Source organism: Bombilactobacillus sp. ESL1092 (genome assembly GCF_058107465.1).
Genome location: NZ_CM176594.1, coordinates 57,672 through 115,342, shown reverse-complemented (window position 1 = coordinate 115,342; position 57,671 = coordinate 57,672). Strand labels below are relative to the sequence as shown.

At 37.0% G+C, this 57,671-nt stretch carries 55 protein-coding genes and 1 other RNA gene (2 of these 56 cut by a window edge); 44 read left to right on the top strand and 12 right to left on the bottom strand.

All coding sequences use genetic code 11. From position 1 onward, the window contains the following. The 10 genes from parE to AC3B6Y_RS00540 form a co-directional block, all read left to right on the top strand. Positions 1 to 1,875: the 3' portion of a DNA topoisomerase IV subunit B gene (gene parE, locus AC3B6Y_RS00585; RefSeq protein ID WP_489791138.1), read on the top strand. The gene continues 123 nt to the left of window position 1, outside the view; the window shows 1,875 of its 1,998 coding nt (coding positions 124-1,998); its start codon lies off the left edge, out of view; the stop codon is at positions 1,873 to 1,875. 5 nt (positions 1,876 to 1,880) lie between these two features. Next, positions 1,881 to 4,343 carry a DNA topoisomerase IV subunit A gene (parC, locus tag AC3B6Y_RS00580; protein WP_489791137.1) on the top strand — a complete coding sequence of 821 codons (2,463 nt, stop codon included), beginning with the start codon at positions 1,881 to 1,883 and terminating at the stop codon, positions 4,341 to 4,343. Positions 4,344 to 4,356: 13 nt separating this feature from the next. Next, positions 4,357 to 5,325 carry a LysR family transcriptional regulator gene (locus AC3B6Y_RS00575; protein ID WP_489757951.1) on the top strand — a complete coding sequence of 323 codons (969 nt, stop codon included), beginning with the start codon at positions 4,357 to 4,359 and terminating at the stop codon, positions 5,323 to 5,325. A 98-nt stretch (positions 5,326 to 5,423) separates the two neighbouring features. Then, on the top strand, positions 5,424 to 6,353 hold the full coding sequence (locus AC3B6Y_RS00570) for a manganese-dependent inorganic pyrophosphatase (protein WP_489769766.1): 930 nt from the start codon (positions 5,424 to 5,426) through the stop codon (positions 6,351 to 6,353). 123 nt (positions 6,354 to 6,476) lie between these two features. Next, the gene (locus AC3B6Y_RS00565; protein ID WP_489769767.1) at positions 6,477 to 7,703 is read left to right on the top strand and encodes an ArgE/DapE family deacylase; all 1,227 of its coding nucleotides are present in this window, start codon (positions 6,477 to 6,479) and stop codon (positions 7,701 to 7,703) included. A 9-nt stretch (positions 7,704 to 7,712) separates the two neighbouring features. After that, entirely contained in the window at positions 7,713 to 8,627 is a 915-nt protein-coding gene (locus tag AC3B6Y_RS00560) for an ROK family protein (protein WP_489769768.1), read from the top strand. A 66-nt stretch (positions 8,628 to 8,693) separates the two neighbouring features. Continuing rightward, positions 8,694 to 9,350: an NAD(P)-dependent oxidoreductase gene (locus AC3B6Y_RS00555; RefSeq protein ID WP_489791136.1), complete on the top strand. Its 657-nt coding sequence runs from the start codon at positions 8,694 to 8,696 to the stop codon at positions 9,348 to 9,350. Positions 9,351 to 9,645: 295 nt separating this feature from the next. Beyond that, the gene (locus AC3B6Y_RS00550) at positions 9,646 to 10,725 is read left to right on the top strand and encodes a DmpA family aminopeptidase (RefSeq protein ID WP_489791135.1); all 1,080 of its coding nucleotides are present in this window, start codon (positions 9,646 to 9,648) and stop codon (positions 10,723 to 10,725) included. Between the two features lie 22 nt (positions 10,726 to 10,747). Beyond that, a complete protein-coding gene (locus tag AC3B6Y_RS00545) occupies positions 10,748 to 11,386 on the top strand; it encodes a DnaD domain-containing protein (RefSeq protein WP_489791134.1) in 639 nt (212 codons plus the stop codon). Beyond that, complete coding sequence (locus tag AC3B6Y_RS00540) at positions 11,386 to 12,036, top strand: endonuclease III domain-containing protein (RefSeq protein ID WP_489791133.1); 651 nt, start codon at positions 11,386 to 11,388, stop codon at positions 12,034 to 12,036. The genes AC3B6Y_RS00545 and AC3B6Y_RS00540 overlap by 1 nt, the downstream gene beginning before the upstream one ends. Before the next feature lie 68 nt (positions 12,037 to 12,104). Here the strand turns inward: AC3B6Y_RS00540 and AC3B6Y_RS00535 are convergent, their stop codons facing one another. Then, positions 12,105 to 14,423, bottom strand: coding sequence for a transglycosylase domain-containing protein (locus AC3B6Y_RS00535; protein WP_489791132.1), 2,319 nt, complete (start codon positions 14,421 to 14,423; stop codon positions 12,105 to 12,107). A 4-nt stretch (positions 14,424 to 14,427) separates the two neighbouring features. After that, complete coding sequence (gene recU / locus AC3B6Y_RS00530; protein WP_489791131.1) at positions 14,428 to 15,030, bottom strand: Holliday junction resolvase RecU; 603 nt, start codon at positions 15,028 to 15,030, stop codon at positions 14,428 to 14,430. A gap of 69 nt (positions 15,031 to 15,099) precedes the next feature. Here recU and AC3B6Y_RS00525 point away from each other — a divergent pair, with 69 nt between their 5' ends. The 4 genes from AC3B6Y_RS00525 to AC3B6Y_RS00510 all read left to right on the top strand — a co-directional run bounded on the left by AC3B6Y_RS00525 (position 15,100) and on the right by AC3B6Y_RS00510 (position 17,960). Continuing rightward, complete coding sequence (locus AC3B6Y_RS00525; protein ID WP_489791130.1) at positions 15,100 to 15,654, top strand: SLOG family protein; 555 nt, start codon at positions 15,100 to 15,102, stop codon at positions 15,652 to 15,654. Positions 15,655 to 15,738: 84 nt separating this feature from the next. Then, positions 15,739 to 16,182: a cell division regulator GpsB gene (gpsB, locus tag AC3B6Y_RS00520; RefSeq protein ID WP_489757962.1), complete on the top strand. Its 444-nt coding sequence runs from the start codon at positions 15,739 to 15,741 to the stop codon at positions 16,180 to 16,182. 49 nt (positions 16,183 to 16,231) lie between these two features. After that, an RNA gene (rnpB, locus tag AC3B6Y_RS00515) (RNase P RNA component class B) lies at positions 16,232 to 16,593 on the top strand. Between the two features lie 230 nt (positions 16,594 to 16,823). Continuing rightward, positions 16,824 to 17,960 (top strand): THUMP domain-containing class I SAM-dependent RNA methyltransferase, encoded by a 1,137-nt coding sequence (locus tag AC3B6Y_RS00510; protein ID WP_489791528.1) that lies wholly within the window; start codon positions 16,824 to 16,826, stop codon positions 17,958 to 17,960. Here the strand turns inward: AC3B6Y_RS00510 and AC3B6Y_RS00505 are convergent. Further along, complete coding sequence (locus tag AC3B6Y_RS00505) at positions 17,948 to 18,871, bottom strand: magnesium transporter CorA family protein (protein WP_489791129.1); 924 nt, start codon at positions 18,869 to 18,871, stop codon at positions 17,948 to 17,950. The two genes, AC3B6Y_RS00510 and AC3B6Y_RS00505, sit on opposite strands and share 13 nt — an antisense overlap. Positions 18,872 to 19,002: 131 nt before the next feature. Here AC3B6Y_RS00505 and AC3B6Y_RS00500 point away from each other — a divergent pair, with 131 nt between their 5' ends. The 9 genes from AC3B6Y_RS00500 (at position 19,003) to AC3B6Y_RS00460 (ending at position 27,628) form a co-directional block, all read left to right on the top strand. Beyond that, positions 19,003 to 19,404, top strand: a complete 402-nt coding sequence (locus AC3B6Y_RS00500) for an EbsA family protein (RefSeq protein ID WP_489791128.1) — start codon at positions 19,003 to 19,005, stop codon at positions 19,402 to 19,404. Next, positions 19,404 to 21,077 carry a formate--tetrahydrofolate ligase gene (locus AC3B6Y_RS00495; RefSeq protein ID WP_489791127.1) on the top strand — a complete coding sequence of 558 codons (1,674 nt, stop codon included), beginning with the start codon at positions 19,404 to 19,406 and terminating at the stop codon, positions 21,075 to 21,077. The genes AC3B6Y_RS00500 and AC3B6Y_RS00495 overlap by 1 nt, the downstream gene beginning before the upstream one ends. Positions 21,078 to 21,243: 166 nt before the next feature. After that, positions 21,244 to 21,708: a signal peptidase II gene (gene lspA / locus AC3B6Y_RS00490; RefSeq protein WP_489757966.1), complete on the top strand. Its 465-nt coding sequence runs from the start codon at positions 21,244 to 21,246 to the stop codon at positions 21,706 to 21,708. Between the two features lies 1 nt (position 21,709). Beyond that, positions 21,710 to 22,630, top strand: a complete 921-nt coding sequence (locus AC3B6Y_RS00485; RefSeq protein ID WP_489790339.1) for an RluA family pseudouridine synthase — start codon at positions 21,710 to 21,712, stop codon at positions 22,628 to 22,630. Positions 22,631 to 22,666: 36 nt separating this feature from the next. After that, positions 22,667 to 23,200: a bifunctional pyr operon transcriptional regulator/uracil phosphoribosyltransferase PyrR gene (pyrR, locus tag AC3B6Y_RS00480; protein WP_489775398.1), complete on the top strand. Its 534-nt coding sequence runs from the start codon at positions 22,667 to 22,669 to the stop codon at positions 23,198 to 23,200. Beyond that, positions 23,181 to 24,272 (top strand): carbamoyl phosphate synthase small subunit, encoded by a 1,092-nt coding sequence (locus tag AC3B6Y_RS00475; RefSeq protein ID WP_489757969.1) that lies wholly within the window; start codon positions 23,181 to 23,183, stop codon positions 24,270 to 24,272. The genes pyrR and AC3B6Y_RS00475 overlap by 20 nt, the downstream gene beginning before the upstream one ends. Then, positions 24,269 to 26,641 carry an ATP-binding protein gene (locus AC3B6Y_RS00470; protein WP_489775396.1) on the top strand — a complete coding sequence of 791 codons (2,373 nt, stop codon included), beginning with the start codon at positions 24,269 to 24,271 and terminating at the stop codon, positions 26,639 to 26,641. The genes AC3B6Y_RS00475 and AC3B6Y_RS00470 overlap by 4 nt, the downstream gene beginning before the upstream one ends. Positions 26,642 to 26,821: 180 nt before the next feature. Next, entirely contained in the window at positions 26,822 to 27,061 is a 240-nt protein-coding gene (locus AC3B6Y_RS00465; RefSeq protein WP_489791126.1) for a hypothetical protein, read from the top strand. Positions 27,062 to 27,106: 45 nt separating this feature from the next. Next, entirely contained in the window at positions 27,107 to 27,628 is a 522-nt protein-coding gene (locus tag AC3B6Y_RS00460; protein ID WP_489791125.1) for a GNAT family N-acetyltransferase, read from the top strand. 364 nt (positions 27,629 to 27,992) lie between these two features. Here the strand turns inward: AC3B6Y_RS00460 and AC3B6Y_RS00455 are convergent, their stop codons facing one another. Next, positions 27,993 to 29,237: an MFS transporter gene (locus tag AC3B6Y_RS00455; protein ID WP_489791124.1), complete on the bottom strand. Its 1,245-nt coding sequence runs from the start codon at positions 29,235 to 29,237 to the stop codon at positions 27,993 to 27,995. Positions 29,238 to 29,448: 211 nt separating this feature from the next. Then, positions 29,449 to 31,170, bottom strand: a complete 1,722-nt coding sequence (locus tag AC3B6Y_RS00450) for an Rqc2 family fibronectin-binding protein (protein WP_489775391.1) — start codon at positions 31,168 to 31,170, stop codon at positions 29,449 to 29,451. Between the two features lie 127 nt (positions 31,171 to 31,297). On the opposite strand from AC3B6Y_RS00450, the gene AC3B6Y_RS00445 reads away from it, so the two are divergent. The 5 genes from AC3B6Y_RS00445 to AC3B6Y_RS00425 all read left to right on the top strand — a co-directional run bounded on the left by AC3B6Y_RS00445 (position 31,298) and on the right by AC3B6Y_RS00425 (position 34,466). Further along, a complete protein-coding gene (locus AC3B6Y_RS00445) occupies positions 31,298 to 32,167 on the top strand; it encodes a DegV family protein (protein ID WP_489757974.1) in 870 nt (289 codons plus the stop codon). Positions 32,168 to 32,337: 170 nt separating this feature from the next. Then, entirely contained in the window at positions 32,338 to 32,709 is a 372-nt protein-coding gene (locus tag AC3B6Y_RS00440; RefSeq protein ID WP_489775389.1) for a hypothetical protein, read from the top strand. A gap of 767 nt (positions 32,710 to 33,476) precedes the next feature. Next, positions 33,477 to 33,554 (top strand): putative holin-like toxin, encoded by a 78-nt coding sequence (locus AC3B6Y_RS00435; protein ID WP_489775441.1) that lies wholly within the window; start codon positions 33,477 to 33,479, stop codon positions 33,552 to 33,554. Positions 33,555 to 33,844: 290 nt separating this feature from the next. Next, a complete protein-coding gene (locus AC3B6Y_RS00430; RefSeq protein ID WP_489775388.1) occupies positions 33,845 to 34,210 on the top strand; it encodes a type II toxin-antitoxin system RelE/ParE family toxin in 366 nt (121 codons plus the stop codon). Next, positions 34,200 to 34,466, top strand: coding sequence for a helix-turn-helix domain-containing protein (locus AC3B6Y_RS00425; protein ID WP_489757978.1), 267 nt, complete (start codon positions 34,200 to 34,202; stop codon positions 34,464 to 34,466). The genes AC3B6Y_RS00430 and AC3B6Y_RS00425 overlap by 11 nt, the downstream gene beginning before the upstream one ends. A 261-nt stretch (positions 34,467 to 34,727) precedes the next feature. On the opposite strand, the gene AC3B6Y_RS00420 is transcribed toward AC3B6Y_RS00425, so the two are convergent. Both AC3B6Y_RS00420 and AC3B6Y_RS00415 read right to left on the bottom strand, forming a co-directional pair. Then, positions 34,728 to 35,921 carry a CAP domain-containing protein gene (locus AC3B6Y_RS00420; RefSeq protein ID WP_489791123.1) on the bottom strand — a complete coding sequence of 398 codons (1,194 nt, stop codon included), beginning with the start codon at positions 35,919 to 35,921 and terminating at the stop codon, positions 34,728 to 34,730. Between the two features lie 77 nt (positions 35,922 to 35,998). Then, positions 35,999 to 37,189, bottom strand: coding sequence for a CAP domain-containing protein (locus AC3B6Y_RS00415; RefSeq protein WP_489791122.1), 1,191 nt, complete (start codon positions 37,187 to 37,189; stop codon positions 35,999 to 36,001). 328 nt (positions 37,190 to 37,517) lie between these two features. On the opposite strand from AC3B6Y_RS00415, the gene AC3B6Y_RS00410 reads away from it, so the two are divergent. After that, complete coding sequence (locus tag AC3B6Y_RS00410) at positions 37,518 to 37,694, top strand: type II toxin-antitoxin system PemI/MazE family antitoxin (protein WP_489757980.1); 177 nt, start codon at positions 37,518 to 37,520, stop codon at positions 37,692 to 37,694. Then, positions 37,691 to 37,807 (top strand): type II toxin-antitoxin system PemK/MazF family toxin, encoded by a 117-nt coding sequence (locus AC3B6Y_RS00405; RefSeq protein WP_489791121.1) that lies wholly within the window; start codon positions 37,691 to 37,693, stop codon positions 37,805 to 37,807. The genes AC3B6Y_RS00410 and AC3B6Y_RS00405 overlap by 4 nt, the downstream gene beginning before the upstream one ends. A 448-nt stretch (positions 37,808 to 38,255) precedes the next feature. On the opposite strand, the gene AC3B6Y_RS00400 is transcribed toward AC3B6Y_RS00405, so the two are convergent. Beyond that, a complete protein-coding gene (locus AC3B6Y_RS00400) occupies positions 38,256 to 39,653 on the bottom strand; it encodes an MFS transporter (protein WP_489769785.1) in 1,398 nt (465 codons plus the stop codon). Positions 39,654 to 40,136: 483 nt separating this feature from the next. Here AC3B6Y_RS00400 and AC3B6Y_RS00395 point away from each other — a divergent pair, with 483 nt between their 5' ends. From AC3B6Y_RS00395 to rpiB, 6 genes are all read left to right on the top strand, one after another. Beyond that, positions 40,137 to 40,895 (top strand): DeoR/GlpR family DNA-binding transcription regulator, encoded by a 759-nt coding sequence (locus AC3B6Y_RS00395; RefSeq protein ID WP_489757983.1) that lies wholly within the window; start codon positions 40,137 to 40,139, stop codon positions 40,893 to 40,895. Positions 40,896 to 40,923: 28 nt separating this feature from the next. Further along, on the top strand, positions 40,924 to 41,937 hold the full coding sequence (pdxA, locus tag AC3B6Y_RS00390; RefSeq protein ID WP_489769786.1) for a 4-hydroxythreonine-4-phosphate dehydrogenase PdxA: 1,014 nt from the start codon (positions 40,924 to 40,926) through the stop codon (positions 41,935 to 41,937). 371 nt (positions 41,938 to 42,308) lie between these two features. Next, positions 42,309 to 43,625 (top strand): four-carbon acid sugar kinase family protein, encoded by a 1,317-nt coding sequence (locus tag AC3B6Y_RS00385; RefSeq protein WP_489769787.1) that lies wholly within the window; start codon positions 42,309 to 42,311, stop codon positions 43,623 to 43,625. Then, on the top strand, positions 43,622 to 44,950 hold the full coding sequence (locus AC3B6Y_RS00380) for a GntP family permease (RefSeq protein ID WP_489791120.1): 1,329 nt from the start codon (positions 43,622 to 43,624) through the stop codon (positions 44,948 to 44,950). The genes AC3B6Y_RS00385 and AC3B6Y_RS00380 overlap by 4 nt, the downstream gene beginning before the upstream one ends. 168 nt (positions 44,951 to 45,118) lie before the next feature. Beyond that, positions 45,119 to 46,513 carry an NADP-dependent phosphogluconate dehydrogenase gene (gndA, locus tag AC3B6Y_RS00375; RefSeq protein WP_489791119.1) on the top strand — a complete coding sequence of 465 codons (1,395 nt, stop codon included), beginning with the start codon at positions 45,119 to 45,121 and terminating at the stop codon, positions 46,511 to 46,513. Between the two features lie 54 nt (positions 46,514 to 46,567). After that, complete coding sequence (rpiB, locus tag AC3B6Y_RS00370) at positions 46,568 to 47,053, top strand: ribose 5-phosphate isomerase B (protein ID WP_489791118.1); 486 nt, start codon at positions 46,568 to 46,570, stop codon at positions 47,051 to 47,053. Positions 47,054 to 47,281: 228 nt separating this feature from the next. On the opposite strand, the gene guaB is transcribed toward rpiB, so the two are convergent. Beyond that, on the bottom strand, positions 47,282 to 48,421 hold the full coding sequence (gene guaB / locus AC3B6Y_RS00365) for an IMP dehydrogenase (RefSeq protein ID WP_489757989.1): 1,140 nt from the start codon (positions 48,419 to 48,421) through the stop codon (positions 47,282 to 47,284). 294 nt (positions 48,422 to 48,715) lie between these two features. Here guaB and AC3B6Y_RS00360 point away from each other — a divergent pair, with 294 nt between their 5' ends. Together AC3B6Y_RS00360 and coaBC are read left to right on the top strand one after the other, a co-directional pair. Beyond that, a complete protein-coding gene (locus tag AC3B6Y_RS00360) occupies positions 48,716 to 49,423 on the top strand; it encodes a hypothetical protein (RefSeq protein WP_489790351.1) in 708 nt (235 codons plus the stop codon). Positions 49,424 to 49,444: 21 nt separating this feature from the next. After that, positions 49,445 to 50,656, top strand: coding sequence for a bifunctional phosphopantothenoylcysteine decarboxylase/phosphopantothenate--cysteine ligase CoaBC (gene coaBC, locus AC3B6Y_RS00355; protein ID WP_489790352.1), 1,212 nt, complete (start codon positions 49,445 to 49,447; stop codon positions 50,654 to 50,656). 95 nt (positions 50,657 to 50,751) lie between these two features. Here the strand turns inward: coaBC and AC3B6Y_RS00350 are convergent, their stop codons facing one another. Next, positions 50,752 to 51,603: an aldo/keto reductase gene (locus AC3B6Y_RS00350; protein WP_489769794.1), complete on the bottom strand. Its 852-nt coding sequence runs from the start codon at positions 51,601 to 51,603 to the stop codon at positions 50,752 to 50,754. Between the two features lie 85 nt (positions 51,604 to 51,688). Here AC3B6Y_RS00350 and AC3B6Y_RS00345 point away from each other — a divergent pair, with 85 nt between their 5' ends. Both AC3B6Y_RS00345 and AC3B6Y_RS00340 read left to right on the top strand, forming a co-directional pair. Then, entirely contained in the window at positions 51,689 to 52,087 is a 399-nt protein-coding gene (locus tag AC3B6Y_RS00345) for a MerR family transcriptional regulator (protein ID WP_489757993.1), read from the top strand. A 37-nt stretch (positions 52,088 to 52,124) separates the two neighbouring features. Further along, a complete protein-coding gene (locus AC3B6Y_RS00340; RefSeq protein ID WP_489757994.1) occupies positions 52,125 to 53,216 on the top strand; it encodes a CAP domain-containing protein in 1,092 nt (363 codons plus the stop codon). Positions 53,217 to 53,340: 124 nt separating this feature from the next. Here AC3B6Y_RS00340 and AC3B6Y_RS00335 read toward each other — a convergent pair whose 3' ends face one another. Further along, positions 53,341 to 53,835, bottom strand: a complete 495-nt coding sequence (locus tag AC3B6Y_RS00335) for a cupin domain-containing protein (RefSeq protein WP_489757995.1) — start codon at positions 53,833 to 53,835, stop codon at positions 53,341 to 53,343. A 169-nt stretch (positions 53,836 to 54,004) separates the two neighbouring features. On the opposite strand from AC3B6Y_RS00335, the gene AC3B6Y_RS00330 reads away from it, so the two are divergent. From AC3B6Y_RS00330 to AC3B6Y_RS00320, 3 genes are all read left to right on the top strand, one after another. Beyond that, the gene (locus tag AC3B6Y_RS00330) at positions 54,005 to 54,775 is read left to right on the top strand and encodes an SDR family oxidoreductase (protein ID WP_489757996.1); all 771 of its coding nucleotides are present in this window, start codon (positions 54,005 to 54,007) and stop codon (positions 54,773 to 54,775) included. A 31-nt stretch (positions 54,776 to 54,806) separates the two neighbouring features. Next, positions 54,807 to 55,769: an aldo/keto reductase gene (locus tag AC3B6Y_RS00325; RefSeq protein ID WP_489757997.1), complete on the top strand. Its 963-nt coding sequence runs from the start codon at positions 54,807 to 54,809 to the stop codon at positions 55,767 to 55,769. Positions 55,770 to 55,848: 79 nt separating this feature from the next. Next, on the top strand, positions 55,849 to 56,238 hold the full coding sequence (locus AC3B6Y_RS00320) for a MerR family transcriptional regulator (protein WP_489757998.1): 390 nt from the start codon (positions 55,849 to 55,851) through the stop codon (positions 56,236 to 56,238). Between the two features lie 108 nt (positions 56,239 to 56,346). Here AC3B6Y_RS00320 and AC3B6Y_RS00315 read toward each other — a convergent pair whose 3' ends face one another. Continuing rightward, positions 56,347 to 56,829, bottom strand: a complete 483-nt coding sequence (locus tag AC3B6Y_RS00315) for a hypothetical protein (RefSeq protein ID WP_489757999.1) — start codon at positions 56,827 to 56,829, stop codon at positions 56,347 to 56,349. A gap of 147 nt (positions 56,830 to 56,976) precedes the next feature. Between AC3B6Y_RS00315 and AC3B6Y_RS00310 the strand changes: the two genes are divergently transcribed. Next, a protein-coding gene (locus tag AC3B6Y_RS00310; protein WP_489791117.1) for a gluconokinase crosses the window boundary here: on the top strand, positions 56,977 to 57,671 show its start. Its footprint extends 835 nt past the window's final position; the window shows 695 of its 1,530 coding nt (coding positions 1-695); it begins with the start codon at positions 56,977 to 56,979; the stop codon falls past the right edge of the window.

Below are 57,671 nucleotides of genomic sequence, written 5' to 3'. Positions count from 1 at the left end.
ATTGTGGACAACGCAGTGGATGAAGCCTTAGCCGGTTTTGGTCAAGAAATTAATGTGACGTTGAACCAAGACGGTTCGGTAACGGTGGCGGATTTTGGTCGGGGGATGCCCACTGGAATGCATGAGTCAGGGATTCCCACCATTGAAGTAATTTTAACCGTCTTACACGCGGGTGGTAAATTTTCTGATAATAGTTATAAGACTTCTGGTGGTTTGCATGGTGTTGGTTCGTCAGTAGTTAATGCTTTATCTCAATGGTTGCAGGTCCGTGTTGTTCGTGAACACGAGGCTTATGAAGAGCGGTTTGAAAATGGCGGTCAGCCCGTTGGTACTTTGAAAAAAGTGGGTCATGTCAAGCAAGCTAGTGGAACTACAATTTCCTTTTTACCGGACGCCACTATTTTTCAAACGACTAAATTTAACTTTGATACTTTGGCAGAACGATTACGCGAATCAGCTTTTTTGTTAAAAGGTGTCAAAATTACGTTGACTGATCAACGTGTCCAACCAATTCGCCAAGAAGAATATTGTTATGCGGATGGGATTCAGTCATTTGTTAAATACCTCAATGAAGGTAAAGATGTTATTAAAGATATTTTTTACTTTGAAGATACCAAAAACGATATCGAAGTCGAATTTGCCGGTCAATATAATGATGGCTATTCAGAAAATATTTTATCATTTGTCAATAATGTTCGAACCAGTGATGGTGGTAGCCATGAAGCTGGTATGAAATCGGGCTTAACTAAAGCTTTTAATGAATATGCTCGAAAAGTTGGATTACTCAAAGAGAGTGATAAGAATTTAGAAGGTTCAGATGTGCGCGAAGGTCTGAGTGCAGTTTTGTCTGTCCGTATTCCTGAAAACTTGTTACAATTTGAAGGACAGACTAAGGGTAAATTAGGGACTCCGGAAGCACGAAGTGCCGTAGATAATCTCATTTATGAAAAAATGACATATTATTTACTGGAAAATGGTGATTTTGGTCAAACTTTAGTCAAAAAAGCTTTAAAGGCACGGCAAGCACGCGAGGCTGCCCGCAAAGCCCGAGAAAATAGTCGGGGCAAAAAGAAGAAAAAAGATCAAGGTTTACTATCTGGTAAATTGACACCCGCACAATCTCGCAATCCGCAAAAGAATGAACTCTATTTAGTCGAAGGAGATTCTGCTGGGGGTTCTGCTAAACAGGGCCGTGATCGAAAGTTTCAGGCCATCTTACCATTACGGGGTAAAGTGTTAAATACGCAAAAAGCCAAGTTGGATGATATTTTTAAGAACGAAGAAATTAACACAATGATTTATACGATTGGTGCGGGAGTAGGTCCGGAATTTAATTTAGCAGATAGTAATTATGACAAAATTATTATCATGACTGATGCAGATACTGATGGTGCTCATATTCAAATTTTATTGTTGACGTTCTTTTATCGCTACATGCGTCCTTTAATTGAAGCTGGTCGAGTTTACATTGCTTTGCCACCACTGTATAAGTTACAAAAAGGCCGTGGTGCTAAGACACAAATCGAATATGCTTGGACAGAAGAGCAATTACGTGCAGGTATTGCTCAGTTCGGTACTGGCTACAGTTTACAACGCTTTAAAGGTTTGGGTGAGATGAATGCAGATCAGTTGTGGGAAACTACGATGGATCCAGAAAACCGGACATTAGTGCGCGTTCGGATTGATGATGCCGCCTTAGCCGAACGGCGCGTGACCACGTTAATGGGGGATAAAGTTGCTCCTAGACGACAATGGATTGAAAATAATGTCAAATTTAATCTAGAAGATGATGTGAGTTTAATTGATTCCACCAATCAAGCAGCAATTGCAACGACTGATTTGAAAAAGCAGTTAAATCATAAGCAAGGTGAGTGAACAAATTGAGTAAAGATTCACGAATTCAAGAACTATCCTTAGAAGAAATCATGGGTGATCGCTTCGGGCGTTATTCGAAATATATTATTCAAGAACGAGCTTTACCAGATGTGCGTGACGGTTTAAAGCCTGTCCAGCGGCGTATTTTATACGCGATGAATATTGATAATAATACCTATGATAAAGCCTTTAAAAAATCGGCCAAATCGGTTGGTAATGTTATGGGGAATTTTCATCCGCACGGCGATAGTTCCATTTATGAAGCCCTAGTGCGGCTCAGCCAAAACTGGAAATTGCGGGCACCATTGATTGAAATGCACGGTAATAACGGTTCAATGGATGGTGATCCTCCCGCAGCGATGCGTTATACTGAAGCGCGTTTGAGTAAAATTGCGCAAAAAATGTTACAAGACATTGATAAAGACACTGTTGATATGGTTTTAAACTTCGACGATACGCAAGAAGAACCCACGGTTTTACCAGCGCGATTCCCCAATCTTTTAGTTAATGGAGCCACTGGGATTTCGGCAGGTTATGCCACGGAAATTCCGCCACACAATTTGGGCGAAGTAATTGATGCCACGATTGCTTTAATTGATAATCCGGCTTTAACCTTGGAACAGGCCATGCAATATGTAAAAGGTCCAGATTTTCCCACTGGCGGCATTTTACAAGGAGTCGATGGTATTAAACAGGCTTATGAAACCGGTCGGGGGCGCGTGGTTTTGCGTTCCAAAACAAAAATTGAAGCCTTAAACGGCCATCGTAGTCAAATTGTGGTCACCCAGATTCCGTATGAAGTTAATAAAGCGCAGTTAGTTAAAAAAATTGATGAAGTGCGCTTGCTCAAAAAAATTGACGGGATTGATGAAGTGCGTGATGAGTCTGACCGACACGGTTTATCCATTGTCATTGAATTAAAACGTGATGTGGACGGTCAGGGTGTTTTAAATTATTTATATAAAAATACGGATTTACAAGTCACTTATAATTTTAATATGGTGGCTATTTCACGAATGCGACCACAGCAGTTAGGTCTATTACCAATTTTAAAAGCTTATGTTCAACATCAACAAGAAGTTGTACTGCGGCGGACGCAATTTGATTTACAAAAAGCACAACGGCGTTTGCATATTGTTGATGGCTTAATTAAAGCCTTGTCGATTTTAGATCAAGTAATTCAGACCATTCGTGCCAGTAAAAATAAACATGATGCGCAACAAAATTTAATGGCGGCTTATGATTTTAGTGAGCAACAAGCCAGTGCGATTGTGGCTTTACAGTTGTATCGTCTAACTAATACTGATGTTTCATCTTTACAAAAAGAGCAAGCTGATTTACAAGCAAAGATTGCGCAATTTCAAGAAATTATTCAACAGCCGCAGGCTTTACTGCACGTCATTAAAACGGAATTAGAAGAAACCAAGCGAGAATTTGCGACGCCACGTTTAACGGAAATTCAAGCTCAAGTCCAAGAATTGAAGATTGATCGCCGGGTCATGGTTGGTAATGAAACAGTGCGGGTTTTAGTGAGCGAACAAGGTTATTTAAAACGTAGTAGTTTGCGTTCCTACCAAGCTTCAAAATTAACTGATAATGGTTTACAAAAAGATGATGTAATAGTTTTAGATCAAGAAGCTTCAACGCTTGATCATCTGTTTTTATTTACTAATTATGGTAATTTAATTTATCGGCCGATTCATGAATTGGACGATGTGCGTTGGAAAGAAACTGGTCAACATTTATCGCAAACTTTTACTTTACAAAAAGATGAAATTATTTTACGGGCTTTTATTTTTACCGATCTAAAGCAAACGGGTAACTTTATTCTAGCAACTAATGATAGCTATATTAAGCAAGTTAACTTTCAAGATCTTTTACCTGGTCGCACTTATCGCACCAAGCCACTGACGGCCATTAAGTTGCATGCAACGACTAGTCAAGTGGTTAATGTTATTTATCAGGCTCAATCAGTAGCTACAGGAGTGGTCTGTTGGACTAACAGTGCGTATGCCTTGCGTTTTTCTTTGACCGAAGTTCCAGTGGTGAAAGCTAAAGCTGCCGGAGTGAAATTAATCAAGCTCAAAGCTAATGAAGTGGTAGTCAATTGTGAAATTTACGCTGAAAGTGAATTGGAACAGCTTGATGTGGGCATTTTGACGCAACGGGGTGCCTTTAAAAGAATGAAATTAACCGAAATTCCTGTGGCCAATCGTGACCGCAGAGGCGTATTAGTTTTACGAAAATTAAAAAAAAGTCCACATTTCATAAAATTTGTTTCTTTATTTGCTAAAAATGATATATTAGAAGTTGAAACTAAAAATCATTATTGGAACCAACTTAAATTAGCTGATTTTACAAAAGTTGATCGTTATTCTAATGGTTCATTTGTAATTGACGTTGAAAAGAATGGACCGATAATAAAAACAAAAAAGATAATTCAACAGCAGCTTGCTGATGAAGACTAAGTGAGGTAGATTTATGACTGTTAGCAATGATGATTTTACACGGGTATTTACTTCTAAATCATTAAGTTATTTTGCTAAGTTAGCAGATAATCTGAATTATACGAAGACCGCACGGTCTCTAGGAATAACCCAACCAGCTTTAACTCAACAAATTAAGAAAATTGAGCGGAACATTGGGACGCCTTTATTTTATTCAGTTGGCAAACAAATTCATTTAACTGATGCCGGACGAATTTTACTCAAATCAGTCCAAGAAGTTTATGGAACAATGATAACGGCAATTGATAAGATTCAAAAGTCCACCTTATCATCGACCGGTTCGATTAAAATTGGTTTATTGTCAACGATTGAAGATAGTGTGATTGAAGATTTTATTATTCGTTATAATGATTTACAACCAGATGTTGTTTTAGAGACATTATTGTTGACACGCCGAGAATTATGGGACAGTTTGGAAAACAACCAAATCGATTTGGCAATTATGTATTTGCCTGATGATTCTATTAAAAATTGGCGTCCTTACAGTACCAAGAAAATTATGAGCGAAAATTTAGTATTGCTCAATGATAATCCGCAATGGCAAGATGGCCGGATTTTACAATTAAGGGAAACCACGGTGAAGTCATGGGTGAGTTATCCAAGCAATTACTATTTAACTGAATTATTGCGGGAACAATTTAAGAATCAGTTGGTTGATCCGCCTCATTGTATTGCACGTTTTTCTTCACCAGATCAAATCTTACATTTTGCTCAACAAAAGGGGATTTACGCAGCTTTTCCTGAAAGCTATGTCATTGCTAATGACGCCCAAATTACGTTACAAAAAAATTACATTGAACCAGCAATTGATTTTGAATTAGACTTTATTTATCGTAAAGAAAAGTCTAGTATTCCACGCATCGAAACTTTCCTGAAAGCTTGGGATAATTATGTGACGGATGTTACCTACGAGCAACGGTTAAAAGACGCTGCGCAAAAATAAATCCTTTTTGTTTTGTTAAGAAATTTTGTGCGAAAGGTTTGATTGCGGTAATTACGTATTATAATAAAGATAATTAAATCCATTTTGGAGGGGATATTGTGGCAAAAGAATATATTTTTGGACACCAAAATCCAGATACTGATGCAATTGCAGCAGCAATTTCTTATTCATATTTACAAAATAAGTTAGGTTTAGATACGCAAGCCGTGGCTTTGGGCGAACCGAATGACGAAACAAAATATGTGTTAGCTCATTTTGATCAAGCAGCACCTAAAGTGATCACAACAGCCAAACCAGATGTTGAAAGCGTAATGTTGGTCGATCATAATGAAGCCCAACAAAGCGTTAGTGACATCGACCAGGTAACAGTGACGCATGTAGTTGACCATCATCGGATCGCTAACTTTGAAACAGCAGGTCCCTTGTATTATCGGGGCGAGCCATTAGGTTCGACGAATACGATTTTATGGAAAATGTATCATGAAGCGGGAGTAGAAATTCCGGCAAAAATTGCTGGTTTGATGATGTCGGCTATTATCTCTGACACTTTGTTGCTAAATTCACCGACTACGACTGATACTGATCGGCAAGCAATTGAAGATTTAGCACAGTTAGCCCATGAGGATTACCATACTTATGGGATCACAATGCTAAAGGCCGGAGCTAATATTGCGGATAAATCAGCAGCTGAATTAATTGACGCTGACGCTAAGAGCTTTGAAATGGGTGGTCAAGCTATTCGGATTGCGCAAGTTAATGTAGTTGATATGGAAGAAGCAGTGGCCCGGCAAAGTGAGTTTGATGAAGCCATGGCTACTAGTTGTCAAGCAAATGGTTATGCACTATTTCTATTGGCCATTACTAATGTTTTAAATAGTGATACAACGCTAATTGTGAATGGTGATACAACCCTAATGCCGAAAGTAGAAGCTGCTTTTAATCAGAAGTTAACTCAAGGTAAGATGCATTTACCAGGAGTTGTTTCACGGAAAAAGCAAATTGTTCCGCCATTACAACAACAATTTTAAAGTACGCCATAATAAGAAAGAGGAGACAAGTTAATTGTCGAATCTTCTTTTTTTGAACCAAAATATTCGAATTACGTTGAACTTTGTTATAATTAAGCCAATCTTGATTAAAGGGGAATTATTATGGATCAAACACAAAAACTAGCTATTTTAGAAAAATTAATCAGTTTTAAATCGGTTAATGATCACGAAAAGCAAGTTGCTCAATATTTACAATCATTATTAACTAAAGCTGGTATTGACAGCCAATTGGTTCCTGTTGCTGGCGATCGGGCTAACTTGGTAGCTGAAATTGGTTCCGGCAAGCCAGTTTTAGCGATCACTGGACATATGGATGTTGTAGATGTGGAATTAGATAATTGGCAGACGGATCCATTTAAATTAACTGCTAAAGGCGATAAGTTGTACGGCCGGGGTGCAACTGATATGAAAGCTGGTTTAGCAGCCTTGGTGATTGCTTTAATTGAACTTAAAGAAAGTGCTACACCAATTAATGGGACGATTCGTTTACTAGCCACGGCTGGTGAAGAGGTTGGTCAACAGGGAGCACAAGTTTTATTTGAACAGGGATATATGAAAGATGTTGATACTCTATTAGTAGCGGAACCATCGGGTTATATGGCTCCTTATGCTAGCAAGGGTGAATTAGATATCCATTTAAATTCAATTGGTAAAGCGGCTCATAGTTCAATGCCTCAGTTTGGTAATAATGCTGTGGAACATTTAATTAATGTCTTGCAACAGATTGAACAAAAGGTTAAGCCTTTGATGGCCGCGGCGCATAATGAAGTGCTCGGAGATACGGTCTTTAATATTGATGTAATTCATGGTGGTAGCCAAGATAATGCTATTCCGGGCTCTGCTTATGCAGTGTTAAATATTCGAACGATTCCCGAATTGGCCAACCAAGAAATTTTGACAGCCATTAAAACTGTCATTGCTGATTACAATCAGGCTACCACGGGGCAAATTTCCATGGATGTTAATATGGATATTATTCCTATTTTGGGCAATCCAGATGCAAAAATCATCAAGCTAATTCAACAAGTTGCAGTACCATTTGAAAAGAAATATTACCAAGAGGCTGTGAGTGCTGCTGATTTAGCACAGAAACAGCAAGCTAGCCAATTAATGAATTTGGAATTGGCAACTGATAAAATCATTCCCGTTGGTATTTCTGGCGGGACGGATGCTTCGAAGCTATTGTTTGATCATCCAACAGGTGCTAATTACGTCATGTTTGGTCCCGGTAATGATAATCCGCATCAAGATAATGAATATGTTTCACAGACCATGTATTTACAATTTGTAGAAATTTACAAACAATTGTTTACAAAATTTTTTGGATAAATAATAATAATGAAAAAACATTTTTTAAGTATTGATGTTGGCGGTACCAATCTCAAATTCGGTTTGATTGATTTAACAGGCCAGCTGCATGAACAAACAACCGTTCCAACCGTGACCACTGACTTGCAGGCTTTTATCCGGCAATTGCAATCTATATTGGATCATTTTGCAGGTCAGTATCAGGGTGTGGCTTTCAGTGTACCGGGCAAAGTAGCACATCCCTCGGAGCAAATTAGTGGTGGAGGTTTACTAAGCTTTTTAGATCAGCAATCACTGCCACAATTGCTGCATGTAGATGAGGGCGTCGTTATCACTGTCGAAAATGATGGGAAAGCCGCCGCTTTAGCAGAAATGTGGTTAGGTAATTTACAAGGCATAGCGAATGGTGCAGCGATTGTGTTAGGTTCCGGAATCGGTAGTGGCTTAGTTTTAAATCATCAACTTTTTTATGGGCAGCATTTTCAAGCTGGTGAAATCAGCTTTATGTTACAAAACCAGACCGCTACTTTGGACAATTTAAGCGGCAAGAATTGTTCGGCAGTTTTGATGATTAAGACCATTGCACAACAATTAGGCTTAGCTGATTTAACTGATGGTCGGCAAGTGTTTGCTGCTATTCAGGCGCAAGATACCAGAGCTACAACTATTTTTCGGCAATATTGTCAAAATGTAGCGCTACTCTTGTTAAATATGCAAGCTGTTATTGATGTGCAACGCTTTGTCATTGGTGGTGGAATTTCTGCACAACCGCTTGTTACCACCACTATTCAACAAGAATTGCAAAATTTACGGACGCAATTACCTATTATTGAGCAAACTTTAGCAATGCCAGAAGTAATGACTAGTAAATTGCAGAACGATGCGAATTTATATGGTGCTTTGTACCATTTATTATTGGTCACCGGACAAGTTTCTGAGCATTAAATTTGTTTTTTTGTTTAAAATATTGTTAGATATATTAATTGTAAGAATAATATTGGAGGCAAAATGATGAAAATTGCAGTTATTGGTGCAACGGGTATGGCAGGATCTGCATTAGTACAAGAAGCTTTGACTAGAGGACATGAAGTGACTGCCATTAGCCGGACCCAAGCTAAGTTAGCGCAGTTAGCTAAGGATTTGCAAAATGTCAATTTGAAAATTGTGGCACAAGATGCCTTTGCTTTAATGCAAGCTGATTTAATGCAGTATGATGTCGTGATTGATGCATTCGCTTGTGCTCCAGACCAAGCTTATCTACATGTTGATTTAGCCACTCACTTGATTGCTGAGACCCGGCAATTAACTAAACCACGCTTAGTGTTCATTTTAGGAGCTGGTAGCTTATTAACCGGTTCAGATCAGCATTTATTTGTGCGGGATATGGAAAAAGATCCAGCTAATCAGGCGTTTATCAGTGTGCCACAGAATCAACTATCCGAATTACAATTTTTACGGACGGTTGATAATGTTGATTGGGTTGGTATTTCACCGGGAGTTAACTTTGTTGCTGGTGCGGCCACTGAATTACAATTAGGTCAGGATGAGTTGCTAGTTAACCAACAGGAAGTTTCGCAAACTACTGCGGGGACGATGGCGGTTGCGGCCTTAGATGAAATTGAGCAACCACAGCATCAACAAGAACGTTTCACAGTAATTAATCGTTAAGTATAGTTAATTAATTAAATCAATTAAAGACTAGGACAGAGCAGGCTAAAAATAGTCAAGCTACGCTTTTGTTTTCAAAAATTCAAAACATTCTAACTAACACTCAATATTCAAATTAAAGTTTTGATTATTGATAGATTATATTTAGCTTGTTTGGTTTTTGGAAGTGTCCCAGTCTTTTTTTTGTACGATGAAACTTTTTAGAAGTCATGCTATGATTAAGACAACATCATAGCTATTTTTTCAATTCATTAAGCGTTCATCTAAGAGACGGTGAAGAAGGGAAGAGATTCAATTGGGTTTACCAAAACCTTTAAAGAATTCATTGAGTTTGACACAACCAGGACCCCAAAATTTAATTACTGATGTACCTGGCGTATTGGTTGGGCAAACGACCATTCAAACCAACCATTGGCAGACAGGTGTAACAGCAATTATTCCGGCTTCTGGTAATGTGTTTCGGCAAAAATTAGTCGCTAGTTGTCATGTGATTAATGGTTTTGGTAAAAGTACAGGTTTAGTCCAAATTAAGGAATTGGGTACTTTAGAAACACCGTTAATTTTGACAAATACTTTTGCTGTAGGAACAGCTTATACTAGTTTGGTGAAGTATATGTTGCAAAATAATCCAGAAATTGGGACAACGACGGGAACTGTTAATCCGGTTGTTTTAGAATGTAATGATGGCAAGATCAATGCTATTCGCGCTTTAGGAATCAAAGAAGCTGATGTCCAAGCAGCTTTAAAAAACGCCAGCCCCGACTTTTTGGAAGGAAATGTTGGCGGTGGCACAGGAATGCGCTGTTATAACCTAAAAGGTGGGATTGGTTCAACTTCGCGGCAAATAATGATTGATCAAAAGCCTTTTATGTTAGGAGTCTTGGTAATGGCCAATTTTGGCTTTTTAGAAGACTTGACTATTTACGGTCAACCCATTGGTCAACAATTAGTACAACACCGCAATTTACCGGAAAATGGTAGTATTATTACAGTGATTGCCACTGATATTCCGTTTAATGAACGTCAATTGCAGCGTCTAGCTAAGCACTCTAGTGTTGGTATTACCCGTAGTGGTTCGTTTGCTGGTAATGGTAGTGGTGAAATAACACTTGCTTTTTCTACAGCAAATCGTGTGGATCATTTTGCTCAACAAGAATTAAGTGTTCAACAAGCCATTAATGATACGCAGATGGATCGCTATTTTCGAGTCATCGTCGATACGGTTAACGAGGCTATTTTAAGTGCATTGGTTCATGCCCAAACAGTGGTTGACCGCCAGGGTCAACCTTGCTTTAGTTTGCGTGATGCGCTGGTTAACTTGGGTGCTGATAACCAAATGGCGCAAGATTTATTACGAGATTTAGGATTAAAATAACTAATCATAGGAAGTGATATTAATGGCCTCTTCAACCCGCGATTTATTAAATGCCGGTAATACGACGATTAATAATGTATTATTGACAAATATTGGTCATTTAAATATGACTGGTGATGAGTTTTTAGTTTGGGCCAATTTAAGAATGTATCAGGAACAAGGGATCCAGTTTCCAGCGACGGATGATTTGATGCTCAATACTGGTTTCAGTGCAGAAAAAATTTATCAATTAATTCAGAGCTTAATAGATAAAAAAATGTTAAAAATCGTGTCGCAGACTAAAGCTAATTCTGTTTATCAAGATGCCTATGATTTAACACCAGCATATGAACAATTATTAAAGCAATCAGTGGAGACTGCTGAAAAGGCTTCACAACAGGCAAATCTAAGTCAGAGTCTACAAGTTAGACAACGCTTATTTCAACAAATTGAAGTGGAGTTTGGGCGACCACTATCGCCAATTGAACAAGAAACTATTCAAGAATGGCTAACGAAAGATCATTATGATTACCAATTAATTCAATTGGCTTTAAAAGAGGCAGTTTTAAACCAAGCTTATTCTTTAAAGTATATGGATCGTATTTTGCTAAGTTGGGAAAAACATAATATTAAAACGGCCGCTCAGTTACAACGTCAAAAAGAAAATCTGGAGGGGTACTAATGTTGCTTGATGACGCACAAATTCAAACAGCGTTGTTATTAATTATTCAACAGTACCCCAACGCTGCACCAAGTTTGGTCGCAAAATCAAACTTTCAGTATTTAATTGCCGTCATGTTAAGTGCGCAGACAACCGATAAAGCAGTTAATCAAGTTACGCCACAGTTGTTTCAACTTTTTCCCGATGCACAATCTTTAGCACAAGCGACTATTTTACAGGTTGAGTCCGTGATTAAGACTCTAGGACTTTATCATAATAAGGCGCGCAATCTGGTTAAATGTGCTCAGCAATTAGAACAGAATTTTGCGGGACAAGTTCCTGCTAATAAAGCGGATTTAATTACTTTAGCTGGTGTAGGTACTAAAACAGCGAATGTTGTTTTAAGTGATCGCTTTAATGTTCCCGCCTTTGCTGTAGATACGCATGTCAGTACGATCGCGAAACGGCTACATTTTGTTGAACCCACTGCTACAGTTCAGCAGGTGGAACAACGGGTGACTCAAGCGTTAGCTAAACAATATTGGACAAAGGCGCATCATGCGTTGATTGATTTTGGACGTGAGTATAATTTTCATCGTGAACAACAAATTAAAGATTTACCGGTGGTGCGATTATGCGACCAATGGGTGACAGCTGAAAATAAAAGCTAGAGATAATAAAAAAGGGTTTTGATTGACACTAGTGATTACTAGTCTGAATCAGAACCCTTATTTTTAATTTATTGTGGATTAGTAGTAGCAGGTGGTGTTGCTGGCGTAGTTGGGGCAGTATTACCAGGACTCACGGAACCGGTTGTCGGATTAGTCGTGGTGTTGTTAGTAGTATTATTATTAGAACTAGATGAGCTACTATTATTATGAGAATCATTAGTAGTTTCATGATTATTATTGGTGTCTGGTTGATTACTTGAGGCACTATTGCCGTCAGTAGTATTAGTGGAACTTTCGCTGGAACTGTCAACTTCAGAGTCATTATTACCAGTACCACGATTGGGAATCACAGCATCATTATCTTCAGCATTAGTTAGAGAACTATGACCGGTATTATGCCGTGCTGGTGGTAAGTTCTTTGGCCGCTTACTACGTAAATATAAAACATTAGTCCCACTGATACGTACGACACTATGTGGTTTTTTCCAATCTGAATTCGTTTTGGAAGCAGCCAGGTAGCGCATTAGACGTTGGTAAACTTGACCGGCAATTTTTTGCTGATTCGGGTCAACGCCAGCTTGACTCGGATTATCAAAGCCCGTCCAAACGCCAATTGCGTAATGCTTAGTGTAACCGGCAAACCAAGAATCCTTGGCAGTATTACTTAAAGCTGGATTTCTCGCTAGTTCAGTGTCGCTATAATTAGTCGTACCGGTTTTACCAGCTTGATGTAAGCCACTAATATAAGCTTGAGAACCCATTCCACTAGGTTGAACAACGTCCTTTAAAATATCGGTAATCATATAAGCAGTCCCGGAACTCATGACTTTTTTACTAGTAGTATCATAATCGTGGACTAAACCATCTGTTGTTTGAATTTTGGAAATATATTGTGGCTGATGATAAGTTCCGCCGTTAGCAAAAGCGCTATATGCGCTTGCTAATTGTAAACTGGAGACGTCACTACCGATACCAGCCGAGAGACCTTGTTTATACGGAACATTAATCCCCAAATTGTTAGCAAATTTTCGTGCTTTGTTAAAGCCGACAGCTTGTAGAGTTTTAACAGCGGGTATGTTACGCGATTGGGCCAAGGCAGTTCTAATTGTCATTGCGCCATCGTAAGAATGATCCCAATTCTGTAAAGCAATGCTAGTACCAGGATAAGTGTAAGGTTCATCCGTAATAATATGGTTAGTACTCCATTTTAAATTTTGAATTGCGGGACCATAATCTAGGATCGGCTTCATTGTGGAACCGTTACTACGAGTAGTTTGCACTGCTCGATTCAAGCCTAATTGGACATTACCTAATTTACGACCACCAATCATGGCTACTACAGCTCCAGTATTCGGATCAACGACCGAAACGGCAGTTTGTAAATGTTGACTATTAAATAAGCCATAGGCATCATTATTAACTAAATCATAGAGATATTTTTGGGCTTTTAAATTCATATTAACGGTGATTTTTAGATTATCGCGATAAGGATCTAAGCCCTTGGCCTTGGTTTCTTGGATGACTTGTTTAATATAAGAATCCACAATCATTTTATTTTCACCGACCCCAGAATTAGGCCGATAAGGTTTTAAACCTGTAGTGATAGGAGTTTGTTGGGCTGCTTGTAATTGGCTGGCGGAAATTTTGTGATTGTCATACATGGCTTGTAAGACACTGTCACGTCTTTTTTTTGCCGCCTGAGGATTGCTATAAGGATTATAGTTATTAGGAGCCTGAGGCATGCCAGCTAGTAACGCAATTTGCGGTAGTGTTAATTGATTTAACTTCTGACCAAAGTAATACTGTGCCGCTGTTTGAAAACCATAGGTGCCATTAGCTAAATAAACCTTATTCATGTAATATTCTAAAATTTGATCCTTAGAAAAATTACGTTCAACTTTCGCGGCTAACCAGACTTCTTGCATTTTACGTTTAATCGTTTGATCGGATTTTTTAGTGGAGAAGACTGACAATTTGATTAATTGTTGAGTCAAAGTACTACCACCTTGTAGTTGTCCGCCTCGTAAATTGTTAACAGCCGCCAACAAAATTCGAATCGGATTCACGCCGAAATGTTCTTTATAAAAGTGCCGATCTTCAATCGAGACCACAGCATTACGCATATTTTGTGGCACCTTATCAATAGTGACGTAAGTCCGATTTTGGTTACCTAAAGTAGTAATTTCGTGCCCGTGCTGGTCGTAAATACTAGAGGAACCACCACTTTGTAAAACTTCAGAATTAATTTTAGGTGCACTCAAACCATAATAAATAAAAATGGCAATTAAAATTGCCATGATTGCAATAATTAAAGAAACGAACAGTTTAATAATGGAATGCTTGTGTTTGGGAGTTTGATGATAGCGTGCTAGGCGTGAATCATTCATATAATTATAAATCCTCCTGGGCTGCTTGAATTAATTGTTGACAGGCTTTTAAATAAGGTAGAATAGGATTATAGCCTGCTTGAATTTCAATAGAATTTTGTTGAATAAAAGTGAACGTCATAGATTTTTTGCCGCCCTGTTTGGCCTGAGCCCAAAATTTAATTAATTTGTGGGCGGGTAAAATAAAATAGCGACCTAGAGTTACAAATTTAATAATAACAAAACAGATCCCCTTTTGCTGTAAACATTGGTCTAAGTGCTGAATCTGATGTTCATGAAAGTTACTTAGTGGAAAAGAAGTTTTGTGGCGCGTTTCTTTGGCTTCAAAATCAATATAGTATCCTTGATAAACGCCATTATAATCCGTCGTTGAAGCTTGTCGAAAATAAGCTTCTTTGATGACTGCGCGGCTGCGCTTAGGATAATCAACTTTCACAATTTGAATAGGAGTAGGTTTTTTATAAATGACTGCTAAATTATGATGACGATAATAATTATTACTTTCGTTAATTTCTTGTTCTAAGGTCATCCCCCGGTCACCAAAGATTGTTGGTTGATTAATGGCTGACTTGTGGGGAGAAATTCCTTTGGGATAATTGATAGTCAAGTTAAGTCACTCCTAGTCGATGAATATTATAGCATGCTTAAAGTTCTGTGTTAGGAAGAATGGATTAAAATGCAAACAATTCAAAATTTATGGATTAGCGGCTACCGTGCTTTTGAATTACAAATTTTTAAAGCCGATGATCCCAAGCAAAAAGTTTTAGAAGCTTTTTTAGTCAAACAATTATTAAGTTATTGTGATCAAGGCTTGCAGTGGGTTTTGACGGGCGGCTATTTGGGAGTCGAGCAAGCAGCGGTTCGTGCGGTGCAAGATCCTAGCTTAAAAGCTTACCAATTAAAAGTAGCGGTCATCTTACCATTTCAGGGCATAGCGGATCGTTGGAAGGAAAAAAATCGGCAAGTATATGCCCAAACTCTACACTTAGCTGATTATCACAATAGTGTGAGCCATCAATCATATCACACTCCACAGCAATTTAAAAATTGGCAGCAATTTATGCTAACACATACTGATGGCAGTTTTTTAATTTATGATCTAGAGCATTCCGGTAAAAGCCAATATGAATATCAAGCTATCCAACAGTACCAACAGCAGCACGACTACTCGTTAAAATTAGCTAGTTTTTATGATTTACAGGATTTTGTAACTGATCAACAGGAATTTTAAGAAAAACTAAAAGTGATGTAGTTTTTTTGTGTGGTTCCCAAACTTTTTGCTATACTTGTTAAGTAAGATAGGGGTGTAAGCCAAATGAAAGAAATCAAACTAGATCCAAAACAAATTGTTGAAAAAAGATTCAAAAATGCAGTTCATGGCTACAACGGTAAAGACGTTGATGCTTTCTTGGATGAAGTTATTCAAGATTATGAGGCTTTTGCTGCTAATATTGAAGAGTTAAAAACTAAAAATCGGGAATTAACTGAAAAATTAGAGCAAGCTCCCGCACAACCCAAAGTCGTTCAGCAACGCTCAGTGGAAGCTGAGTCAGTAGTTACACCAGAAGCCACGAGTGAAACTTCTGCACCGGGAACTACCAATTATGATATTTTAAAACGTTTATCTAATTTGGAACGACACGTTTTTGGACAAAGTGTCGAGCCACGAACTACTAATAATTATGCCTCAACCAACACTACAACAGCGCAACAACCAATTATTCATTCTAGTGAACAATTACGAGATCAAAATAATTAAACAATTAGTCTGGTAATTAAATTTAAAATAGCGTATGATAATAAGAGCAGGTTTTGAGTAATCGCTGCTTGTTTGAAACAAGTTGAGGAAAGTCCACGCCGGCACAGGCTGCAATGCCTGTAGTGTTCGTGTTCAGCCCAATAAGCTGGAGTATTCATTTATTTGAATAACGGCGATGAAATGGCTAAGGTCAATGGCTAAGTCAAAGTAATCTGAAAGTGCCACAGAAACGCAATTTTTTGGAAACAAAAAAATGGAACGGGTAAACCCCGCGAGCAGGAAACCCAAACTTTGGTAGGGGAGTTTTGACACGGGAAATTAAACTCACGTCAAAAACACATTTTGTGTAGATAGATGATTACTGAAAGTCAGTTTGGTCACACTGACTGGAACAAAACGTGGCTTATAGAAACCTGTAGGCCAAAAGAGGCGGACGTTAAGTTCGCCTCTTTTTTTAGAAATTGAAATAAAAACTTCTGCCAACGTGTATGACTTTTTGGTCTTAATGGTCTGTAATTGCGTTAAATGGCAAAATAACTTGACGTAGTCAGTATTATTTTTGGTTGAATTAATATTTTTAGAGTATTTTTGGTAAATCATTGATGAAAAATTGAACTGTTTAGATTGAAAGTAAAAAGGAGATTCATATGAAGTTATTAGCAACCATGGCCAGCGGATTTGAAGCGGTCACTAAAAAAGAATTGCAAGAACTAGGCTTTACCATTTCGCAAGTTGATACAGGCAAAGTTTATTTTGATGGTGATTTAGCAGCCATTGTACAAACGAATTTGTGGTTACGCAGTGCGGATCGGATTAAAATTGTCTTGGCCGAATTTCCGGCAACGTCCTTTGAAGAATTATTTACAGGAGTTCAGAACTTAGCTTGGGATCAATGGCTGCCCTTAGATGCTGCTTTTCCAGTGAAGGGTCGGTCGGTCCGCTCGAAACTGCATTCGGAACCAGATATTCAAGCCATCACTAAAAAAGCAATTGTTGATAAAATGGCTGCAGTTTATCACCGCCGTGGGCGTTTGCCTGAAAGTGGGAGCACTTTTCAAATTGAGGTGCGCATTGTCAAAGATCAAGTGGAGTTGACCTTAGATACCACGGGCGATTCTTTGTTTAAACGTGGTTATCGGATCGAACATGGTGGTGCACCACTCAAAGAAAATTTTGCCGCCGCGTTAATATTGTTAACGCCGTGGCGAGCAACTGATCCTTTTTATGATCCAACGACAGGTTCGGGCACAATTGCTATTGAAGCGGCCTTGATTGGGCGCCATATTGCTCCAGGACTGCAGCGCCATTTTGCGTTTGAAAATTTCGATTGGTTTGATGATCAATTGTTAGTACAAGCAAAACAAGCAGCTACTGATCAAATTTTACCGAGTGGTCAGTTACAAATTGGGGCCAGTGATATAGATGGCTCGATGATTGATGTGGCTAAATTAAATGCGCATCAAGCGGGTGTTTTGCATGATATTAATTTTAAGCAATTAGCGGTCAAAGATTTACGTTTGCAACAACAAGATGGCATTTTAATTGCTAATCCGCCTTACGGTAAACGTATGCAGGATCAGACAAAAGTGCATCAATTATACCAGCAGATGGGGAATAGTTTTCGGCAGTTGACGACGTGGAGTAAATATTATTTAACTAGTGATTTAGAATTTGCTAAATATTACGGTCAAAAACCGACTAAGCGGCGCAAACTATATAATGGTTCTTTGAGAACCGATCTATTTCAATATTGGGGTCATCCAACTTATAAAAAATGACGCCGAATCATGTCGATAATTAGTAAAAGTGATAATAAAATCATAATAATAATGGAAATGATCCAAGACCATGGACTGCTAGCTAAAGGCAAATGCATATTCATTCCGTAAAAGCCGACCACGATCGATGGAATAGTTAATATTAACGAATAAACCGTTAAATAACGCATGACATCATTGGTTTCATTATTTAATAAATTGTTATAAGTTCCCGATAGTTGTTGGGCAATTTCATTGATTAATTGAAAGTTTTTGAAAGCTTGAGTAGCTTCGATGCGTGCGGAATTAAAATGCTGATGAGTGACATGATCTAGTTGCAAATGATTATCATTTGAATTAAAAAAAGCAGTTAATTCATCAATTAAATCTGCATTGCCCGTGGTGGAAGTGACACCAAAGGTAATTTTAGTTTGTAAATTAGCTAATTGATTGATGGTAGCTGAACGATGGCGATGGTGCTCAAATTCCATCTCAATCTGTTCTTGTTCATCATAAAACTGTTTAACTTTATCTAAAAAGTCATCAGAAATTTGCTGAATTAAATCAGCGAAGATACGAAAAGTTAAATTCTGCTCGTCTGGATAATTGCTAACAAAATCGCGTAAGTATTGGATGATGTGTTGACTTTGGTCATTGGTAAAGCAAATTATTTGTTTACGGTTAGCAAACAGGGTGACTGATTGAACTGAAGTGGTGAGCGTTTGTTTTTGGTTTGGAATAGATAAAACCATTAAAAAGCTGTGGGTTAATTGATCATAGGTAATACGGGGGCGCTCAAATTTATCAAGTGCGTAATTGATGATTTCACGTGTGACATGGTAGTTTTTGATTAAGTCACTTTGCTCAGTCGCGTTAATATTATGAGCGTCGATAATTTGGATGGGTAATTGGTGAGAATAATTTGTGATCATCGGTTTGTCCTCAATTATTACAATTTTGGTTTTATCATAAACTTTTTACAATTTTTTGTCAGCAAATTGGGAATCAAACCGCAATATGGTAAAATTTGCTTAAATCATTCAAAGTTAATTGTGAGGTTAACATGCTTAAAAAATTTCATTATCAAAAAGTTAATCAGATTAACGCCTTGTTATGGTGTTGGCTCTGGATTTTATTATTTATTGGCGGTATTTTACAATTAGAATCGGATAGACTCAATTACGGAGCACTTGCCATCATAATTGGGACTATTTTAGTCGGCGGCTGGATTCTGATTCATAGTCGCTTACAGATTGATGTCCAACAACAAACAATCCAATTATCTGGTTTAATAGCTTCACAACAACGGCAAATTTTAGTTAAAGAAGTACAAATGATTAGTTATCATCATGGTATTTGTACCATTAAGATTAATTCTCGCCAATCCGGGTTATTCAAATTAATAATTCTACCGAAAGCTTATCATGTACTGCAACAATTAATTAATGATAGGAGGGGTATTTAATGAAAACAGATATTGAAATTGCTCAGGAGAACGAACGTACAGCTATGTGGCCAATTCAAAAGGTTGCTGCCCAGTTAGGTTTAACTGCTGCGGATTTGGAACCTTATGGCAATGATAAGGCTAAGATCACCGTCCAAGCACAACAAGCGGCCCAAAAAAGACCTTTAGGTAAACTGATTTTGGTCACGGCGATGAGTCCGACACCGATGGGTGAAGGCAAGTCAACGGTTTTGATTGGTTTAGCAGATGCGTTAAAGCAACTGCAACAATCAGCTGTGGTGGCCATGCGTGAGCCTTCTTTGGGACCAGTGATGGGACTAAAAGGTGGGGCAGCTGGCGGTGGTTTTGCGCAAGTAGTACCCATGGAAGATATTAACTTACACTTTACTGGTGATTTGCATGCTTTAACGGCGGCTATTAATACGTTAGCAGCTTTAATTGATAATCATTTACAACAAGGAAATCAGTTACAATTGGATCCAAGACAGATTACTTGGCAACGGGCATTAGATGTGAATGATCGGGCTTTACGCCACACGGTCATTGGTCTAGGTGGTAAAACTTCCGGTTATGTTCGCGAAGAATCCTTCCAAATCACTGTAGCTTCTGAATTAATGGCCATTTTATGTCTGGCGACTGATTTAACAGATTTGAAAAAGCGTTTGGGGCAAATTTTAATTGGCTATACTTATGACCAACAGCCAGTATTTGTACGGGATTTAAAGGCACAAGGGGCATTAGCGTTATTACTAAAAGATGCCATTAAACCCAATTTGGTGCAAACACTAGAGCATACACCGGTTTTAATTCATGGCGGTCCGTTTGCTAATATCGCTCATGGCTGTAATAGTTTAATTGCTACTAATTTAGCCTTACATTTGGGCGATTATGCTTTAACGGAAGCCGGTTTTGGTGCTGATTTAGGTGCAGAGAAGTTTTTAGACATTGTGACGCCACATTTGGCTAAAACTCCCGATGTAGCAGTGGTAGTAGCGACTGTCCGTGCTTTAAAATATAATGGTGGCCAAGCTCAAGCGGATTTAACCAAACCCGATTTGGCTGCACTAGAAAAAGGTTTTAGTAACTTAAAACGACACATTCAGAATTTACAAAAAGCGGGCGTACCAGTATTAGTGGCTTTGAATCAATTTGCTAGTGACAGTGCAGACGAATTAGCGTTAGTGCAGACATTATGTCAAAAATTAGGAGTCAAAGCTTATCCTGTCACAGTTCATCAAGATGGCGGTGCTGGAGCTTTGAATTTAGCCCAAGCCTTAATTGATCAAACTACCGTGAATCATTATCAACGTCTGTATCAAAATTCATTGCCTATCGTTACGAAAATCAAAACCATTGCCCAACAAGTCTACGGCGCGCAAGATATTGTTTTAAGTCCGAAAGCGCAAAAGCAAATTCGGCAAATTGAACAGCAAGGCTGGGCTAATTTACCAATTTGTATCGCTAAAACACAATACTCCTTTAGTGATGATCCAAAAAAATTAGGAGCTCCCAGTGATTTTGTGTTACATGTCCAAGAATTACAACCCAAATTGGGTGCCGGCTTCTTAGTAGTCTTAACTGGCAATGTTTTGACCATGCCTGGTTTACCGAAGCAGCCCGCTGCTTTAAACATGGATATTGATGAACATGATAAAATTACTGGCTTATTTTAAAAAGTTATGATCAAAGCTGAAAATTAACCTGGGTTTTTGGTGTTTGGAATATGATAACAATGAACGCTTCGTGGCAATTGGTACAATTTTTTGCCGTATCGCTGTAACTTGATTATGTTGATCAGGGTGACAATCAATCTATTTTATTTATCTTTGAGGATTACTAATGATAATTTATATTTTAATAATTTTGCTGGGTTTACTGGTTGACCAATTAGTTAAATGGTGGTCAATTACGCAGATCCCGTTTGAACACGTGCGGACAATTATCCCGGGTATTTTGGGATTGACGCGGATTAATAATCACGGTGCTGCCTATAATCTTTTTTCTGGAAAAATGTTATTATTTTATGGAGTAACATTGATTGTAGTTGTTTGTTTGGGTTACATGCTGTTTCAGGGCAAAGATCGTTCCCCCTGGTTATTAACCAGTTTATCCTTGTTAATAGCTGGTAGTTTGGGTAATGTCTGTGATCGTTTGTTTCGGGGCTATGTAGTTGATATGATTGCCTTAAGTTTGGGTAATTGGCCGTTATTGAACTTTGTTTGTAATGTTGCTGATATTCTTATTACAGTGGGCGTAGTTTTATTAGTAATTTATCTATTTAAATCAGAACAGGAAGAGTCTTAAGTTGCAAACATTTACTTTTATTAATTTACAAGCTAATCAGCGTTTAGATAAAGCCATTTTAGCGCAAAGACCGGATTTAACGCGTTCGCAGTTACAAAGATGGATTAAAGCTGGTCAAGTGTTAGTTGATGGTCAAGCTGTTACCAAAACTGGGACCAAAATTAAGGCTGATGTGACGGTGCAAGTTACCCCCTTAGCTTTAAAGCCCTTAAAGGCTTTTGCACAAGATTTGCCTTTAGATGTGGTTTATGAAGATGCCGATGTTTTAGTAGTCAACAAGCCACAGGGAATGGTCGTCCATCCATCGGCTGGTCATCCAGATCAGACTTTAGTTAATGCTATTTTGTATCACACTAAGGTTCAAAGTTCAGATACGATTCGTCCGGGAATTGTTCATCGAATTGATAAAGATACGTCAGGACTATTAATGGTGGCTAAAACTCAGTTAGCCCAAGACTCCTTAAGTCAACAATTACAAAATAAAACTAATTTACGCCGCTATTTAGCAATCGTTCATCATCCTTTTACAGAACAGGAGGGGACGATTGAAGCGCCAATCGGGCGTGATCCCAACAAACGTCAGCAACAAGCGGTAGTAGCCACTGGAAAAAAAGCTATTACTCATTTTAAAGTATTAGAGAATTTTTCAGATTATGCTTTGATTGAGTGTCAATTAGAAACGGGGCGTACGCATCAAATTCGGGTGCATTTACAGTATATTGGTCATCCAGTAGCGGGTGATCCACTGTACGGACCACGGCATACCTTAGCAGGTAATGGACAATTTTTACATGCACAATGTTTAGGCTTTACGCATCCCCGAACGAAGCAGTGGTTAGAGTTTGAAGTACAGCCACCTCAGATATTTCAGCAACAACTGCAACAATTACGAGCAATGACGCAGATGTCGCACCATCTTTAATTAAAGTACAGATCAGTTGACTAGGGGAGAATCAAAATGGAAAAAGAAATTGTTGATAGTAAGACAATGAAACGGACTTTAACGCGCATTACCTATGAAATTATTGAAAAAAATAAAGGTGACCAAAATTTAGTTTTAATAGGTGTTAAAACGCGCGGCGCCTTTTTGGCACAACGTATCCAAAATCGTTTACGTCAATTAGAGGAATATGAAGTTCCACAATTTGATTTAGATGTGTCTGAGTTTCGTGATGATGAAAAAAAGACACACGGTGCACCACCCCAGTTTACGGCTAGTGATATTGATAATAAAAATGTGGTTTTAGTAGATGATGTTTTGTATACGGGCCGGACCATTCGGGCAGCGTTAGATGCTATTATGAGTATTGGTCGTCCTGGGAAAATTTCTTTGGCCGTGTTAATTGATCGTGGTCATCGTGAATTACCAATTCGGGCCGATTATGTGGGCAAGAATATTCCAACTTCTCGGCAAGAGGAAATCAAAGTTTCAATGGCCGAAATTGATGATGCAGATGGCGTGGAGATTATCCATGATGACAACCGAAACTAGATATTTAATTTTAGAAGATGGTACAGCGTTTGCGGGGGAAGCCATTGGTGCGCCAATTATTTCTACTGGTGAGTTGGTTCTAACCAATAATATGAATGGTTTTGAGCATGCTATTACTGATCAAACGTATAATGATCAAATTATTGTCTTTGCTAGTCCCATTGTTAGTACATCAGGGATGAATCGGGATGACTATGAATCGATTACGCCTAGTTGTAAGGGTGTAATTTTTGGTAGCGTGGCTTACCCACAGTTGGATAGTAATGATCCTAATTCGCTAAATTCTTTTTTGAAAAAAAGACGAATTCCGGGGATTACCAATTTGGATGTACAAGGTTTAACGCAACATCTACAACAAACTGGTTCCTTAAAAGCTAGTATTATGGACACCGCTGATGAGCATGCTCGTGATCAAATTCGCGCGTTGGTAATTCCCCGAGATCGGGTCAAAACGGTCTCCACTAAGCAACCTTATCCTAATCCTAATGTGGGATTTAAAATTGCAGTCGTTGATTTGGGATTGAAGTTTTCGTTGTTACGTCAATTATCCATTCGTAAGTGTGATTCGGTAATTTTGCCTTACAATACTTCAGCAGCGGAAATATTGGATTTGGCACCAGATGCGGTGTTATTTACTAGTGGTCCTGGTAATCCACAAGAAATTCCGGATACAATTGCCACTTGCCAAGAATTAGAAGGCCAAATTCCGATTTTAGGAGTGGGATTAGGCCATTTGGTGGTGGCGTTGGCGAATGGTGCCGTGGTGCAAAAAATGCGTTTAGGGCATCATGGTTCGAACCTACCAACGCTCGAAATTGCTACGGAGAATATTGAATTTTCAAATCATAATCATAATTATGAAGTTAAATTAACGCCGGCGGCGCGGCGAAACTTCTTTGTGACATACCGTTGTTTGACGGATAATGTCATTGAAGGTTTACGGCATCGCCGCGATCCGACTATGACCGTTCAATTCCAACCTGAAGCCGCTCCAGGCCCTCATGATGCTGATTATATTTTTGATGAGTTTATTGATATGATTAATTCCTTTGTTCAAGGTAAAAAATTATGATGAAAACCATTTTAATTGTTGGGAATACTACCGGCTTGATGACTAATGAAAAGTTAGAACGTGAACGAGCCTTACGCGTAGCAATTCGCTGTTTTAAGCAAGATAGTTATCGAGTAGTTTTATTAACTGAAAATCGTGAATCACTAGCGAACTCTTTAGCGGACGAAGCAGTGATTGTTTATGATGAGATTAATGTTGCAACAATCAAAACCTTAATTAGTGAATATGCGATTGATTTAATCTTTCCAGGCTTTAGTGGAATTAATACACTGAACGTTTTTCGAAGTCTATTAAAAGATGAAGCTTTTCAAGCTAGCACTGTGGAACTTTTGAATTTTAATCAACAAAACTTAACGCTCAGTTTAAGCAAGCGTTCCCTGAATAAATATTTGCAAGATCACGGTTTCCGCTTAATTGAACATCAAAATGTTCAAACCTACCAAGAAGCGTTGGCATTTGCTCAACAGCAGACGTTTCCTGTAATTATTCGTTCTAATACAGTTGAACAAAAAATGCATTGGAATACGGTCAACAATACCAAACAATTAGTGGACTTTTTTCAAGCGGGAATGACGGCTGATGGCTTTGAAATGGAGCGGGGCATTAATAACTTTAAAGAATTAACTTTGGTGACTTTGCGTGATAAATTTGATAATAGTGCTTTGATTTTTTCGTCAGAGGATATGGATCCTATTGGAGTGCACTCGAATGATTCGACCAGTGTGACCCCCGTTTTTTCCATTAATGATGCGCTATTTCAGCGTTTACGCAATGCCGTTTTGAAATTAACTTCACTCTTAAAAATTATTGGTACATGCACTTTTCATTTAGCTGTGGATGAAACGACAGCATCATTTTATGTTCTAGAAATTTCGCCCGTTTTTCGTAGTAAAATCTTACCCTTAATTGCTAGTACGGGTTATCCTTTGTTTGAAGTGATTTGTCAGGTAAGTGTTGGTCAAAGACTGCAAAATCTGACAACTTTAACCAATTATCAGATGAACGCAGCCGTCGAACTAACGCCGAACCATTTAACTGCGCGCGTGCCTATTTGGCAAACCCAAGATCGTAAACAATTGAAAGTCTTGTTAGGACCGCACCAAACTTCCAATGGAGCCATTGTAGTTAATGGTAATAACTTGGAAACTGTGATTATGAAGGCTTTTGCTGGTTTAGACTTACTGCACGATATCTTTTTGAAGCGTCCACTCAAATATTATAGTGATGAGCAGATTGAAGCTGATTTATTTCAAACCAAGGTGCGGCGAGTTTTGGTGATTTGTGAAGCTTTAATACGGGGCTTTGATTTAAAAGAAGTGCAAAGTTTTACCCATTATAACTGGGAATTTTTGCAGGCATTACAACATCTAATTAATTTAGCCCAAACATTGAGGGAACAAAAAGGTAATTTGCAATTGTACGCTCATAGTAAATTGTATGGTTTTGATGATTATTTGTTGGCTAAGTTTTGGCATTTAACATTGAGTCAAGCGCAGAAGTTAACGCAACAATTAGCGATTAACTCGGTGGAACAGCCGACCGCAACTTTATTGGATTTAGCGGCAACTAGTAAGATTAATGGTCATTACAGTACTTTTTTGTATGCGCCACATGTGATGCAACATTATCAAGTAGAAATTGATGGTTATCAAAATTCCGATATGTTGTCTAATTATGAACAAGTTTTGTTAACTCATAATTTGGTTCATTCTTTTCAAGATGATGGTTTTTCAACGGCAATTTTTGGCAATTTGTTAAGCAATGTGGACACTGCAACAACCGTGGATTTTTATTCTGATTCGCGCTGTTTACAGTCACATTTGTATAGTGAACAAAATCAACTGCAATTGCGAATTAATACGCAAGAATTAAGTCATCAAAGTTACCAATTGACTATTTTTAATATTAGTAATTATTTAAAAATTTTACCAAGTGATGCGATTCAAGAAGTTGTCTTTGTTCAAGATCAAGAGCATCATACTTGGCTGTCGTCACCAATTACCACGATTTTTAAACATTTAAGTGCGCGGCGCTTAGAATTAACGTCGGTTCCAGGCAAGCACCGGCCCAACTTAGTTAAGCAAGTTAACCATTATATTAAAACTTTTTTGCCAGATGTTCGTTATGGGACGTTAATTTTGCAAAAGCAACAAGTCATTCAAACCTTGGCTGGATTCACTACTAATATTGGTTTAATTCAACAAATTAATTCGAATTTTGTCAGCAATTTAGGCCACGTTTTGCTCGGAATTAATTCGAATTACGCTAATAAACAGCAAGATTATTTTGGTAGCAAAATCACCTTAATTCAGCAAAAGAACGGCTTATATAGCAGTCGCTTGAGTTACTTTACGTTGCCCAATAAATAATCATGTTCTGTAATCTAGTTTCATTAAATTTGTATGATTTTAGTGCAAATAATCCTTTCAAAATTAATGATTTAATTTTGGAAGGATTATTTTTGTAAAGAAAAGTGTTTTAAAGTTTCGCAAGGAAAGTATAAAGTTACTAGCTTAAAGAAGACACTAGTTATTCCATTAAAAAATGTATTGGGAGCAACGATTGATTCAGGTATCTTAAATGAATTTAAAGGACTTCGCTGTCCAGGAACCAACCTTCCTAATTATGCTGGCGGTACTTATTTAAAAAATAATGAAAAAGTTTTTTTCAATGTCAAGCATTCGAGTCGTCCGATTGTGATTCAATTACAGAATGAGCAGTATTCTAGATTAGTTTTAGGAGTTGACGCTACTGAAAAAACAGTTAATCTAATCAATAACAATATTTAGATATGTGCTTCAGGTTTTAATTCAGAGTAAAGAGAGTTGATGTTAATGTTGATTACAAATAATGGTATTAAACTAAGACACTTCAATGTTTCGGATGCGCAGCAAATGTTTACTAATTGGGCAAGTGACAGTTTTGTGACTAAGTATTTAACGTGGACACCACATCAATCGCAACAAGAGAGCTTAAGACGGATTCAGGCAATTAAAAAGAACGATGATCAATTTATTTGGGGGATTGAATTGCCTAGCCAACAATTAGTGGGTGAGATCTCCGTGGTCCACCTAAATAAATCCTTGAAAATTGCCGAAGTTGGTTATGTTTTAGGTTCTAAATGGTGGAATCAAGGGATTATGACAGAAGCACTGGTTAGGATTAACCAATATTTATTATTAGAACGTAGTTTTAACCGGGTTGAATGTCGCTATGATTTGCGTAATTCAGCTTCGGGAGCTGTGATGAAAAAAAGTGGCATGCGGTTTGAGGGAGTGGCACGCCAAGCCGGAAAAAATAATCAAGGAATTTGTGACGAGGGAATCTATTCGATGATTCAAGCGGACTATAACTAAATTTAGTAATTAATGACAGATCTTTAATACTAGTTATTGTTTCCATACAGTTGCTTTAAATCTTAAACGGACGTAATTTTTTGCTTTGTCCAAATTTTAGCAGCTTCTTTGGCTTCCAAATTGCAGTATCATTTTTTTGTTTCATTACTTTACTTTTATTCTGAGCTCTCCTTATAAAAGTATCATGAAAAGATTTAGATCTTATTAATTTTTGATGTAAAGAACGCCAACAAAAAAAGAAGTGTTTACACGTATTACTTTCAAAATTGTAGTTTGCTTGGAATTTCTTGAAAGTAATAAGCTCAACACTTCTAATATTAAAATAATGATTAAAATAATGTTACACACAAGTTTTAAGTGAAACTTATTTGCTTTGCCGATTGGTGGCGTTTCGCGCAAAGATTAAAACTAAAATAAAGTTTAACAAGATAGTGAAACCGGTAGTCCAAAAAACGGTCGCGTAATTGTAAACGCCAGATAAGGTAGACCCCATCAAAGAACCAATCACTGAACCTAGAGCTTGAAAAGACTGATTGTAACTAAAAATTCGCCCAAAACTAGCAGTCGGACTATTCAAAGTTAAAACGGTTTGGGCTGCTGGTAACATCGCCGCACTAGCAATTCCTAGTAAAAAGCGCAGGGCTGCTAAGACCCAAGGCGAGTTAGTCAAGGCCATTGGTATGAATAAAAGTCCGCCGACAATTAGGCCAACACGCAAAACTTTGATCGGACCAATTTTGTCCATTTCGTGACCAACTTTCGAAGCAGCCAATAATGTTCCTAGTCCGGGTGTAGCGGCAACAATACCCGCAATTAAAGCAATACTATGACTATGGGGCACCATGGATTTAACGTATAGAGAAACGATTGGGTCAATCGACATGGTTGCTGATTGAACTAACATCGTAGTAATGAACATGATGATAATTAATTTTAAATTGGGCAAGGACCGCATAATTTCTTTCATTGGTTGCATTTTTTCACGAGCAATGGGTGTGAAGTCTTCGTGAACCAAAGTCGTTGTTCCCAAAAAGACGACAAACATTAAAAAGCCCGTAATGAAAAATGGTATGCGGTAGCCCCAAATATTACCAAATAAATGACCAAAAAAACTGGATAACGCTCCGCCTAATAACGGACCGATTAAATTGCCTGCAGTTCCGGCGGTCATCATTTGACTCATCACAAGACCACTTTTTTGATGTGGTGTTTCACTAGCGATTAAAGCAGTTGCGTTATTAATATAACCTGAAAACGCCCCCTGAATTAAGCGCATGATGATGATGTATAAGGCATTAGGGGCAAAGCCAATGGCTGAAATGGTGAGTGCCATGACCCCCGAAGCCCGCATACACATTAATTTACGACCCTTGCGATCAGCTAAATTCCCCCAGTAAGGAGAAACAATTGCCTGGGCAATAAAAGTGACAGCAAAAGCTAAACCGGAGTACAAATTGATTTGTAATTTGCTGTAGTGCCCTAGATCAGCAATAAACAACGAGATAAAGGGCATAGTCATCGAATAGCCCATCCCAGTAATAAAGCTGCCTAGCCACAAAGTATAAAACGCTTTGTGCCAGCCAGCAGGAAAGTGCACTGAATCTGCCATGAAAATCTTCCTTCATATTAAAGTTATATAGTTAGTCTATCACATTTGCAATTTTTGAAAAAATTATTATTAATTACAGAAAAAGTGTTTTCCATTTCCCAGTCACATAAACTGATAGCGCTCAAAAATGGTTAATGAGATGTAGATAATCAAAGGCATAATCATCTTTTGTTTAAACGTTAATTAAGTGTTGATTTTTCTACTTTGGCTGCTATTTTAACTGCTTTAAGCGTAAGTGAGGATCCACCAAGAGCGTTTTTTGATCGGTATAAATCACAAAACCTGGTTTGGCGCCATTAGGTTTGTGCACGTGTTTAACTAATGTATAATCAATGGGAACTTTACTAGCATTCGCCCCAGCTTTAGAAAAGTAAGCTGCTAGTTCAGCCGCTTCCAGAATGGTTTGCTCACTAGGAGCTAATGATTCAATAATGACGTGTGAACCTGGTAAGTTTTTGATATGCAACCAGGTGTAGCGTTTATCTGCTAATTTATTAGTCAGGTAATCATTTTGTAAGTTATTTTTGCCAACCCGGATAATAGTTTGATCACTAGCCTGAAAGGCTGCTCCGGATTGGATTTTAGTTTTGCGCTGTTTTTTGCGTGCTTGTTTTTTAATGTAACCTTGTTGAGTTAATTCTAATTGGATATCGGCTAAATCCTGAGGATCAGCATAATTAATTTGCGCCAAAATACCTTCTAAATAAGCAATTTCTACTTTGGTTTGCTCAATTTGCTCATTTAAATGGCGAATAGAGTTTTTGAGCTTTTGGTAAGTTTTAAAATATTGCTGGGCATTCGTTGCCGGGGACTTAGCGGGATCTAACTTGATAGTTAACAGTTGGTTGTTATCATAATAGTTTGGCAATTGGACGCTTTTTTGTCCCCGCTTGACTTGGTTTAAGTAGGTCGTTAATAATTCACCTTGAATGCGATAATCTTCAGCGGATTCGGTTTTGGCTAAATCTTGTTGTAATCGTTTGAGCTTGGTCTGATTTCGTTTTAAATATCGTTTAATTAATTGTAAAATATTGCTAGCTTGTTGGCGCACACGATCTTGCCGGGCACGGTCACGATAAAAGTCATCTAACATTTGACTTAAATTAGTGAAAGTTTGTTGCTGAAAACCGTCCGAAGTCAAGGACACATAGGGCTGAGCAGTAAAAAGCTGACGGTATTGTTTCGTTGCAATTGTTGCTTGTGGTTGATTAAAACCTGCCAAAAAATCCTGCCACACCTGAATTAAGTGGGCATCGTCAGTACTTGCTTGACTACGGGTACTTAATTCCTGAGCACTATTTTTATCAAAGCCTTGAAAATTAACTTGAATGTTGTGTGCTGTTTGTGCAAGATCACTTTGCAAGAGTTGTTGGCCATTTTGTTTGAGCCATTTTTCACGCTCAAAGACATCAAATGGATTGATTTTATTTTGGGCAGGTGGCAAGCGATAGGTTTCTTTAGGCAATAGTTGCCGATAACGGTCTTGAGTAAGATCGACGTGTTTAATCGCATCAATAATTAATTGCGATTGATCATTCACAACAACAATATTACTATGACGATTCATGATTTCGACGTAAAAAGTAATTTCTTGTAAATCACCTAGTTCGTTACGATTCTGAAAGGTTAAGGTTAAAATACGATCATTCTCAATTTGCTGAATTGTTTGTAAAATGGCGCTATCCAATTGTTTGCGTAAAGTCATCACAAAATTACTGGGAGTTTTGGGACTTTGAAATTTGAGCTCCGTTAGTTGAACCCGAGCATAGTTCGGATTAGCAGATAATAGTAGGCTATAATTTTGTCGATGATTGCGGATAGTTAAGATTAATTCTTGGGCAAAAGGTTGTTGGATACGACTGAGGCGGCCACCGACAAGGATGGGGCTTAATTCTTGGACCAAAGCATGGGTAAATAAACCATCAAATGACATAAAAACTCCTTTAGATTGACAAATAAAAGATACTAACTTATCATTTTACACCAATATATTAATTATGGTAGAATGTTCGCTATTAGACTTATCTGATAGTAATCAAATGAAATGGGTGAGGTAGTACATGAAAATTGCCGTCGTAACTGATAGTACTGCGTATTTAACTGCAGAAGAAGCGGCACGCTATAACATTACAGTTGTTTCTATTCCGGTCATTATTCAAGGGCAAGTATATCGGGAAGGTATTGATATCACGAACCAGGAATTTTATGACCAAGTTCGTAATTTAAAAGAACTACCTAAGACTTCACAACCAAGTTTGGGTGAGATGGATCAATTATATGATAATTTAGCTGATCAAGGTTATGAAGCAGTGATTTCGATTCATTTAGCCGCTACAATTTCGGGCTTTATTAATAGTTTAAAGACTTTAGCGGCTACTAAAACAAATATTAAAGTCATTCCTTACGATTCACGGATTACTGTTAAATTAATGGGCTATTTGGCTATGGAAGCTGGGAGATTGGCTCAAGCTGGTGCTAGTCTTACAGAAATTTTGGCACAATTAGATGCTTTACGCGCAACGATTGATGAGAATATTGTTGTTAAGGATTTAAACAATTTAGTTAAGGGTGGGCGCTTATCCAATGCCTCAGCTGTGATTGGGACAATGCTGAATATTAAACCGTTGTTAACATTTGATAATCAATCAGATGAAATTGTGGCTTATGGCAAAGTTCGTTCGGAAAAAAAGGCGTATTTAAAGAGTGAGGAACGTTTTGAAACAGCTTTAAAACAAGCTGATTTTCCGTATCGTTTACTAGTGATTGATGCGAATGATCCGCAAGAAAATGATCGTTGGACTGCGCATTTGCGGCAAAAATTTCCTAATGTCACCATTGAGCAAACTTATTTTGGTCCGGTTATTGGAACACATTTGGGTGAAAAGGCGATGGCCTTAGGCTGGATGAAAGATACTGAAAAAATGAAATAATAATTTAGTCCGGTTATCAGATATAAACTTTTGATTAAAAAAACGATTCGTAAATTTTTAAAATTTGTCTGAGTCGTTTTTTTGTGCTGGTCTTTTTTTAAAGGTAGGAATAAATATAGTTGATTGTGATATAATTTCATTGTAACTGGGATGAAAGGAAGGATTAGCTAGTGAATACTAAAAAATTAAATTGGTTGAGTTGGATTTTGGCTGTGATATCAATGGTGCTGTCTATTTTTAATTTATTACAGCTTCGTAATGAAACTGCTTTTGCTCAAAAGCTAATTTGGCTTAATCTTATTGTAATGATAGTTGTGGTCTTGATTTTGACCTTCTTATTAATTCGTCCAAGTAATACCCCAGTATGGGATATTGTGGTGTCTACATTAATGATCGTCAGTATTGTGACAATTGTTTTTCAAAGTGATTTTACTCTCAAAATGAATTTATTTATTATTGCCGGGATCTTCTTATTGTTAATAGTTACCTTAATTCTCTTAATTGGTTACTATAATCATAAAAAATCTAAATTAAATTCGTAGTAGAGTGTCTATTTTAAACGTTGTACAATTAATTCTAGGCTTTGCTACATTTAATGTTAAGAAAATTTATCATTAAAAATAAGACTATCTTAAAGTTAACAGTCTTATTGTAATTTAAATATGATTAGTTGCTAATTTAGTAACTGTACCAAAGGGATCAGTTTTGCAGCACTGATCCTTTTTCAATGTCGATGAAAAAACAAAATCAATATTCTTACAATCACATCACTGCTGAATGTTTTAAACCTTGATGCATAAGGAACTATATAGTAGTAAAGTTAAATGCTAAGGCGGGGCTATTTCAGAAATGGGGTGGTGCTTATGGTGTAAAAACTGTAAATGCAAAACCAATTGTCTTTGATGATTGCTGTTTTAGAAATTATCTATTTGGCTGTAAAAGCGATTCATGAAATTGTTAAATACAGTCATAGATATTCTAAAATATCGAAATTCAAAGTAAAAAAGAAGCCGGTCTTAGCTCTGTGCAGGAGCTGATGGCTTCTCAATTTTTAAAGTTAAAATTTGAATAGCTGCCGCTTTGGCAACTTTATCTAGGGGATTGGTGTTGTAGCACTGATCCTTTTTCATTACCAATATAACATATTCTTTAGAAAAAATCATTTCCCAAAATTGAGAAGTGGTTCAATCTAGTTCATGTGCTAAAATAGTTAGTGCGATAAGTTTTATGGGCGGTGACTTTTTGTTCTCAAGGCGGTGCTTGCGTATGAGAATACGGAAGAATCAACAGAAAGGACATCCAGTCTTACTTGGGTACCTATCAGGTATTAATGTTAATGATTACTTTTGGCACATTAGTTGCCACAATCATGAACAACAAAAAGTAATAAAAAAATCGTCCTATCATAACTTTGACCAGTTATAGGATGATTTAATATTGTTTTTAATAACTTGTCACCGCCTTTAAAGCGGATCGCTAAGGGATTGGCGCTCTAACACTGATCCCTTTTTCAATATCAATGATAACACAGGCAATAAAGTTTTTGAACCTTAACGTTTTAGCAATAGAAAAGTCTCAAAATTTAATCCATTGTAGAAACATTTAATTTCATAATTTACCTTTAATTAATAAATATTATATATAGTAAAATAAAAACATTAATGATATAATAAGAATATGGAAAAACCAGTATTTGAGTCATATAGACGGCAAAATGGACATGACGAATTTGGGGAATGGTTGAAAAAGCTACCTATATCTGATCGTGCTAAAATTTTGCGAGTTATAACTGATACACAAGATCAGGGCTTATTAATTGCCCAACGTCTTAATTGGGTTAAAAAGATACAAGGTGAAAAGAATCTGTATGAAATCCGTAGTAAAGTATCTACCAATATTCAACGGGTGTTATATTTTCACGCTCACGGGTCTAGGTATGTAATTACTCATGGATTTACTAAAAAATCAGCTAAAACACCTAAGTCAGAAATCAATCATGCAATATCTTTAAGAAAGGAGTTTGAGTCTAACAATGAAAATTAATGATATCGTAAAAGAAGAATTAAAAGATCCAGAATTTGCAGAATCTTATCGTTTGGAAAAAGAACGGTCTGCCAGTGCAATAGCTTTGTATAAAGCCCGTGAAGCAGCAGGATTAACACAAGCTGATCTTGCTGAACGTGCTGGTGTACCACAACCAACTATAGCACGTATAGAACGCGGTGATAATGTAACCTTTGACAAATTAGCTACAGTAGCTCATGCTATGGGTAAAAGACTAGTTGTCAAATTCGAATAGTATTAGATTTTTGAACCTTAATGATTTAGCAATAGAAAAACTGCCTCCGGAATTCACATCATGGATTTGCTGTTTTTGTACCCTTAAGGATTTAGCAATAGAAAAACAATGAAAGGTTCAAATGGAACGATAACTTTGTTTTTGTACCCTTAAGGATTTAGCAATAGAAAAACCTCAAAAATATCCTGACTGAAAACAACAGTTAGGATATTTTTATGTAAACAACAACCTTGCAAGTTATCATGCAAGGTTGTTTGATTGTTAGTGATCATAAACACCTGTTGGGGCTGGACCATTATTATATGCATTAATAGCATCAATATTTGATTGTGTTACGCCTGACTGAGGTGTAGCGAACGTTTGAACAGTAAACATATTTCCTTTATTGTCTGACGCTACGCCTACACCTACTTCTGTGATATAGGGGTTTAACATGTTTCTTCTATGACCATGATCAGGTACGCCGTAATCGTGAAATGCACTACTTGTAGCAGTGATAGCATTTTGCTCTGGTGTAGATTGAATATTATCTTCTCCAATGTTTTCTTCTAGTAATCCAAAGCTATTGTTAGGGTATTCATTTCCGTACCATCCTGCATGGTTATCTAATTGACCAGCATCAGCTAAGCGTTGAGCTCTGGCCATTGAGAAACTAGATAGTTCAGGGTTCTCTTGGAGCGGATTTAAGCCATTCATAGTACGCAAGCGGTTTAATTCTTTAATCATAGCTTGCTGAGTGGCTTGGGCGTCAAATGAGTAGTTCTGACCGGAATTTGAGGAACTTGAAGATGTGTTTGAACCATTACTTGGTGCGTCTGATACCCATTCATTAAATATTGGACTCCAAACCCAATGGTAGCCATTTGTGTCTTCTGGTTTAGTAGAATAGTCTGGAGTAGAACTATTAGTAGCGGTATTAGAACTTGTATTGTTGGCCCCATTTACAGAAAAGTTAGCAACGCCATCATCAGAACTTATCCATTCATGATCATCAATCTTGTAGAAAGTCTTACCATTCACAACTTGAGTTTTGCCAACTTTCCAATCAGAGAAGTTAGGCACTACTCGTTCAGGAATTACTTTAAAGTTATTGTCGTAAAGTGCTGCATATTTAGTTTTAGGAGCAATGGCTCGTACTACATGGTAATTATAGCTAGTTGGGGCAAAGTTATTATAGCTTTCCGAACTAGGTAGCCAAGCGTCAGGTGCAATTTTATACATCTTTTGGCCATTAATGGTTTGAATATCACTAACACGCCAATCGGTGTTAGCAGGAACCACTTGAGCAGTAGCTTTACCTTTTGAATCGTACAGCTGAGAATTAGGCTTTTGAGTAGCAGTAGCTACAGGGTAGTTATAAGAAGCAGCGTTAGCCTTTTGGGCATGTGCTGTGCCACCCAAAGCTAAAGCTAGTAAAGCAGCAGTTGATAGTGAATAAAACTTGTTAAACTTCATAAGAAATACTTCCTCTCAATATTCTTTTTGGTACAAATAAAAGCCTTGTAAGAACTTCTTACAAGTCTAATTGACTGTTAGTGGTCATATACACCAGTTGGCGCAGGTGCGCTATCATCATGGTAATCATTAATTTGATTAATTTGGCTATAATCAATATCTGATTTAGGAGTTGCGAACGTCTGTACTTCATACATGGTTCCTTTATCGTCAACGGCCACTCCCATGCCAATTTGAGTGAAATATGGATCCAACATATTTTTTCTGTGGCCATCACTTGTACTGCCAATTTCATGGAAGAAACCACTAGTAGCAGTGATAGCATTTTGTTCAGGAGTAGATTGAAGAAAATCTTCACCAAGATTTTCAGCTGTTAAAATATAAGTACTGTTAGGACTATATGCTCCTGCATGGTTATCTAATTGACCAGCATCAGCTAAACGTTGAGCTCTGGCCATAGAGAAACTAGATAGTTCAGGGTTCTCTTGAAGTGGATTTAAGCCATTCATAGCACGCAAACGGTTTAATTCTTTAATCATAGCTTGCTGAGTGGCTTGGGCGTCGAATGAGTAGTTTTGACCCGAATTGGAGGAACTTGAAGATGTGTTTGAACCATTACTTGGTGCGTCCGATACCCATTCATTAAATATTGGACTCCAAACCCAATGATAGCCATTTGTGTCTTCTGGTTTAGTAGAATAGTCTGGAGTGGAATTATTAGTAGCGGTATTGGAACTAGTATTGTTGGCCCCATTAACAGAGAAGTTAGCAACACCATCATCAGAACTTATCCATTCATGGTCATCAATCTTGTAGAAAGTCTTACCATTTACAACTTGAGTCTTACCAACTTTCCAATCAGAGAAGTTAGGCACTACTCGTTCAGGAATCACTTTAAAGTTGTTGTCGTAAAGTGCTGCATATTTAGCTTTAGGAGCAATGGCCCGTACTACGTGGTAATTGTAGCCAGTAGGTGCAAAATTGTTATAGCTTTCAGAACTAGGTAGCCAAGCGTTAGGTGCAATCTTATACATCTTTTGACCATTAATGGTTTGAATATCACTAACACGCCAATCAGTATTAGCAGGAACTACTTGAGCAGTAGCTTTACCTTTTGAATCGTACAGCTGTGAATTGGGCTTTTGAGTAGCAGTGGCTACGGGATAGTTATAAGAAGCAGCATTAGCCTTTTGAGCGTGTGCTGTGCCGCCTAAAGCCAAAGCTAATAAAGCAGCGGCTGATAGTGAATAAAACTTGTTAAACTTCATAAGAAATACTTCCTCTCAATATTCTTTTTGGTACATAATTGTTTTGGCAAAAGTGAACTGTCTTTTGCTAGAATTTAGGTTTTGATCCCCCTAAACGAATATAAGTATAGCAAGTTTTAATCCAATTTTCAGCTTAATTTTAGTTTAAATGAAGACTTTAATTTTGAGTAATTTGACTTTTGATTAGAGTTATTAAGTCTAATTCACAAATGAATATCGAATTATTTTGAAGGTAACGATTTAACATTTTTAATGTATTTAATATATTAAATTAAGGGGAAATCTTATAAAATTATTAACCGTTGTTAGAAGAGGCAGCTCCCTGTGCTTGCCTGTTTCTAAAGAAGATTTTAAGTTAGATCAAAAATGGTTACTCGTCTCTAAGAATAATGGTGGCTATGAGTTAGTTTCCAAAATTGAAGATCCATATTCAAATCCGGATTTTGAAAATCAATATGAACCTGACGAATGGGATGACTTAGAATTTGATGAGGACAAAAAATGATGTATCAACCAAGTCAAGGAGACATTGTGTGGATTAATTTTGATCCTCAGAGGGGACGAGAGATTAAGAAAAGACGTCCAGCTTTAATTCTAAGTCGAGATGCTTACAATTAAGATACTGGTTTCATTATTGTGAGCCCAATTACCTCAACTATTAGGAATAACAAGCACGGATATTATCAGTTAAACGGTTATCAAACTAAGGGACAAGTGGTTGTCAGACAAGTTCATTCATTTGATGTTACTGAACATTCTGGCAGAAATATAGAATTCATTGAACATATTGATGATGCTGATTTTTTCCAGATTTCACAGTTGTTTCTATATAACTTTAGCTTTCCATTAGTTAATTAATATTGTAGTTCACATGAGTTGGTGTATTCTCAAGTTTTTAGCAATAGAAAAAAAATCAAAATATCCTGACTGAAAACAACAGTTAGGATATTTTTATGTAAACAAAAACCTTGCAAGTTATCGTGCAAGGTTAATTGGTTGTTAATGGTGCATACACCGTTTGGTGCGGAGAAATATTATTATAGAGTTTTAACATGATAATTGAGATTTAAGCTGTGGTTGAGTGTGGATAATGTTGGCTAATTAAAGTAGATAGTAAGGCAATTATTGCTAAGACTACTAACAAGCCAAAGTCTAGTTGACAACCTTGAGCTGTCACTGCCTTTAATTGTGGAGCAGCAGCTGTTAATTGTTTGGTCGAAATAATGGCGGATAATATCCCTGTTCCTAATGATCCAGCATATTGTTGCAATGTATTAAAAAGCGAGTTCACATCTGGCTTAGCAGTGAGCTCAACGTGTTTGCTAGCGTCTGACATCGTATTGCCATAGCCTAAATTGAATCCTCCACGCATGAAGCAGTAGAAGAAAACAATTAGAGCAATATTTAATTGACCTGTCCAAATGGTAAAGGCTAAGGCACCTACAATAATAGTTAAGTTAGAAATAGTTAGCGGTAAACTAGCACCAAAATGATCATATAAATTACCGGCAATAGGGGCAATGAAAGCGCCTAATAAAGAACCGGGTAATAAAATTAGTCCCGCTAACATGGAATTGGTTCCTAAAACTTGCTCAGATAAAATAGGAATCACAAAGGAAATGCCAATATTAATAAATTGCAAAATAAAGAAATTAATGGCACGATTGGCGATAATTGGATCTTTTAAAATTTTAAAATTTAAAAGTTGATTGTGACTAGTTTTGAGATGCCAGCCAAAACAACCGCCAAAGATGAAAGTGATCACTAAACTAACAAGAAATTGCCAACTAGTAAAGCTGTGTGCTCCTGCTTGATCAAAACTAATAATTAGAGTGACCATTGTCATTGCTAAACTAATTAATCCCAGCCAATCAAACGGCGGTTGATTGTGTTGCGCTTTCACTTTAATAGTTAGCCAACCAGTAATCATGATAAGAATAATAATTGGTAGGACACCAATGAAAATCCAGCGCCAAGAGGTGTAGTTGTTGACAATTCCCCCGTATGTAGGTCCCAATGCTGGTGCAAAAGAAGTAATCATTGTTGCAAAACCGGTATAGGTTCCCATTTTGTAAGGCGGGACACAGGACATAATGATATGAAACAAAGTTGGTGTTGATAAGCCTGTAGCTACTGCTTCAAGTAAACGACCAATCATTAAAAACGTAAAATTAGTAGAACTGGCACAAATTAAAGTTCCGACCAAACACATAACAGTGGCCGTCATAAATAATTTGCGAGCATTAAATCGTTTAATTAGATAAGAAGTGGTACTCATCACAATAGTCACTAAGAGTAAATAACCGGTGGTGACCCATTGAATGATGGCTAAATTAACATGAAATTCCTTCATAAGTGTTGGAAAAGTAACGTTCATCGAAGTTTCGACTAAGATACCGATAAAAGTTAACAAACCAGCTGATAGAATTGCCAGTTTGGTAGACCAGGAAACATTTTGTTTCATTGAAAAATCCTCACTTTAAAAATTAGATACCATATCATTTTAACACGAAGCCTATTTTTGGATGAGTTCAGTTCAAACTCGAAAGTATTCGTAAGCCTAACTTTAAATTATTTTTTATTTTACTACTATTAAGTCTTTTTAGAGCAAAAACTTTAAGAATACGACTATTAGCCAACAATAAGCATAATTAAAAGGTTATAAAAGTGTATAATCTAATCTGAATATTATAAGTTACTTGCGTAACGACGGTGAGTTTTACCTTGATTATAAAATGATCTTGAAGTTAAAAAGTAAAAATCATTTAGTAATCATTGGGAGTATTGTTTTGTTGCTAATATCAATAGTGGATTTATTTATTTCAATAGAAAAAGGGTTGGCTTAGGCAAGAATTAATTCGTAACCTTTCAAAAAATAAAGAAATATATTGAAACTAAATGAAAGCTATGATATATTAAAATTGTTCATGAACGAAAGTGAGAAAAAATGTACAGTGAAGAAAGAAAAAATTTTATTAACCGATTAATAAAGAAGGAAAAGAAGGTAACGGTTTTAGATTTAGCAAAAAGATTGAATGTTTCTCAAGTTACTATAAGAAAAGACCTTTCCGAGATGGAGGAAAAAGGGTTACTCAAGAGAACATTTGGTGGAGCTATTGATTTAGAACTTTCTATCAGTGATAAACCGTATAGTATTAAAAAAGGTGAACTTATAGAACAAAAAGAGAGAATAGCTCATCGGGCAGCTTTATTTGTTAATGATAATTCAACCATTTTTTTGGATGCAGGAACTACAGTTAAGTGTTTGATTCCTTATATAAGTGAAATTAAAGGATTGTTTATTGTAACTGTTGACTTAAATACAGCTATTTTGTTGTTAGATGCAGGTTTAGAAAACGTATATTTTGTGGGAGGAAGTCTTTCACAAAAGACCTATTCGTCTAGTAGTGTTGATACAGTTGAAAAAATCAGAAAATTTAATTTTGATTTATCATTTATCGGATGTGATTCGATTTCTAGATTAGGTTTCCAAACAGGTTCTGAAGCAAGATCGCAGCTCAAGTCCAATGCAATAAAAAATTCTTCGCTAAACATTATTCTGGCAGATAGTTCAAAGTTTGAAAAATCAACTTTTATCAATTTTGCAGATTTTTTAGATATAGATTACGTTATAACTGATGATGATTTAGGAGATTTTGCTCACGAAATTCCAAAAAAATTTGTAAATAAGTTTTTAATTGTATGAAGATTGTGTAAAGAAGGAAAAGATTACTATGAAAAGAGAGTATATTGTAATCACTATGGGAGACCCTGCGGGTATTGGACCCGAGGAAGTGGTTAAATCGCTTAGTAAACCTGAAATCCATCAAAAAGCTAAGATTGTAGTTGTCGGGGACAAAAATGTTTTAGAAAATGTTAAGAAAATTGTTAAATCTGACATTGAAATAAATGTAATTGATAATTTATCAGAAGGTAAATTTGAAGCAGGTGTTATTGATTTAATTGATTTGAATAATGTTGATATGACAACCTTTAAATATGGAGAAGTTCAGGCACAATGTGGACAAGCTGCTTATGATTATATAAAGAAAGCTAACGACTTATGTGTTAATGATGGTGTTTCAGCGATGGTAACGACAACATTGAATAAAGAAGCACTACAAGAAGCTGGAATTAAGACACTTGGGCACACAGATATTCTTTCTGATTTAACAGGTGTTAAAGATCCATTAACGATGTTTCAAGTTCAAAATTTGCGAGTATTTTTCTATTCGAAGCATGTTCCTTTACGTAAAGCTTGTGACCTGATCACAAAAGAGGGTATTAAAAAATATGTTAAGTTAACAGTTAATGCTCTTAAAACCTTAGGTATTAGTAATCCGCACGTTGCAGTGGCTGGTTTAAATCCGCATTCTGGAGATGGTGGTTTATTTGGCAATGAAGAAATTGACTATATTATACCAGCCATCAAAGAGTTAAAAAGTGAAAATATTAATGTAGATGGTCCTGTTGGAGCGGATTCGGTATTTTATCAAGCTAACATGGGAAAATATGACGGTGTTTTGTCTCTGTATCATGATCAAGGTCATATTGCAACGAAAACCCTGGATCCAGATTTAACAGTTTCATTTACTCATAATTTGCCGTATTTAAGAACGTCAGTTGATCATGGAACAGCCTTTGATATAGCAGGGAAAGGTATCGCCCGGGAAAAGAGCTTAGACGAGGCAATCAGATTGGCTTCACTTTATGCTGGAAACTTTAGAAAGTCCAAAGAAGCAAAGTAGTTTTTGCTTAGGGAAAATTGAGTAATTTTTATTTAGGTAATAGCTAAGGTTATTGCCTAAATATTAACCGTTTTTTGTAAGCGTTAACTTTTTCACTTGATTATTAATGTTTGTAAATAAATTCAGCTGTATGAAGTTGATCATCTTAGTTTATACGTTGAATTGTTATATAGTTCGGTTATGTAAAATGCTAAGTTTAGTTGCTAATTACAGCATTGTTGAACGTTAAAAATAATAATTTACCTTTATGGATATAATTTTGGTGAGTCAAAGAGATTTTTTTATTTATTAATATTTAAGAATAGATAGTTAATTTTTCAGGAAATTGATTATATTTTAAATTCAAAATAATAAGAAATGAGGACAAGCTGATGAAATCAATAATAATAGCAGATGACTTGACTGGTTCTAACGTTTCAAATTCACTTTTAGCAAAAAATGGTTTGAAAGTTGGCACGATTGATACGATAGATAGTATTGAAAATTTTGAAGACTATGATGCACTGGGGTTGCATACGGATAGTCGTGGTGATGATTTTAAAGATGCTTACAGCAAAGTATATAAATATACAAAAAAAGTAAAAAATGATGAAGTTGTTTTTTACAATAAACGTATTGACTCTACTTTAAGAGGTAATATAGGTGCAGAAATAGACGGAATGTTGGATGCGTTGGGTGATGATGTAACTGCCATGGTTGTTCCCGCTTTTCCCAGCTCAGGTAAAATAGTTATTGGTAACTATGAGCTAGTTGATGGAGTAATGTTGGAAAATACTGATGTAAGAAATGATCCAACTAGTCCAGTATTGAGTTCCAGAGTAGCGGGTATTTTACAACAACAGTCAAATAAGCCAATTGGCGTTATTTCAATGGAATGTGTTCTGGAAGGAGTTGATACTATAAAAAATACCATTATAGATTTAATTTCTAATGGCGCAAGAATTATAATGTTTGATTCTTGTACTAGTGAAGATATTGATACAATTGCTAAGGCTGTTATTGATTCTAAAGTTCCTTTTATTTCTGTAGACCCGGGTCCGTTTACGTGCTCATTACTAAAAGAAATTAGTCCCAAGAAATCTTATAAGGAAAAAAAGAAAGCGTTATATCTAATTGGAAGCGTTAGCGGTGTTGTAGAAGATCAAATAGCCCAATTTCGCGCGGAATATGCACCTTTTATTGTAAAACCGAATGCACGTAATTTTCTGTATGAAGATAAGAGAGAAGAAGAAATTTTAAAGGCAGTGAAAGAGGTAGTATCTCATCTAAATGAAAATTCACAGTTTTTGGTAGCTACAATGGTGGAGAAGAAAGACAAGATTGATCTAAAAGAAGAATCAAGGAAAGCTGGTCTAACAATTTCAACAGCTTCACAAAAAATTTGTAACTCTATGGCTGCGATAGGTTTCAATATTATTAAAAAATGTGGCGGCCAAATTGGTGGTGTGTATACTTCTGGTGGTGATGTGACTAAAGCGTTTTTACAAGAAAATGGAGCACAAGGAATTGAAATTAAAGATGAGATCGTTCCATTGGCTGTGTATGGAAGAGTTATTGGCGGAACTCTTGACAAAATGCCTATTATTACTAAAGGTGGTTTAATTGGAGATAAAACCACCCTCAATAAGTGTTCAAACTATCTTTCCACTAAAATTTCAAATTCGTTTTATGGGGAGGGATTAGCATGAGTAGCACAACACAAATGGTAATTGCTTTAATTATATCCATTATAGTACTAGTACTATTACTTGTTAAATCCAAGTTGAATGCTTTTACGTCTTTAATCATTGGCGGACTTTTAACAGGTGTTTTAGGTGGATTGAATCCATTAAAAACAGTTGAAGCTTTAAAAAATGGCTTTGGAAATACTATGGCAAGTCTGGGTATTTTAATTGCTTTTGGTGTGATGATTGGCAAAATCTTGGAAGTTTCTGGTGCTACAGCTGTAATGGGCAAGAAACTTGTTAAAGTTTTGGGCAAAGGACACGAAGTGATGGCCATGATAATTACTGGTTTTATAACGTCGTTGGCTATCTTTTGTGTTCCCGCATTTTTAATGCTTTTTCCATTGGCTAAAGATGTATCTAAAAGAACTGGCACGAGCTTAACTTCTTTAGGTGTTGGACTTGCTGGCGGATTGCTTTGGAGTCATGAATTAGTTCCGCCTGCATCTGGTCCTTTAGGAGGAGCAGCGCTGTTTCATGCTAGTATTTCAGAAAATATGATTTTAGGCTTCCTTGTAGGTATTCCGTTAGCGATCTTTTTTAATTTTTATGCTAAATGGATTGGTAAAAAATATCATAGAATCGCTGAAGATGATGAAGAAGGCGAATTGGAAGAATCCAATACTGCAAAGGAACCGTCTTTTACTATAGCAATTATGCCTATCTTAATTCCGGTTGTACTTATTTTACTTGCTGGGGCACTTAAGGGAGTGGCTATGAATAAAGCCTTAAGTTCAGTAATTCAATTTATTGGAGCTCCAGTGGTTGCATTGGGATTAGGTTTATTGATCGGAGTATTTACTTTGCTTCGTGGTGTAGATAGAAAGAAAGTTTCTGCAGCTCTAGATGACGGAATTGTCAGCGGCGGCAAGACGTTGGTTCTGATTGCTGCTGGCGGAGCTTTAGGAAATGTTGTTAATCAAAGCGGTGCTGGTAAAGTTATTGCAGAAGGTGTTGCTCATACTGGGATACCTGCAATCTTAGTTCCATTTATAATTGCAAGTTTACTTCGTATTATTCAAGGTTCTGGAGCAGTTTCAATATTTACAACAGCTTCAATTACAGCTCCAATGGTAGCAACTTTGGGTATTAATCCTGTACTTGCTAATATAGCCGCTTGTATGGGCGCGATGGTGTTTTCTTATTTTAATGATAGTTATTTCTGGGCAATTAATGATTCCATTGGTGCTAAAGATACAAAAGAACAAATATGGACATGGTCCATTCCTACTACTGTTTGTTGGTTTATCGGTGGAATTGAAATATTAATTTTAAATATATTTATATAGCAAAATAAAAATGTAGAAAATTACAAATTAATGTGATAAATATTATGCTAATTTGTATTTTTTACATTTTATTTTTAGGATTTATCGTTTTGTGTCAAACGTTTAAATTATCATGAAAGTTTATAATATCTATTGTGTAGTGTAACTAAAAAATGGGAGGAACTTACAATGCAAAATATTGGCGTAATGGGAATGGCAGTTATGGGAAGAAATTTAGCTGTTAATATTAGTAAAAATGGTTATTCAGTCTCTGTTTATAATATTACAAGAAAAGAAACTGATGATTTAGTCTCACAGTTTAAAGGTAAAAAAATTGTCGGGACTTATGACTTACAAGAATTTGTCAATTCTTTAGAAAAACCTAGAAAAATTATTTTAATGATCAAAGCAGGTAAACCAGTTGATGAAGTTATTGAAAATATTAAAGGTTTACTGAGCAAGGGAGATATATTAATTGATGGGGGAAATTCTAATTTTAGAGATACAAATCGACGGAGTAAATATTTAACTAAAAGCGGAATTAATTACATTGGTATGGGCGTTTCTGGAGGTGAATTAGGTGCGTTACATGGTCCTTCTATTATGCCGGGCGGTGATAAAGAGGCCTATAAAAAAGTTAAGAGTATTTTAGAAAAAATATCTGCCAAAACAGAAGATAATAAACCTTGTGTTACGTATATTGGCCCAGAAGGTTCAGGCCATTATGTCAAAATGATTCATAACGGAATAGAATATGGAATTATGGAGAGTATTTCAGAAGTTTATTATTTAATGAGAAATGTTTTCAATATGAAAAATAGTGAAATGAGTGAAATTTTTGGTGAATGGAACGATGGTGAATTAAAAAGTTATCTAATTTCGATAACAAAAGATATTTTAGAAGCAAGAGACTCGAAAACGGGTAAATACATGCTTGATGTTATTTTAAACAAAGCAAGTTATAAAGGGACAGGTAATTGGATGGTTGAAGAAGCCATGCAGGTTGGAGCTCCAATATCTTTGATAACGTCTGCTGTTTTTGCACGTTTTATTTCAGATAAAGAATATACGTTAAAATTAAAACAAAGTAATCTTGATAGTTGTAGAATAAGCGATGATTTGATTCTGAAATTAGAGCAAAGTTTGTATTTGGCAACTATTGTTAGCTATGCACAAGGCTTTGAACAAATGAGTAAGGCAAGCCAAAAATATCGATGGAATTTAAAGTTAAAAAATATTGCACAGGTCTTTGAAGCAGGTTGTATTATTCAAGCAGATATCTTAAAAGATATTGAAAAAGCATATGAAAAAGATTCAGAAATTGATAATATCCTGTTAGATTCATATTTTAATACAAAAGTTGTTAAATATATTGATGCTTTGAGAGAAGTAGTTGAATTAGCCATTAAAAATCATTTACCAGTTCCTAGTTTAACTGCCGCTTTAAGTTATTTGGATTCAATTTCTAGAAATGACTTACCTGCTAATATGATTCAAGCTCATAGGGATTACTTTGGGGCACATACTTTTCAGCGTAATGATGAATCTGGAACATTTCATAACGAATGGTACGAAGAAATTTAGTATTTTACTACACTGATATTTAAACGTAACTTATAAGAGGGTAACAAAATATTTATGAAAACTAGAAAAATTGTAATTGGTTCAGATCATGCAGGATTTAAATTGAAAAATAGTATTTTAGATTACGTAAAAGGTTTAGGATTAATTATTGATGATGTTGGTACCTATAGCTTAGAAAGTACTGATTATCCTAGGTATGGTAAGCTAGTTGGTGACAAAGTCGCTTCTGGCGAATATGATTTTGGCATTGCAATATGTGGTACAGGTGTTGGTATTGGCATTGCAGCAGGCAAAGTTAAAGGAATTCGAGTATGTACATGTAGTGAACCTTATAGTGCAATAATGTCAAGAAAACATAATAATGCCAATGTTTTAACCTTTGGCTCAAGAGTAGTCGGAGAAGAGTTAGCCAAATTAATTGTTAAGATGTGGCTTGAAACAGATTTTGAAGGTGAGAGGCATGCTAGAAGGGTTGCAGAATTGAATGCTGAAGATCAGAATGATGAGATTGAATTTGAGAGACTATTGAAAGAAAATTAGGGTTCTGAGATATATGATATAACCCTGAAAAATATGCAAATAAGTCATGAAAACTTAAAAATAATTGTAATTATATTTGCTATAAAATTAAGCGAAGCTAAACATGTAATAATGTTTAACTTCGCTTAATTGTTGCTTATCTAAATTTTGAGTGTGATTATTAAAATAATAATACTTTCACAGAGATATATTGTTTAGAGGTTAATTATCCATAAAAGTCATTTATCATTATTTACCACTATAATTAGGGGCTTCATGAGTAATAGTTACATTATGAGGATGTGATTCAATTAAGCCCGCGTTAGTAATTTGAATAAATTGTGCATGATCAATTAAATCTTGAATGGTATGTGCCCCCACATAACCCATACCAGAACGCAAACCACCAGCAATTTGAAATAAGATATCTGCAACATCACCTTTATATTTGGTTTTGCCTTCAATACCTTCCGGAACTAATTTTTTAGTTTCGTGAACATTACCTTGAAAATAGCGATCAGATGAGCCTTTTTGCATAGCAGCTAAGGAGCCCATACCACGATACGCCTTATATTGTTGCCCAGCAGCATCGCTAAAAATTTCTCCCGGAGCTTCTGTAGTGCCAGCTAACATACTCCCTAACATTACAGCATTACCACCCGCGGCTAAAGCTTTCACAACATCACCAGAGTATTTAATGCCACCGTCAGCAATAATTTGTTTACCCATTTTTTGTGCAACTTGTGCCGCATCAAAAATAGCGGTAATTTGCGGTACACCGACACCAGCGACCACACGAGTCGTACAGATAGATCCCGGACCAATCCCCACTTTAACTACATCAACGCCAGCATCAAATAAAGCTTGGGTACCACTAGCAGTGGCGACATTACCCGCAATGATAGTTAGATCTGGAAAATGATTTTTAATTTCGGCAATTTTTTCTAAGACGCTTTTTGAGTGTCCATGGGCGGTATCGATCACAATGGCATCGACTCCTGCAGTTAACAACGCCTGTGTTCTGTCAAAAGTATCATTGGTGATTCCCACTGCAGCGGCGACTAATAAGTGTCCGCTTTCATCAACAGCTGCAGTTTTACTGGTGGCTAGTTCAGCCTTAACTGCTTGTACTTGCTGAGCTTGGCTTGGAATACTCATATTTTTATGAATAACACCTAGACCACCTTGTAAAGCCATGGCTTTGGCCATTGGTTCTTCTGTGACAGTATCCATTCCAGCACTTAAGATTGGTAAGTGTAATTTGAGATTATTTCCCAATTGAGTTTCCAACTTAACTTCACGTGGTAAAATATCACTAGCTGCTGGAACCAATAAAACATCATCAAAAGTTAAGCCTTGTTTTAAGAATTTTTCCTGTGCTTGCAACAAAATCCCTCCTATAAGAATTTGATTATGTAAATTGATATTAATTTACCATAAATTAAGGCTTTGTCAATTGTTGCTTCTTAATTTGAGATGAAATCGTCTTGTTTAAATGACTTGATTTTTAAAAAAAGTTCATTGATTTTGCAAAATAGTTATAAATACTATCTTGAATATGAATAATAAGTTCTAATTGCTCAGCTCTGAGTCAGCTGGACAGCGTAAAAAAGGATTGTTATTTATCTTAAAAGATTATAAAATTTTACCTAGGATAAACTTAAAGAAAAGAAGGTGGTTAGTTTGAATCAAAAAACACACTTACATAAAGCTATCTATAATTGGCAATTTAATGATCAAGGACAAATTCAAGCACCACAACAAGCTTTACCGTTAGAATTACAAAAAAGAAAACAATATTTTACACGATTTGCACAGTTGCAGCCGTTTACTTTGATGACTTATATTTTTCCAGAGCAAGAACAAATTACGGATATTAAAGCCAGTTTTGAACGCAAATTTCACCAACCATGGTTAGAAGTAGACGAAGCTGTCTGGCAAATGAAAAATAGTGCTGATAGTTATCAATATGAACACGCAGTGTTGGTTGCAGTAATTGCTCATTATGTCACCTTGCGAGAAAATAAGTTTGTGCCACAAACTGCAGCTCAAAACCGGCTGTGGCAATCGATTATTTCTTGGCAACAAACTCCACAACAAGCGTTGATGTGTCCCAAAAGTCAATTACCAACGGTAATTCAACAGCGGATCAAAGCTTTAGCTCAAATTGCACCGACAGCTATGTCACCATTTGAAGAACTCATGTATATTTGGCCAGATCCGCGACAAATCGAAATTACCAAAAAGTTTTTTGAACAGCGAACCCATCAAACTTGGCCGCCAGTAGCGCCGTTAATTAGTGCTTGGCGGCAAAGCGAGTTATGTATTGATTACGAATTAGCCATTATGATGGCTGTGGTATTTGGCTTACAAGCCAAGGTTATTGCTTAAAGATTATTGAGGAAAAAGTCAATGTTAAAAAATCAACATATTACATTGTTTGTGACAGGTAGTATTGCGGCTTATCGGGCCTTAGAGTTGACCCGTCTGCTGATTAAACAACAAGCACAAGTCCAAGTAGTGTTAACTAAAGCTGCGGAGAAATTTGTTACCCCATTAAGTTTTCAAGTTTTAGCGCAGCGTCCGGTTTACACAGATATGTTTGATGCTACGGTTGATAAAGTTTTACACGTTCAATTAGCCCAATGGACGGACTTGGCAGTAGTGGTCCCAGCGAGCGCAGATTTGATTGCGAAAATGGCTATCGGTTTAGCAGATGATCTGGCTAGTTTGACCTTACTAGCGACTAAAGCACCTAAATTGGTAGTACCAGCCATGAATGATCAAATGTGGTTCAATCCAGCTACTCAGCGTAATTTACAAACCTTACAGGCTGATGGTGTACAAATAGTGGAACCCACGGTGGGTTTTTTAGCAGAAGGCTATCAAGGCAAGGGACACCTGGCTGAACCTGAGCAGATTATGGCTCAAATTCAAACTTTATTAACGCGTTCAACTGCGTTAGCTGGTAAACACATTGTAGTAACAGCTGGCGGTACGCGCGAACGGATTGATCCAGTGCGCTTTTTAGCCAATGATTCATCCGGTAAAATGGGTTATGCGATTGCGCAAGCTTTAAGACAACGAGGAGCCACGTTAACTTTAATTAGCGGTCCAACTAAACTAGCTCCTGTTGCTGGCGTCGATATGGTGGCAGTGCAAACCAGTGCGCAAATGCAAGCAGCAGTGTTAAAGCATTTTCCCGTAAGTGATGGCCTGGTGATGGCGGCGGCGGTGACTGATTTTCGTCCAGTTAACACTGCTAAACAAAAAATTAAAAAAACTGCCGCGCAAACTTGGACATTAGAATTAGAAAAAACTTCCGATATTTTACAAGCTGTCGCTCAAATTAAACAACCACAGCAAGTAACGGTCGGCTTTGCGGCAGAAACGCAGAATTTGCAGGCTAATGCGCAACATAAATTAGAGAGTAAACACTTAGATTTAGTGGTAGCTAATGATGTTTCTCAACCGGGAGTGGGTTTTAACGGGGATACCAATCAAGTGACCATGCTGCAAAAAAATCACGCCCCGATTACAACGGAGTTGTTATCTAAAACAGCCATTGCGGACTTGATTGTCGATCAGTTAGCCCATTTGTTTCATGATAAACAGCACAATTAGTTAAAAAATAAAAAAGCAGGACTACTCTGAATCCATTGGCAGTTCTTGGATCCAGTCAGTCCTGCTTTTTTAATTTCTATACAGATAGTTGGTACCTAGAGTTTAAAATCCGTGATGGAGTCTACCACTTCAGGATCGCGATGATTGAAAAATAAGCTTTGATTGATGTCAAGTTGTTGAATTTGTTGGAATTCGGTAGCAGTTAGTTCAAAGTCCCAAATATCTAAGTTTTCTTGCATCCGTTCTGGATGGGTAGATTTAGGAATAATAATGACTCCCATTTGAGTTAAATAACGTAAAGCCACTTGCGCTGCAGTTTTATGGTGGTTAGATCCAATTTGAATTAAAGTTTCATTGTGAAAGAAGTTATTGCGGCCTTCAGCAAAGGGCCCCCAAGACTCTAATTTAGTACCGTGTTGTTTTAAATAAGGTCGTTCCGCCTGACGCTGATAAAAGACATGGGTTTCCAATTGATTGACGGCTGGTACGACTTGATTAAATTTAACTAAATCCACGTAACGATCAGCGTAAAAATTAGATACGCCAATTGCCCGGATCTTACCGGCTTGATATAAGTCTTCCAGGGCGCGGTAAGCACCATAATAATCATTATAAGCTTGATGTAATAATACCAAGTCTAAATAGTCGGTTTGTAATTTGTTTAATGACTCTTCCACGGAAGACTTGGTCTTATCATAACCGTAATTCGAAACCCAAACCTTAGTTGTTAAAAAAAGATCTTGGCGATTAATGGGACTGTCTTTAATAGCTTGGCCCACCGCCTGCTCATTGTGGTAGGCTTGCGCTGTGTCGATTGCTCGATAGCCAATGTCTAAAGCAGATAGGACTGCTTGTTGAGTTGCTTCATTAGCAATTTGGTAAACCCCAAAACCTTCCTGTGGCATTTGTACACCGTTATTTAAAGTAATTTTAGGTATATCAGTCATTTTGAAACCTCCTTTAATTAGTTGTATAGTTATCTTACTACCTTCGAGTAACACGAATGCAAGACTTTAATTAAGGGGAATAGCTATGTTGTTAACAGTTAAACAAGTCGCGAAAAAATTAAACTTAAGTGAATATACCATCCGTTTTTACACTGATCGGGGATTAGTTCCGACCGTGCAACGTGATCATTTAAATCGACGTTTATTTGATCAAGCCTCATTAAACTGGTTACAAGGTTGCCATTATTTAAGACAATCCGGACTGAGTGTAGCGACAGTTAAACAGTATGTTGATTTATGTCTACAAGGTTCGCAAACCATACCGCAACGTTACGAATTGATTCAACAACAATATCTGAAGACCCAAGAACAATTAGTTGAAACGAAGCAACGGCTACAGTATTTAGAGCACAAAAAAGAAATTTATGCACAGTCTTTAAAAAATCCGCAGCAAGATCAATTAAATCCAAAAACATGGGCTTAATTAAGATTGAATATTTAAATTGGGAAGAAGAATTAATATGAAACACCAAAAGATTTTAACAGTACTATTGAGCAGCCTGGTCTTTATGATCATTGCCTTTAATCATGACCAACAGCCAGTCCAAGCTGCTGATTTTAATTATCCAGTCGCGACTGCCACTCAACAACCGACGACACCATTGTTTGATCGTAAAGGCGATAAGTTAAGTAAAACCGTTGCTGCCCAGACCTCTTGGCGCGTGGGTGATATTCAAGTCATTAATGGTCAGAAAATGTATTTGATTGGTCCTAATCTGTGGTTACCAAGTTCCAGTAGTACCAATAACTTTGTTCCTAGTCAGTATGCCTATCATGTTGCGCGTGTCATTACGCCTAAGAAAAAAGTAGCTGCTTTATATGACAACCAAGGACAAAAAGTATTACGGCAAACCGTGGCCAATTTTTCTGATTGGAAAGTAGGCCATATTAAAACTATCCGTAATCAAACTTACTATCAAATTGCTGCTAACGACTGGCTCAATGCGCAGGATGTTTATGTGAACTTTGCAACTACTAATAATATGTCGCCCATCACCGTGGTGACTGATAATTCACAGGCTCATTCCACGGCAACGGCTAACCAAGAAGCCCAACAAGATTTTGACGCTAGTGTGGTTAAGGAGGCCATGCTACAAGAGTTAAATCGTTTACGATCTCTAAATAATTTAGCCAGTTTACAGGAAAATACCGCATTAACACAGTTTTCTATGCAGCGGGCCCAAATTTTAGCAGCTAAGGGGCAATTAGATGACCATGATGGATGGTATGAAAATGTGTATCCGCAAAATTCCTATGCTTTAATGGGTGAAAATCTTGATCAAAATGAACTACAGGCTACACCGCAACAAGATGCCATTTTAGCAACTAGCGATTTCTTTCATGAGTATTACAGCACTAATGATGGTCACCGCAAAAATATGCTGAGCCCATTTTATACGCAAGTCGGTATTGGTGTGGCTATCGATTCGACGGGACTGATGTATACCGTACAAACATTTGCCACGCCACAAACAGATTTTGATTATACTGAAGTGACAGCAGTTAATAACTATAATAATGCTCCTGCTCCACAAGGAAAATATGATCATTAAATGTTTACGATAAATCATTTTCCCAAGTTGTGTTCGGATCTTCAGCAATTAAAGAGGGGGATTTAGTTGAACCACTTGTTGTAACAAAATGCAATTTCACAACTTTATAATATAAACAAAAGGCCTATGAATCTAACTGTTCGTAGGCCATTTTTTTAATTAAGTTAGCGTGTTGGGGATATTGTTTAATTAATTCTTGTTGAGTAAATAATTCAAAATCTCGCTCATCATAACCAGGAGCGACGACACAACTAACCAAACTGAATCCTTGCTCGACACTGGAACCAAAAATCGTATTTTTAGGTACTGTATATGATAATTGTTGGCCGTGTTGAATGTCCGGACCAATCTTAAGCAATTGGTAACTCCCATCAGGGAATAAGCAATGGACATCTAAAGCATCACCTAGATGATAGTACCAAGTTTCATCGGATTTTAATCGGTGCAAATGCGAAGGATTATTGGCCGTTAATAAAAATAAAATCGAAGTATATAAGGCGCGTTGACCCTGGGGAGTGGAGATTAATTGTGAGCTTCTTTGAGTTTCTTTAAAGTAACCTCCTTCAGGATGGGGAATTAAATTTAAAGCAGTTTTAATTGTAGAAATGTTTAATGACAAGTGACAAACGTCCTTTCTGAAATTTAATTAGTAGTAATAAGAACATTCTAACAAGAAATCAAAGCCGTGAAAAATAATTATTAGTAATCGAATGTGAAAGACTTGCTATGAAGTAAACTTCAGGGTTTACAATCAATAACAATCTACAGGAGAGGAGAACAATTAAGTAATGACCAAATTATTAGCTAATAAAGTCGCGTTGGTGACTGGAGGTAATTCTGGCATTGGTTTAGCAACAGCACAAGCTTTAGTTGAAGCAGGAGCCTTCGTTTATATTACGGGTAGAAGAGAACCAGTTCTCCAACAAGCTGTGCAACAACTTGGTAAAAACAGTGCTTGTGTTCGGGCGGATGTTAGTGTATTTGATGATATGCAACGAGTTGCGCAAACTATTCAAGAACAAGCGGGCCAATTAGACATTGTTTTTGCCAATGCGGGTGTAGGTCAATATATTGCTTTAGGAAAAATGACTTCCAAGCAAATTGATCAAGTTTTAAACACGAACGTCAAAGGAACGATTTTAACAGTGCAAGCCGTCTTACCATTATTGACGACAGGCGCTTCAATTATTTTAAATACGTCAGTTACCGCTAATTTAGGAATTCAGAATTTTAGTTTATATGCCGCTTCTAAAGCTGCAGTGCGTTCTTTTATTCATAGTTGGACGGCTGATTTACAAGACCGGCAAATTCGCGTTAATGCTGTTAGTCCAGGGGTAGTCCCCACACCAGCAGCGACCGGAGAATTGGGACGCTCACCGCAACAAGAACAGGCTAAACAACAACACCGCGCCCAGTTAACGCCCTTAAAGCGCGTAGGCCAAGTTGAAGATATTAGTCAAGCGGTGCTCTTTTTAGCTAGTGATCAAAGTGCCTTTATTACTGGTACAGAAATCACGGTTGATGGCGGTTTATCAGCTGTATTTGCCAATGAATTATAAATTTTAATCAATAAAAAGAGGAGTTTCAACTATGAAAACACGCATTTTAGGACGAGATTTACGCGTTCCAGCAATTGGCTTGGGAATTATGGGCATGGATCATGCTTACGGTCCGCAAGCAGATCGCCAACAAATGATCGAATTAATTCGGCGTTCAGTTGAGCTAGGGGGTAATTTCTTTGATACAGCGCCAGTTTATGGCCCAGGTAATGAAAAATTATTGGGAGCGGCTCTAAAGCCGATTCGCAATCAAGCCATCATTGCCACGAAGTTTGGCATCACGGGACAAAAAGTCATTGATGGTCAGCCAACGAATGTTTTGGACAGTCAACCGGACTCAATTCATCAGCAAGTGGAACAATCACTTAAACGCTTACAAACAGACCATATTGATTTGTTGTACCAACATCGTGTTGATCCTAACGTTGCTCCAGAAACAGTGGCGGAAGTTATGAATGACTTAATTAAAGAAGGTAAGATTTTACATTGGGGTGTGTCCAATGCACCGATAGATTATATTAAGCGAGCACATCAAGTTTCACCTTTAACTGCCATGGAAAATCAGTATTCAATGGTTTATCGTAAGCCAGAAACAGAATTGTTTGCTTTGTGTGAACAATTAGGTATTGGCTTTGTGGCTTACAGTCCGTTAGGCAACGGCTTTTTAAGTGGCAAGTATCAACCAGGTGAAAAATATGCCGCAGGTGATTTTCGAAATACGATGAGTCGCTTTAAACCAGAAGTCATGAAACAAAATCAAGTCGTTTTAGACTTGTTACAACAATTAGCGGCACAAAAACATGCGACTTCTGCGCAAATAGTTTTAGCTTGGGAAATTGCGCAAAAAGATTATATTGTTCCCATTCCTGGTACCACCAAAATGAAACGTTTGGCAGAAAACTTAGGTGCAAGTGAAGTGGAATTATCAACTAGTGAAATGCAACAAATTAATCATGAATTAGATCAAATGAATATTAATGAAGCGCATTTTTAGAGGATAATGAGCGAATGGCATCCTAGATCATTAGTTGCTTGTGTTATGCTAGATATATTAATGATTGGTGGTTAGTCAAATGAACATAAAACAAGTCAGTCAAAAAACTGGCGTCAATATTGATACAATTCGTTATTGGGAAAAAGTGGGGGCTATTCCGCCAGTTACTAGAAAGAATAATCACTACCGTGATTATCAAACCGAAGATGTTAATTGGATTTATTTGGCTAAACAGTTTCGCGCTGCGGGAATTTCCTTGAAAGCGCTCATTGAATATGTTGATTTATTTTTTCAGGGGAAGCAAACCATTCCTCAACGTAAACAAATTTTAATCAAGCAACGCGATGAATTGGGCCAAAAGATTCAACGGATGCAGGCCACTTATCAACGACTCGATCAAAAAATTGATGGTTATGAGCAACGTTTATTAAAGTATGAAAATGATAAACTACGAACTCCTAAAGAGTAATAGTTAGTGTCGAAAAACTTAAATTGATGGATTTAAAAAGACTAGAACCATGAAGTCCGGACAATAAATTGATGCTCACATTTTGTCCCAGCTTCGGTGCTAGTCTTTTTATTTTTTAGCATGAAAAACATTAAGCATGTGTTGAAAGCGCCAATCACTCAGCCGGTATAAAACTTGCATAATCCCACCTAAGAAGAGCAGTAAAATTAATAACCAGAAAAAGATCCAATTTAATTTAATTTCAAATAATTCCCATAATTCATAACTGGATTGGATACTATTTAATAAACCAGCCAACGCTACATACCACCAAGCAGTAGCTTTATTTAAAAAATTCATAGCTTCATGAAATTCATTTTCATCATGAACTGCTTGACGTAAAATAGTAGTGCCCCGTTTTTTTTCTAACCAAATTTTGTAAGGTGGAATTAACCACCATAAAGGCGATATTTTCTTAACATTAATGGAAATTTCACGGTAATTTGCCAAAAATTTACGATAATCTTGTAATTCCAAGCCGGCTTGATAAACCGGGTAAATAAACAGAAACCAATCACCTACAAAAGCTAAACAAGTTGTTAATAAATGCATATTAATCTCCCCAACGATAATTTACTACGATTACTGGTTAGTATCTTAAACTTTGCATATAGGAAATGCAATCGTTGCTGTCATTGCATTTGAAAGACGGAGTGTCAAACTAAAATAGGAGTATTGTTAAATAAAGGAGCAATCATCATGGATTATGTCGTGGGGTTAGATATTGGAACTACAAGTACTAAAGGTGTTTTATATGACAGGACAGGACTAATAGTTAGTCAAGCTCATCAGGGCTATCCTTTATATCGTGAAGCTAATGGTTTAGCTGAAGAAGATCCTGAAATTATCTTTCAGGCAGTAGTGACAGTTTTACAGACCATTTTTGCAGCAGTGAACAATAAGCAAGACATTAAAGCGATCGCTTTCTCAAGTGCTAATCAGAGTCTCATAGCTTTAGATCAATATCATCAACCATTAACGCGAATTATGACCTGGAATGACACGCGCGCTAGTAAATATGCCCAACAACTCAAAACGTCTTTACAGGGTACTAAAATTTATGAACGAACGGGAACGCCGCTGCATCCGATGTCTTTATTATGTAAACTTTTATGGTTGAAAGAAGAACAACCGCAAATTTTTCAGCAGGCCCGCTATTATTGCGGCATTAAAGAATATGTTTTGTATCGTTTGTGTGGTGTTTGGCAAATTGATCTTTCTGTTGCGAGTTGTACTGGTTTATTTAACATTCAACAACAACAATGGGACCAAACAGCATTACACTTAGCGGGGATTAAGCAAAGTCAGTTGCCACCAATCGTTGCTGCAGAAACGCAGTTTGCCGGTTTAAAGCAACAATATGCGCAAATTATTGGCTGTCCAGCTGATGTAAT

Coding starts and splice junctions, on each gene's coding strand:
- AC3B6Y_RS00575 (WP_489757951.1), top strand. CDS start 4,357: ATGACTGTTAGCAATGATGATTTTACACGGGTATTTACTTCTAAATCA.
- AC3B6Y_RS00565 (WP_489769767.1), top strand. CDS start 6,477: ATGGATCAAACACAAAAACTAGCTATTTTAGAAAAATTAATCAGTTTT.
- AC3B6Y_RS00560 (WP_489769768.1), top strand. CDS start 7,713: ATGAAAAAACATTTTTTAAGTATTGATGTTGGCGGTACCAATCTCAAA.
- AC3B6Y_RS00555 (WP_489791136.1), top strand. CDS start 8,694: ATGAAAATTGCAGTTATTGGTGCAACGGGTATGGCAGGATCTGCATTA.
- AC3B6Y_RS00545 (WP_489791134.1), top strand. CDS start 10,748: ATGGCCTCTTCAACCCGCGATTTATTAAATGCCGGTAATACGACGATT.
- AC3B6Y_RS00540 (WP_489791133.1), top strand. CDS start 11,386: ATGTTGCTTGATGACGCACAAATTCAAACAGCGTTGTTATTAATTATT.
- AC3B6Y_RS00535 (WP_489791132.1), bottom strand. CDS start 14,423: ATGAATGATTCACGCCTAGCACGCTATCATCAAACTCCCAAACACAAG.
- AC3B6Y_RS00525 (WP_489791130.1), top strand. CDS start 15,100: ATGCAAACAATTCAAAATTTATGGATTAGCGGCTACCGTGCTTTTGAA.
- gpsB (WP_489757962.1), top strand. CDS start 15,739: ATGAAAGAAATCAAACTAGATCCAAAACAAATTGTTGAAAAAAGATTC.
- AC3B6Y_RS00505 (WP_489791129.1), bottom strand. CDS start 18,871: ATGATCACAAATTATTCTCACCAATTACCCATCCAAATTATCGACGCT.
- AC3B6Y_RS00500 (WP_489791128.1), top strand. CDS start 19,003: ATGCTTAAAAAATTTCATTATCAAAAAGTTAATCAGATTAACGCCTTG.
- AC3B6Y_RS00495 (WP_489791127.1), top strand. CDS start 19,404: ATGAAAACAGATATTGAAATTGCTCAGGAGAACGAACGTACAGCTATG.
- lspA (WP_489757966.1), top strand. CDS start 21,244: ATGATAATTTATATTTTAATAATTTTGCTGGGTTTACTGGTTGACCAA.
- pyrR (WP_489775398.1), top strand. CDS start 22,667: ATGGAAAAAGAAATTGTTGATAGTAAGACAATGAAACGGACTTTAACG.
- AC3B6Y_RS00475 (WP_489757969.1), top strand. CDS start 23,181: ATGATGACAACCGAAACTAGATATTTAATTTTAGAAGATGGTACAGCG.
- AC3B6Y_RS00470 (WP_489775396.1), top strand. CDS start 24,269: ATGATGAAAACCATTTTAATTGTTGGGAATACTACCGGCTTGATGACT.
- AC3B6Y_RS00460 (WP_489791125.1), top strand. CDS start 27,107: ATGTTGATTACAAATAATGGTATTAAACTAAGACACTTCAATGTTTCG.
- AC3B6Y_RS00455 (WP_489791124.1), bottom strand. CDS start 29,237: ATGGCAGATTCAGTGCACTTTCCTGCTGGCTGGCACAAAGCGTTTTAT.
- AC3B6Y_RS00450 (WP_489775391.1), bottom strand. CDS start 31,170: ATGTCATTTGATGGTTTATTTACCCATGCTTTGGTCCAAGAATTAAGC.
- AC3B6Y_RS00445 (WP_489757974.1), top strand. CDS start 31,298: ATGAAAATTGCCGTCGTAACTGATAGTACTGCGTATTTAACTGCAGAA.
- AC3B6Y_RS00430 (WP_489775388.1), top strand. CDS start 33,845: ATGGAAAAACCAGTATTTGAGTCATATAGACGGCAAAATGGACATGAC.
- AC3B6Y_RS00425 (WP_489757978.1), top strand. CDS start 34,200: ATGAAAATTAATGATATCGTAAAAGAAGAATTAAAAGATCCAGAATTT.
- AC3B6Y_RS00420 (WP_489791123.1), bottom strand. CDS start 35,921: ATGAAGTTTAACAAGTTTTATTCACTATCAACTGCTGCTTTACTAGCT.
- AC3B6Y_RS00415 (WP_489791122.1), bottom strand. CDS start 37,189: ATGAAGTTTAACAAGTTTTATTCACTATCAGCCGCTGCTTTATTAGCT.
- AC3B6Y_RS00405 (WP_489791121.1), top strand. CDS start 37,691: ATGATGTATCAACCAAGTCAAGGAGACATTGTGTGGATTAATTTTGAT.
- AC3B6Y_RS00400 (WP_489769785.1), bottom strand. CDS start 39,653: ATGAAACAAAATGTTTCCTGGTCTACCAAACTGGCAATTCTATCAGCT.
- AC3B6Y_RS00395 (WP_489757983.1), top strand. CDS start 40,137: ATGTACAGTGAAGAAAGAAAAAATTTTATTAACCGATTAATAAAGAAG.
- pdxA (WP_489769786.1), top strand. CDS start 40,924: ATGAAAAGAGAGTATATTGTAATCACTATGGGAGACCCTGCGGGTATT.
- AC3B6Y_RS00385 (WP_489769787.1), top strand. CDS start 42,309: ATGAAATCAATAATAATAGCAGATGACTTGACTGGTTCTAACGTTTCA.
- AC3B6Y_RS00380 (WP_489791120.1), top strand. CDS start 43,622: ATGAGTAGCACAACACAAATGGTAATTGCTTTAATTATATCCATTATA.
- gndA (WP_489791119.1), top strand. CDS start 45,119: ATGCAAAATATTGGCGTAATGGGAATGGCAGTTATGGGAAGAAATTTA.
- rpiB (WP_489791118.1), top strand. CDS start 46,568: ATGAAAACTAGAAAAATTGTAATTGGTTCAGATCATGCAGGATTTAAA.
- coaBC (WP_489790352.1), top strand. CDS start 49,445: ATGTTAAAAAATCAACATATTACATTGTTTGTGACAGGTAGTATTGCG.
- AC3B6Y_RS00350 (WP_489769794.1), bottom strand. CDS start 51,603: ATGACTGATATACCTAAAATTACTTTAAATAACGGTGTACAAATGCCA.
- AC3B6Y_RS00345 (WP_489757993.1), top strand. CDS start 51,689: ATGTTGTTAACAGTTAAACAAGTCGCGAAAAAATTAAACTTAAGTGAA.
- AC3B6Y_RS00340 (WP_489757994.1), top strand. CDS start 52,125: ATGAAACACCAAAAGATTTTAACAGTACTATTGAGCAGCCTGGTCTTT.
- AC3B6Y_RS00330 (WP_489757996.1), top strand. CDS start 54,005: ATGACCAAATTATTAGCTAATAAAGTCGCGTTGGTGACTGGAGGTAAT.
- AC3B6Y_RS00325 (WP_489757997.1), top strand. CDS start 54,807: ATGAAAACACGCATTTTAGGACGAGATTTACGCGTTCCAGCAATTGGC.
- AC3B6Y_RS00320 (WP_489757998.1), top strand. CDS start 55,849: ATGAACATAAAACAAGTCAGTCAAAAAACTGGCGTCAATATTGATACA.
- AC3B6Y_RS00315 (WP_489757999.1), bottom strand. CDS start 56,829: ATGCATTTATTAACAACTTGTTTAGCTTTTGTAGGTGATTGGTTTCTG.